The sequence below is a fragment of the Novosphingobium sediminicola genome (assembly GCF_014196525.1).
Lineage (GTDB): Bacteria > Pseudomonadota > Alphaproteobacteria > Sphingomonadales > Sphingomonadaceae > Novosphingobium > Novosphingobium sediminicola.
The window spans coordinates 172,052-228,802 of record NZ_JACIDX010000009.1 but is presented as its reverse complement, the minus strand read 5'-3'; the positions used below and the strand labels follow the sequence as shown (position 1 = coordinate 228,802).

General features: G+C 62.5%; 52 protein-coding genes (2 of these 52 only partly in view). 31 read left to right on the top strand and 21 right to left on the bottom strand.

Annotation, left to right across the window (positions count from 1 at the left end):
- Positions 1 to 72, bottom strand: the start of a protein-coding gene (locus tag GGR38_RS13230) for a TonB-dependent receptor (protein WP_183626250.1). The gene continues 2,277 nt to the left of window position 1, outside the view; the window shows 72 of its 2,349 coding nt (coding positions 1-72); it begins with the start codon at positions 70 to 72; the stop codon falls past the left edge of the window.
- A 318-nt stretch (positions 73 to 390) separates the two neighbouring features.
- Positions 391 to 837: a DUF3429 domain-containing protein gene (locus tag GGR38_RS13225; RefSeq protein ID WP_246404622.1), complete on the bottom strand. Its 447-nt coding sequence runs from the start codon at positions 835 to 837 to the stop codon at positions 391 to 393.
- A 169-nt stretch (positions 838 to 1,006) separates the two neighbouring features.
- Between GGR38_RS13225 and GGR38_RS13220 the strand changes: the two genes are divergently transcribed.
- A complete protein-coding gene (locus GGR38_RS13220; RefSeq protein ID WP_183626247.1) occupies positions 1,007 to 2,317 on the top strand; it encodes an ABC1 kinase family protein in 1,311 nt (436 codons plus the stop codon).
- 37 nt (positions 2,318 to 2,354) lie between these two features.
- Here GGR38_RS13220 and GGR38_RS13215 read toward each other — a convergent pair whose 3' ends face one another.
- Positions 2,355 to 3,446, bottom strand: a complete 1,092-nt coding sequence (locus GGR38_RS13215; protein ID WP_183626245.1) for a PAS domain S-box protein — start codon at positions 3,444 to 3,446, stop codon at positions 2,355 to 2,357.
- A gap of 334 nt (positions 3,447 to 3,780) precedes the next feature.
- Here GGR38_RS13215 and GGR38_RS13210 point away from each other — a divergent pair, with 334 nt between their 5' ends.
- The 4 genes from GGR38_RS13210 to lptB all read left to right on the top strand — a co-directional run bounded on the left by GGR38_RS13210 (position 3,781) and on the right by lptB (position 9,838).
- Complete coding sequence (locus tag GGR38_RS13210) at positions 3,781 to 4,320, top strand: hemerythrin domain-containing protein (protein ID WP_183626243.1); 540 nt, start codon at positions 3,781 to 3,783, stop codon at positions 4,318 to 4,320.
- Between the two features lie 96 nt (positions 4,321 to 4,416).
- Positions 4,417 to 6,279, top strand: coding sequence for an AsmA family protein (locus GGR38_RS13205; RefSeq protein ID WP_425497058.1), 1,863 nt, complete (start codon positions 4,417 to 4,419; stop codon positions 6,277 to 6,279).
- 93 nt (positions 6,280 to 6,372) lie between these two features.
- A complete protein-coding gene (locus GGR38_RS13200; protein WP_183626239.1) occupies positions 6,373 to 8,922 on the top strand; it encodes a cation-translocating P-type ATPase in 2,550 nt (849 codons plus the stop codon).
- 118 nt (positions 8,923 to 9,040) lie between these two features.
- Positions 9,041 to 9,838 (top strand): LPS export ABC transporter ATP-binding protein, encoded by a 798-nt coding sequence (gene lptB / locus GGR38_RS13195; protein WP_183626237.1) that lies wholly within the window; start codon positions 9,041 to 9,043, stop codon positions 9,836 to 9,838.
- 152 nt (positions 9,839 to 9,990) lie between these two features.
- Here lptB and GGR38_RS13190 read toward each other — a convergent pair whose 3' ends face one another.
- Together GGR38_RS13190 and GGR38_RS13185 are read right to left on the bottom strand one after the other, a co-directional pair.
- A complete protein-coding gene (locus GGR38_RS13190) occupies positions 9,991 to 10,263 on the bottom strand; it encodes a protein usg (RefSeq protein ID WP_183626234.1) in 273 nt (90 codons plus the stop codon).
- A 200-nt stretch (positions 10,264 to 10,463) separates the two neighbouring features.
- Positions 10,464 to 11,387, bottom strand: coding sequence for a LysR family transcriptional regulator (locus GGR38_RS13185; RefSeq protein WP_183626233.1), 924 nt, complete (start codon positions 11,385 to 11,387; stop codon positions 10,464 to 10,466).
- Between the two features lie 132 nt (positions 11,388 to 11,519).
- On the opposite strand from GGR38_RS13185, the gene GGR38_RS13180 reads away from it, so the two are divergent.
- From GGR38_RS13180 to GGR38_RS13160, 5 genes are all read left to right on the top strand, one after another.
- The gene (locus GGR38_RS13180) at positions 11,520 to 12,962 is read left to right on the top strand and encodes an aldehyde dehydrogenase family protein (RefSeq protein WP_183626230.1); all 1,443 of its coding nucleotides are present in this window, start codon (positions 11,520 to 11,522) and stop codon (positions 12,960 to 12,962) included.
- A gap of 277 nt (positions 12,963 to 13,239) precedes the next feature.
- Positions 13,240 to 14,322 (top strand): alanine racemase, encoded by a 1,083-nt coding sequence (locus tag GGR38_RS13175; protein WP_221227104.1) that lies wholly within the window; start codon positions 13,240 to 13,242, stop codon positions 14,320 to 14,322.
- Positions 14,322 to 14,714 (top strand): RidA family protein, encoded by a 393-nt coding sequence (locus tag GGR38_RS13170; protein WP_183626226.1) that lies wholly within the window; start codon positions 14,322 to 14,324, stop codon positions 14,712 to 14,714. Before GGR38_RS13175 ends, GGR38_RS13170 begins: the two co-directional genes overlap by 1 nt.
- A 17-nt stretch (positions 14,715 to 14,731) precedes the next feature.
- Entirely contained in the window at positions 14,732 to 15,892 is a 1,161-nt protein-coding gene (locus GGR38_RS13165; protein WP_183626224.1) for an acetyltransferase domain-containing protein, read from the top strand.
- A gap of 41 nt (positions 15,893 to 15,933) precedes the next feature.
- The gene (locus tag GGR38_RS13160; protein ID WP_183626222.1) at positions 15,934 to 17,256 is read left to right on the top strand and encodes an NAD(P)/FAD-dependent oxidoreductase; all 1,323 of its coding nucleotides are present in this window, start codon (positions 15,934 to 15,936) and stop codon (positions 17,254 to 17,256) included.
- Positions 17,257 to 17,287: 31 nt separating this feature from the next.
- Here the strand turns inward: GGR38_RS13160 and GGR38_RS13155 are convergent, their stop codons facing one another.
- Positions 17,288 to 17,698, bottom strand: a complete 411-nt coding sequence (locus GGR38_RS13155) for a DUF4031 domain-containing protein (RefSeq protein WP_183626220.1) — start codon at positions 17,696 to 17,698, stop codon at positions 17,288 to 17,290.
- A gap of 73 nt (positions 17,699 to 17,771) precedes the next feature.
- On the opposite strand from GGR38_RS13155, the gene GGR38_RS13150 reads away from it, so the two are divergent.
- From GGR38_RS13150 to GGR38_RS24175, 4 genes are all read left to right on the top strand, one after another.
- Positions 17,772 to 18,377, top strand: a complete 606-nt coding sequence (locus GGR38_RS13150; RefSeq protein ID WP_183626218.1) for an HD domain-containing protein — start codon at positions 17,772 to 17,774, stop codon at positions 18,375 to 18,377.
- 152 nt (positions 18,378 to 18,529) lie between these two features.
- Entirely contained in the window at positions 18,530 to 20,872 is a 2,343-nt protein-coding gene (locus tag GGR38_RS13145) for a TonB-dependent receptor (RefSeq protein ID WP_183626216.1), read from the top strand.
- A gap of 120 nt (positions 20,873 to 20,992) precedes the next feature.
- The gene (locus GGR38_RS13140; RefSeq protein WP_183626214.1) at positions 20,993 to 21,673 is read left to right on the top strand and encodes a Fe2+-dependent dioxygenase; all 681 of its coding nucleotides are present in this window, start codon (positions 20,993 to 20,995) and stop codon (positions 21,671 to 21,673) included.
- 32 nt (positions 21,674 to 21,705) lie between these two features.
- The gene (locus GGR38_RS24175) at positions 21,706 to 21,888 is read left to right on the top strand and encodes a hypothetical protein (RefSeq protein WP_246404616.1); all 183 of its coding nucleotides are present in this window, start codon (positions 21,706 to 21,708) and stop codon (positions 21,886 to 21,888) included.
- Between the two features lie 169 nt (positions 21,889 to 22,057).
- Here the strand turns inward: GGR38_RS24175 and GGR38_RS13130 are convergent, their stop codons facing one another.
- Both GGR38_RS13130 and GGR38_RS13125 read right to left on the bottom strand, forming a co-directional pair.
- Positions 22,058 to 23,713, bottom strand: a complete 1,656-nt coding sequence (locus GGR38_RS13130; protein ID WP_183626212.1) for a hypothetical protein — start codon at positions 23,711 to 23,713, stop codon at positions 22,058 to 22,060.
- A gap of 101 nt (positions 23,714 to 23,814) precedes the next feature.
- Entirely contained in the window at positions 23,815 to 26,094 is a 2,280-nt protein-coding gene (locus tag GGR38_RS13125) for an arylsulfatase (protein ID WP_183626211.1), read from the bottom strand.
- A 156-nt stretch (positions 26,095 to 26,250) separates the two neighbouring features.
- Between GGR38_RS13125 and GGR38_RS13120 the strand changes: the two genes are divergently transcribed.
- The 5 genes from GGR38_RS13120 (at position 26,251) to GGR38_RS13100 (ending at position 31,436) form a co-directional block, all read left to right on the top strand.
- Positions 26,251 to 27,120, top strand: coding sequence for a LysR family transcriptional regulator (locus GGR38_RS13120; RefSeq protein WP_183626209.1), 870 nt, complete (start codon positions 26,251 to 26,253; stop codon positions 27,118 to 27,120).
- 174 nt (positions 27,121 to 27,294) lie between these two features.
- A complete protein-coding gene (locus tag GGR38_RS13115; protein ID WP_183626207.1) occupies positions 27,295 to 28,065 on the top strand; it encodes a TIM barrel protein in 771 nt (256 codons plus the stop codon).
- A 40-nt stretch (positions 28,066 to 28,105) separates the two neighbouring features.
- Entirely contained in the window at positions 28,106 to 29,410 is a 1,305-nt protein-coding gene (locus GGR38_RS13110; protein WP_183626205.1) for an MFS transporter, read from the top strand.
- A 114-nt stretch (positions 29,411 to 29,524) separates the two neighbouring features.
- Positions 29,525 to 30,481, top strand: a complete 957-nt coding sequence (locus tag GGR38_RS13105) for a sugar phosphate isomerase/epimerase family protein (RefSeq protein WP_183626203.1) — start codon at positions 29,525 to 29,527, stop codon at positions 30,479 to 30,481.
- A 19-nt stretch (positions 30,482 to 30,500) separates the two neighbouring features.
- Entirely contained in the window at positions 30,501 to 31,436 is a 936-nt protein-coding gene (locus GGR38_RS13100) for a sugar phosphate isomerase/epimerase family protein (RefSeq protein WP_183626201.1), read from the top strand.
- Between the two features lie 91 nt (positions 31,437 to 31,527).
- Here GGR38_RS13100 and GGR38_RS13095 read toward each other — a convergent pair whose 3' ends face one another.
- From GGR38_RS13095 to GGR38_RS13065, 7 genes are all read right to left on the bottom strand, one after another.
- Positions 31,528 to 32,271, bottom strand: coding sequence for a hypothetical protein (locus tag GGR38_RS13095; RefSeq protein WP_183626200.1), 744 nt, complete (start codon positions 32,269 to 32,271; stop codon positions 31,528 to 31,530).
- 160 nt (positions 32,272 to 32,431) lie between these two features.
- Positions 32,432 to 33,355 (bottom strand): TIM barrel protein, encoded by a 924-nt coding sequence (locus GGR38_RS13090; protein ID WP_183626198.1) that lies wholly within the window; start codon positions 33,353 to 33,355, stop codon positions 32,432 to 32,434.
- A 153-nt stretch (positions 33,356 to 33,508) separates the two neighbouring features.
- On the bottom strand, positions 33,509 to 34,780 hold the full coding sequence (locus GGR38_RS13085) for a chloride channel protein (protein ID WP_343059097.1): 1,272 nt from the start codon (positions 34,778 to 34,780) through the stop codon (positions 33,509 to 33,511).
- A 163-nt stretch (positions 34,781 to 34,943) separates the two neighbouring features.
- The gene (locus GGR38_RS13080; RefSeq protein ID WP_183626196.1) at positions 34,944 to 35,822 is read right to left on the bottom strand and encodes a kinase; all 879 of its coding nucleotides are present in this window, start codon (positions 35,820 to 35,822) and stop codon (positions 34,944 to 34,946) included.
- Positions 35,819 to 36,019 (bottom strand): NAD(P)-dependent oxidoreductase, encoded by a 201-nt coding sequence (locus GGR38_RS13075; protein WP_183626194.1) that lies wholly within the window; start codon positions 36,017 to 36,019, stop codon positions 35,819 to 35,821. The genes GGR38_RS13080 and GGR38_RS13075 overlap by 4 nt, the downstream gene beginning before the upstream one ends.
- Entirely contained in the window at positions 36,001 to 36,771 is a 771-nt protein-coding gene (locus GGR38_RS13070; protein WP_183626192.1) for an ABC transporter permease, read from the bottom strand. The genes GGR38_RS13075 and GGR38_RS13070 overlap by 19 nt, the downstream gene beginning before the upstream one ends.
- Complete coding sequence (locus GGR38_RS13065) at positions 36,768 to 37,694, bottom strand: ABC transporter ATP-binding protein (RefSeq protein WP_183626190.1); 927 nt, start codon at positions 37,692 to 37,694, stop codon at positions 36,768 to 36,770. Before GGR38_RS13065 ends, GGR38_RS13070 begins: the two co-directional genes overlap by 4 nt.
- Positions 37,695 to 37,902: 208 nt before the next feature.
- Between GGR38_RS13065 and GGR38_RS13060 the strand changes: the two genes are divergently transcribed.
- The gene (locus tag GGR38_RS13060; RefSeq protein WP_183626189.1) at positions 37,903 to 38,991 is read left to right on the top strand and encodes a helix-turn-helix transcriptional regulator; all 1,089 of its coding nucleotides are present in this window, start codon (positions 37,903 to 37,905) and stop codon (positions 38,989 to 38,991) included.
- Between the two features lie 38 nt (positions 38,992 to 39,029).
- Here the strand turns inward: GGR38_RS13060 and GGR38_RS13055 are convergent, their stop codons facing one another.
- Together GGR38_RS13055 and GGR38_RS13050 are read right to left on the bottom strand one after the other, a co-directional pair.
- The gene (locus GGR38_RS13055; RefSeq protein WP_183626187.1) at positions 39,030 to 41,228 is read right to left on the bottom strand and encodes a TonB-dependent receptor; all 2,199 of its coding nucleotides are present in this window, start codon (positions 41,226 to 41,228) and stop codon (positions 39,030 to 39,032) included.
- A gap of 25 nt (positions 41,229 to 41,253) precedes the next feature.
- Positions 41,254 to 42,489: a serine hydrolase domain-containing protein gene (locus GGR38_RS13050; RefSeq protein WP_183626185.1), complete on the bottom strand. Its 1,236-nt coding sequence runs from the start codon at positions 42,487 to 42,489 to the stop codon at positions 41,254 to 41,256.
- Positions 42,490 to 42,694: 205 nt separating this feature from the next.
- Here GGR38_RS13050 and GGR38_RS13045 point away from each other — a divergent pair, with 205 nt between their 5' ends.
- From GGR38_RS13045 to GGR38_RS13000, 10 genes are all read left to right on the top strand, one after another.
- Complete coding sequence (locus GGR38_RS13045) at positions 42,695 to 42,982, top strand: CnrY/NccY family anti-sigma factor (protein ID WP_183626183.1); 288 nt, start codon at positions 42,695 to 42,697, stop codon at positions 42,980 to 42,982.
- A gap of 1 nt (position 42,983) precedes the next feature.
- Positions 42,984 to 43,427, top strand: a complete 444-nt coding sequence (locus GGR38_RS13040; protein ID WP_183626176.1) for a periplasmic heavy metal sensor — start codon at positions 42,984 to 42,986, stop codon at positions 43,425 to 43,427.
- On the top strand, positions 43,424 to 44,020 hold the full coding sequence (locus GGR38_RS13035; protein ID WP_183626174.1) for a sigma-70 family RNA polymerase sigma factor: 597 nt from the start codon (positions 43,424 to 43,426) through the stop codon (positions 44,018 to 44,020). The genes GGR38_RS13040 and GGR38_RS13035 overlap by 4 nt, the downstream gene beginning before the upstream one ends.
- Before the next feature lie 100 nt (positions 44,021 to 44,120).
- Complete coding sequence (locus tag GGR38_RS13030) at positions 44,121 to 45,296, top strand: TolC family protein (protein ID WP_183626173.1); 1,176 nt, start codon at positions 44,121 to 44,123, stop codon at positions 45,294 to 45,296.
- Positions 45,296 to 46,453: an efflux RND transporter periplasmic adaptor subunit gene (locus GGR38_RS13025; RefSeq protein WP_183626171.1), complete on the top strand. Its 1,158-nt coding sequence runs from the start codon at positions 45,296 to 45,298 to the stop codon at positions 46,451 to 46,453. The genes GGR38_RS13030 and GGR38_RS13025 overlap by 1 nt, the downstream gene beginning before the upstream one ends.
- A complete protein-coding gene (locus GGR38_RS13020; RefSeq protein ID WP_183626169.1) occupies positions 46,450 to 49,650 on the top strand; it encodes a CusA/CzcA family heavy metal efflux RND transporter in 3,201 nt (1,066 codons plus the stop codon). Before GGR38_RS13025 ends, GGR38_RS13020 begins: the two co-directional genes overlap by 4 nt.
- 227 nt (positions 49,651 to 49,877) lie before the next feature.
- On the top strand, positions 49,878 to 50,639 hold the full coding sequence (locus GGR38_RS13015; protein WP_246404613.1) for a DUF4198 domain-containing protein: 762 nt from the start codon (positions 49,878 to 49,880) through the stop codon (positions 50,637 to 50,639).
- A 26-nt stretch (positions 50,640 to 50,665) separates the two neighbouring features.
- Positions 50,666 to 51,052, top strand: a complete 387-nt coding sequence (locus tag GGR38_RS13010) for a hypothetical protein (RefSeq protein WP_183626167.1) — start codon at positions 50,666 to 50,668, stop codon at positions 51,050 to 51,052.
- Positions 51,053 to 51,064: 12 nt separating this feature from the next.
- Positions 51,065 to 51,781: a HupE/UreJ family protein gene (locus GGR38_RS13005; RefSeq protein WP_183626165.1), complete on the top strand. Its 717-nt coding sequence runs from the start codon at positions 51,065 to 51,067 to the stop codon at positions 51,779 to 51,781.
- Between the two features lie 2 nt (positions 51,782 to 51,783).
- Complete coding sequence (locus GGR38_RS13000; RefSeq protein ID WP_183626164.1) at positions 51,784 to 52,377, top strand: hypothetical protein; 594 nt, start codon at positions 51,784 to 51,786, stop codon at positions 52,375 to 52,377.
- Positions 52,378 to 52,386: 9 nt separating this feature from the next.
- Here GGR38_RS13000 and fahA read toward each other — a convergent pair whose 3' ends face one another.
- Genes fahA through hppD form a run of 3 tightly spaced genes read right to left on the bottom strand, consistent with a single transcriptional unit; the run spans position 52,387 to position 55,339 of the window.
- The gene (gene fahA / locus GGR38_RS12995) at positions 52,387 to 53,679 is read right to left on the bottom strand and encodes a fumarylacetoacetase (protein ID WP_343059096.1); all 1,293 of its coding nucleotides are present in this window, start codon (positions 53,677 to 53,679) and stop codon (positions 52,387 to 52,389) included.
- A complete protein-coding gene (locus GGR38_RS12990) occupies positions 53,676 to 54,236 on the bottom strand; it encodes a VOC family protein (RefSeq protein ID WP_183626160.1) in 561 nt (186 codons plus the stop codon). The genes fahA and GGR38_RS12990 overlap by 4 nt, the downstream gene beginning before the upstream one ends.
- Positions 54,236 to 55,339, bottom strand: coding sequence for a 4-hydroxyphenylpyruvate dioxygenase (hppD, locus tag GGR38_RS12985; RefSeq protein WP_183626158.1), 1,104 nt, complete (start codon positions 55,337 to 55,339; stop codon positions 54,236 to 54,238). Before hppD ends, GGR38_RS12990 begins: the two co-directional genes overlap by 1 nt.
- A 155-nt stretch (positions 55,340 to 55,494) precedes the next feature.
- On the opposite strand from hppD, the gene GGR38_RS12980 reads away from it, so the two are divergent.
- Positions 55,495 to 55,953: an Lrp/AsnC family transcriptional regulator gene (locus GGR38_RS12980; protein ID WP_183626156.1), complete on the top strand. Its 459-nt coding sequence runs from the start codon at positions 55,495 to 55,497 to the stop codon at positions 55,951 to 55,953.
- 21 nt (positions 55,954 to 55,974) lie between these two features.
- On the opposite strand, the gene GGR38_RS12975 is transcribed toward GGR38_RS12980, so the two are convergent.
- A protein-coding gene (locus GGR38_RS12975; protein ID WP_183626154.1) for a YihY/virulence factor BrkB family protein crosses the window boundary here: on the bottom strand, positions 55,975 to 56,751 show its 3' portion. It continues 174 nt past the right edge of the window; only the last 777 of its 951 coding nucleotides appear in the window; the start codon falls outside the window, past its right edge; the stop codon is at positions 55,975 to 55,977.

Below are 56,751 nucleotides of genomic sequence, written 5' to 3'. Positions count from 1 at the left end.
GGCCATGGCAGGCATCGCCCACAGAGCAGCCGAGGCGCCGGCAAGCAGCGCAGGTTTGAACGTGCGAAACATCAATTGAATGCCCCCTGAGCCTTTAGGCAAGATTTCTATATCTCATAGGATATAGTAAGATCGCGCTTATCGATCGCGTAGGCAAAAATCAATGGCCCCCGTATTCAACGCAGGGGCGCCTACTGCATCGGAGCTTCGGGCTTGTTATTCGGCCGGAACGAGGCTTGCGCGGCCTATCACCCCGGTTGCAGGGAAGGGAAAGTCGGCGCTCAGCTTCTTGCAGGTTTTGACCCAAAGCCGCGTTCTGAGATTGTGCACCTCGTGATGGATAGTGTCGGCAACAGAGGCCTGATCAGGCCGTGCCGGAACCGATGGGGCTTAGATCAAGGCCAGCGCAAGCGTGGTCAATCCCAGCCCTCCGGCCATGACCACCCTCAGGCGCAGCCAGGCGAGGGGCAACTGCGCGCAAGCCTTGAGTTTGTAATCGACCAGCGGGCTAGCCGGCAGGCAGGCCGCCAGCACCAGCAACGAAGGCCCCGGCCAGCGCCAGCCAAAGCACCATGGCAGCATGGCGCCCCAACCGATCAGGCTGGGCATGACTGCGACAAGAAAGCTGACACTGTCGCGCCTGTTGCCGATCAGCGCGGCCATCCACCACATGCCGCCCAGAAAGGACAGGATCACCGCCGCGTAGCAGCAGCCCGCCGCAATTGCGAACCATCGCCAGTCGGGCACAAACAAGGCCGCCAACACACAGATCGCTTGAGGTGCGATACCGGCAAGACCCAGCATGGTGAGGGACGGAGGCAAAGAAGGGCGGCTCATGAACGGCTGATGCACGCATCGACCGCGCCGCTGCAAGATGGCCCTTGGGGTGTGTTTATGGTGCGACGTGCCCTACGAGCCATCTGGCCGTTTCACAGGTCCAGCCCCATATAACCGTCATGGAAATCATTTCTTTGGTTAAACGGCCGCCCCGGCGCGGGGTTGATGCATGAGCCGGTCGCGCACGGTGCCCAGCGGCAGGCTGGCTCGTCTGGCCGGTCTGGGGCAACTGGCCGGCGGCGTGGTGGGCGGCGCTTTGGCCGAGGGCGTGCGCCGACTGGCGCAGGGAGAGCGTCCGTCCCTGAGTGACATGCTCTTGACCCCGGCCAATGCCTTGCGCACCGCCGATCAGCTTTCGCGGCTGCGCGGCGCGGCGATGAAGCTGGGGCAAATGCTTTCTCTTGATGCTGGAGATCTGCTGCCGCCCGAACTGGCCACCATCCTTGCCCGCTTGCGCGAGGCCGGAGACACTATGCCGCCGGGCCAGCTAAACCGGGTGCTTGTCGCCCAATGGGGTCGCGATTGGCGTGGGCAGTTTGCCCGCTTTGATCCGCGACCTCTGGCAGCGGCGTCAATCGGTCAGGTGCATCGCGCGACTTTGCATGATGGGCGCGAGGTGGCGGTAAAGGTGCAATATCCCGGTGTTGCGGCCAGCATAGATGCCGATATCGATAATGTCGCAACCTTGTTGCGTCTTTCGGGATTGCTGCCTGATGGGCTGGATGTCGCACCATTGCTGGCCGAGGCCAAATTGCAATTGCATGAGGAAGCCGACTATCGGCGCGAGGCCGAGCAAATGGGCCGGTATGGTGAGCAGTTGGCCGGGGACGCGCGTTTCATTGTCCCCGCCCCGGTTGCAGAGCTTTCGGGCCAGCATGTACTGGTCATGGACTATATTGCCGGAACGCCAATCGAAACATTGACGCAGGCTTCCGGCGCGCAGCGCAACGCCGCCATGGCAGCGCTGTTCGATCTGGTGTTGAACGAACTGTTTGCCTTTGATGCGATGCAGACGGACCCCAATTTCGCCAACTATCGCTGGCAGGCGCAGACCGGACGTATCGTCCTGCTCGATTTCGGGGCGGCGCGCGCTGTTCTGCCGGAAACCCGGACTGCCTATCGGCGGCTGTTTGGGGCGGGGCTGGCCGGTGATCGCGATGCATTGATCGCCGCGCTGATTGAGGGGGGCTTTGTTGGCCGGGCCATGAGCGAAAAGCATCGTCTGGTGCTGGACCAGATGGTTGACTTCATGATCGCGCATCTCAACCGTCCCGGCTTGTTCGATTTTGCCGATCGCAGCTTTGTGGGCCATATGCGCCATCTGGGCCAAGGGATATTGCGCGACCGCGCCACATGGCATGTGCCGCCTGCCTCCACGCTGTTCGTTCAGCGCAAGGTGAGCGGAACCGCGCTGCTGGCTGTGAAGCTGCAAGCACAATTGCCGCTGCGCCAGATGGTCGAAGCGGCAATGGGATCCTAGGCCGAATACCCATGGCCTTGAACCTTGAAGGCGTGGTTTATGGGTATTCTGCCTGATCCGGGCAAAGCGTGACGACGCCTTCGACGGGCACGACCGCTTCGAATTTGGCGCCCGGCTCGGCAAGCAAATAGGAGGAGCTGCCCCCCAGAGAGCCGGACAACATTCGTTGCAGGGCTCGGGCACCGAACCCTTGCCGCTGCGGCGTGTGCACGGGCGGTCCGCCCGATTCATGCCAGTCAAAATGCAGCGTTTGCGCGCTCGGATCTATCCGCCATGAAATCAGCACATTGCCGGTTTCATTGGACAGCGCCCCATATTTGCAGGCGTTTGTCGACAGTTCATGCAGGACCATGCCAAAGGCATGGATGGCAGCAGGGGTAAGCTGGATGTCCGGCCCCTCGATTTTTATCCGCGCGACGGCAAGATCGGTGAAAATCTCAAGCTGTCGGCGAACCAGTTGGGTAAGCTGGCCGCCGTTTTCCGATTTGCCCGTCAGCAAATCATGCGAGGCGGCCATCGCTCTGATCCGACCACTGATCGCTGCTTCGAGTTCTTGGGCGGAGTCCGCGCCGCGTGCGCTGCTTGTGACAATCGCGCTGACCACCGAGAGCAGGTTTTTTACGCGGTGATTGGCCTCGGATAGAACCAGTTGCACCAGTTCCTGTGCCTGTTTGCGAGCATGAATATCATTGACGACGGAAATGAAATTGACGGGATGGCCTTGGGCATTCCGCAACAGGGACACGCTCAGATCGGCCCAGATAATCGTTCCATCGGGCCGGATGTAGCGTTTTTCCATCGTGTAGGTTTCGCGTATCCCCGCCAACACCTCGCGCAGCAGGTGCATATCAGTGTCAAGGTCGTCGGGATGGGTGATGTCCTGAAACCTGATGCAGGCCAGCTCGGCCTGATCGCGCCCAAGCAAGCGGCATAAAGATCGATTGGCGCGAAGGAAGCTGCCGTCGAGCGAGACGTGAGCCATACCGATATTGGCGCGCTCAAACGTCTCACGAAACAGCTCCGCGCTGTCGGCAAGTGCATCACTATGGCCGAGAGGGGGCATCGGCTCTGCCTCAGCGAAAGTGCGCACCGGTTTATCCTTCACTTTAACCCTGAGAATTCCATCCAATTCTCCTGAGCAATTCTAATCAGCGGCCCGAACCAATGAAATAGCTGTTTATAAACAAAAAGCGCTTCATTCGGGACGAAAGGAGGCCGGTGGATCGACTCATGGCCCCGGTCGAGAAATTTATCCTTTGCTGAGGATAGCAGAATGGCCGAAAGTCTTCATACCACAATCGACCAACATAAGTCATACAATATTGAAGCCGCAGAATTTATAGGGCTTGGGCGAGGCGTGGCGAAGTCGCGACAAAAATTACATCTCCATCGGCACCTTGTCTGCATTGGAATCTTTCATCGTCTATCCCCGCGCTCTTGCGGGCAAGGTAATGGAGAGACTGATGACCACGACCCAAGCTAGCACCTCCGCCCGTTCAAGCAAGACCAAGGCGGGTTCGAAAGCCGGGCGCAGAAACGCCCGCGCGGCGGCAAAACCGGCTGATGCGATCAAGCTGCTCAAGGATGACCACAGGCAGGTCAAGGCCTGGTTCAAGGAGTACGAGTCGCTGGAGGAGGATGCGAAAAAGCAGGCGATGGCTGAACAGATCTGCCTTGCTCTGACCGTGCATACGCAGATTGAGGAAGAGGTATTCTATCCTGCCATTCGCAAGGCCATCGATGACGATGACATGCTCGACGAAGCCGAGGTGGAACATGCCAGCGCCAAGCAACTGATTGCGGAAATCCGGGCGATGAAGGCGGGAGAGCGGCTGTTTGACGCAAAGGTGACGGTGCTGGGCGAATATATTGCGCATCATGTCGAGGAAGAGGAAACCGAGATGTTTCCCGAAGCACGCGAGGCCAAGGTCGATCTCAAGGCGTTGGGCGCGCAAATGGCCGAGCGCAAGGCAGAGCTGATGGCTCGGGCGCGGCCCAACTGAAGGTCGCGCGTTCCTATGACGGAAGGCTTTGGCCTTCGGCGCTTTCTGGCCGCTCAAGCGGGTACTTTCGAGGACGCGCTTGCGGAAATCAGCGCGGTGGCCAAATCTCGCCGCTTCCGATTTCGATATCTGGCCGCCGTTTTATGCCTGCTCGTTTTGGCCGCTCTTGTCGGACTGGCTGCTTTCCCTTGGGCCATGCTGAAAGGGACCGTAGAGCATCGATTGAGCCAAAGCATCGGTCGCGCGGTCAGTATCGGGTCGATGGAGCGGCTCGACACTATGTCATTCCATCCGCGCATCCGCCTGCGCGTGGTGCGCATGCCTCAACCGGCATGGGTTGAACCCTCTTTGGCCGATCTGGCGCGCATTGCTCAGATTGACCTGTCCTTTTCGGTATGGGGGCTGTTGACCGGGCGTGACGCGGTCGAGCGGGTCGAAGTGCGGGGCGCGAACCTGCAATTCTACCGCACGGCGCAGGGGCGCAAGAACTGGAGCGACGACGGTAGCGCGGAAAGGAGCGGCTTCGGCTCCGGCGGACGTCTGCTGATGCTTCGTGTTGCTGAAAGCCGCCTGCGCTATCTCGACAGAAAGCGGGATCGCTCGCTGGACGTGGCGGTGGCCTCCGATGCCAGCGGCCTGAGGATCGATGGGGGCGGGCTGATCCTTGGCAGCAGCGTGCGCATCACTGGCCGCGGGGCCGCCATTGTCGACGGGCGGGCAAACGCTCCATGGCCTTTCCGCGTCGCCATCGAAGGGCGCGCGGTCGGCTTTGCGCTCGATGGCTCCATGCCATCGCCGCTGGATCTGGGGCACCTGCAAGGTCAGGCGCGCGCGCATGCCGATGATCTTAGATTGCTCGATGCCATCATTGAGGCCGGTTTGCCCGGCACCCAACCCGTCAGGCTGGCCGCCCGCATCCGGCGCAGCATTCCCGACTGGACGATAGATGACCTGCGCGGCACGATCGGCCGATCGGACATTGCGGGCCATGCAACGATCGTGAAGCGCGAGGGCCGAAGCCGGATCACGGGCGCGCTGTGGGCCAATCATTTCGACTTTGACGATCTCTCCTCAAACGAAGGCAAAAGGCGCGCGGCTGCGATCAAGGCCCGTCTCGGCCCGCGCATCCTGCCCGGCTCGGCCATTGATCTGACCCATGTGCGCCGCACCGATGGGGCGCTCGATCTGCGGGTGGATCATCTGCTCTGGTCCGGCCAGAGTCCGTTTCGCAGCATGACAGCCCATGTGTCGCTGGAGCGCAGCCGACTGGAGATCAGCGCCCTGCGCGTGGGCATGACGCGGGGCAGTATGGAGGGCACCATGCGGATTGACCAGACCGACACCAGCAGGCCCGATCCCAGGCTCGACCTGAGCCTGACCTTGCGCGGGGCGCGCCTGCTCGACTTTTTCCCCCGCGCGCAGATCGACGGCAGCCTGATCGGGCGTCTGGCGATCACCGGTTATGGCCATACGCTGGCCGATGCCTTTGGCGCGGGCCATGGCGTGCTCGCCCTTGTCGGCCGCGATGGGCAGATTCCGGCGCGCACCGCCGCCTTGCTGGGGCAGGATGTCGGGCGAGGCCTGACCATGGGCAGGGATGAGACGGACAATCTGCGCTGTGTGGTGGCGCGGCTCGACATCAAAGGCGGCATGGCCCGCCCCGCGCCGGTCCTCATCGATTCCTCGCGCGCGCTGACGCAGGCCTGGGGCAGCATCGATCTGCGCAATGAAAGGCTGATGCTGTCGCTCAAGGGGGCGCCGAAAAAGCCCTCGCTGCTGCGCCTGCCCGGACAGGTGGGTCTGGGCGGCACGATCAAGGCGCCTGACATCGATGTTCCCCCAAGGACTAAGACGGTGGGCGGGGTGATCAATATGCTGGCCTCCGCCATTGCCGGGCGTCAGGAACCTCTGGCGCAGGATGCCGATTGCAACGCGTTGGAACGTCAGGCCATGCGTTAGCCGTATCGGGCCAATGCCTGTCGCGCGACTTGCATGATTACAGCCTAATGGCGCACAGTCGCGGTCTGTGGGATTCTTTGAAAGGCCCGGTCGATGCCTCAAAGCGCCATTGCCACCCCGCCCGCCAAGGCGACGGCTTCCTCCGCCACCGGCCTGACGCAGGCACAGGCGGATGCCTTGCTCGAACGCGACGGGCCCAACGAATTGCCGCGCGCAGGGCGCCGGACGCCGTGGCGGATTGCATTGGAAGTGCTGCGTGAACCCATGCTGGCGATGCTGCTGGCGGCGGGCCTCATCTATCTTGCTCTGGGCGACAAGACAGAGGCGGTTATTCTGCTGTTGTTCGCGCTGCTTTCCATCGCCATCACCATTATTCAGGAATCCCGCACGGAAAATGTGCTGGAGGCCCTGCGCGACCTTTCCGCGCCGCGCGCGCTGGTGATCCGCGACGGGCGGACGACCCGGATTGCCGGGCGCGATGTTGTTGCAGGTGACATACTCGTCCTTGAACAGGGGGACAGGGTGGCAGCAGACGCCAGCCTGCTGGAAACCAGCGAGCTGGAGGCCGACGAAGCGCTGCTTACCGGCGAATCCGTGGCCGTGCGCAAGCGGGCGATCAGGCCCGATGACCGCGATGATGCGGTGCCGGGCGGGGATGATCTGCCGCTGGTCTTCTCCGGCTCGATCATCACGCGGGGGCGGGGGCTGGCCCTCGCAACGGCAACCGGCGCGCGCAGCCGGATCGGCCAGATCGGCCAATCGCTGGCCACGCTGGAAACCGAAGCGCCTCGGCTGCAGCAGGAAACCTCACGGGTCGTCACGCTATGCGCCATCGGCGGGCTGGGCATCGCGGCGCTGGTCGTGCTGCTCTATGGCCTGTTTCGTGGGTCTTGGCTCGATGCGCTGCTGGCGGGGATTGCCACGGCCATGTCGCTGTTGCCTGAAGAATTCCCGGTGGTACTGACGATCTTTCTGGCCATGGGGGCCTGGCGGATCGCGCAGGTGGGCGTGTTGACTCGGCGCACATCAGCCATTGAAACGATGGGCGCGGCCACCGTCCTGTGTACCGACAAGACGGGCACTTTGACACAGAACCGGATGAGCGTGGCCGAACTATGGTTTCCGGGCGGCGCGCCATCTCCCCTTGCCGACCATGGCGATGATCCCCGCGCGTCGGCCCTCTTGAATATCGCTGCTCTGGCCAGCGCGCCGGTGCCGGTCGATCCGATGGAGGTGGCCTTTCACGCGGCGGCGGGCGAGGCGGGATGCCGCATCAGCGAGGGCATGGCGCTGGTTCGTGCCCATGGACTGACGCCGGAACTGCTGGCCATGGCGCATGTCTGGCGCGATGGTGGCGATCCGTCGCGCATCGTTGCGGCAAAGGGCGCCCCGGAGGCTGTCGGCCGCCTTTGCGGACTTGGGACGCAGGATCTGGCGGAATTGGAAGCGGCGGCGCAGGCGATGGCCGGGCGGGGAATGCGCGTGCTGGCCGTGGCCATGGCAAAGATCGGGGGCGATGATCCCGCTATGGCTCTTGCCGATTACCGTCTCACGCTGCTTGGTCTGGCCGGATTGGCCGACCCGCTGCGCGAGAGCGTTCCGGCGGCGGTGGCGCAATGCCGCAAGGCCGGTATCCGCGTGGTGATGATCACGGGCGATCATGCCGCAACCGCAAGGTCCATTGCCATGCAGGCCGGGATTGGCGATGGACAGATCATGCTGGGCGCCGACGTCGCCGGGCTGAGCGATGCCGAATTGATCGCGCGCGTGCCCGATGTTCTGGTGTTTGCCCGCACCATGCCGGATCAGAAGCTGCGCATCGTCAACGCGCTCAAATCTGCGGGCGAAGTTGTGGCCATGACCGGCGATGGGGTCAACGATGCCCCCGCCCTCAAGGCCGCCCATATCGGCATCGCCATGGGCAAGAGAGGAACTGATGTCGCCCGCGAGGCCGCCTCCATCGTGCTGGTGGAGGATGATTTCGGTGCGATTGTCGAGGCGATCCGCGTCGGGCGGCGGATCTATGACAATATCCGCAAGGCGCTGGCCTTCATCTTCGGTGTCCATGTGCCCATTGCGGGGCTTGCCATCTTGCCGCTGATGTTCGGTTTGCCGATCATTCTGGCGCCGCTTCAGATCGCTCTACTCGAAATGGTGATCGATCCGGTCTGTGCGCTGGTGTTCGAGGCGGAGCGCGAAGAGAGCAGGGCCATGGAGCGACCGCCGCGCCCGACCGACGAGCGCCTGTTTTCCCTGCCGCTGGTGCGCAGGGCCGTCTTGCAGGGCGTGCTGGCGCTGGGTGTTGTGGGCGGCATTGCGCTGGGCGCGGACCATTATGGATTGGCGCCGGATCGAGCGCGCACCTTATCTTTCTTTGCGTTGCTGTCGGCCATTCTGGCGCTGATCTTTGCCAATCGGTCGTTCAGCGCGCAGCTCAGCCATGCGTTTTTGCGGAATAATGTCACATTCCGTTTTGTTTTGATCTTTATTGCCATCGGGGGCGCGCTGATCCTCACCCTCGCGCCTATTCAGCGCATTCTCAGGTTTGCGCCATTGCATGCGCTCGATTTCGCCCTTGTGCTGGCTTGCGGCCTTGGCCTGTTGATCGCCTATGAGTTTGAGAAGCGCCTTGGGCGATCGTGATGCGGTTCTTTGCAAAGCAGCCTGCCCGGAGGGTTTACGAACAATTACCTAGCTTGGCGCTCGCCCGCATCTGGCATCATCCCCGGCAACAGCCTTGGGGGGCTAAGAGTCGGGAGCGATGCGCCATTTCAACCATTCGATGCAAAGCGCGGCGCACAGGGATGGCCGCCTCCTGATCGTTGAGGCCTTGGGCAAATTCTGCGACGGGCGGGCCGTGTTGCGAAACCTGACGCTGAGCGTTGACACCGGTGAGATCGTCGGCCTGCTCGGGCGCGATGGTGCCGGCAAGACGGTTTGCTTCAACCTGATTATGGGGCTGATGAAGGCCGATTCCGGGCGGATATGGCTTGGCGATGCCGATGTCACGGGCTGGACGGCGGATCGACGCGGGCGGCACGGCCTCAATTGCCTGCCGCAGGAGCCTTCGATCTTCTCAGGGATGACGGTTGAGCAGAATATCGGAACGGTGCTTGAATTTCGCGAACCGGACCCGGCCGTTCAGGCCGCGCGGCTCGAACTGATCTTGCGCGAATTTCAACTGGAGCATTTGCGCAAGATGGCCGCCATGCAACTTTCGGGCGGAGAGCGGCGTCGATGCGAGATTGCCCGCGCGATGGCCTGCGACCCTGCGATCATGCTGCTTGATGAACCCTTTGCCGGGATTGATCCGCTGGCGATCATCGAGATCAAACATGCGATACAATTGCTCAAAGTGCAGGGGGTGGGGATACTTATCAGCGATCACAATCTCAAGGATATGCTCGAACTGGTCGAACGCGCCTATGTCATTCACGAAGGGCGGCTTATCTTCTCCGGCTCCCCGGTGCAGATGCTGGCCGACGCAGAGGTATGTCGGCTTTATCTGGGGCCCGAGGCCGAGCAATTGCGCCGCCTCCTCTCTCAGCGGCCCGACTGAATGATGCGTGGGACGGCCTGCATCAGCTTGTCGACCGGCACGGCAAAGCCGTTTCCCGCCTAAGCATCCGACGCGCCGTAGGGCGTGAAATCAGCTATGGCCGCCAACAGGGCATGATCATGCGGGTTTGCCAAGCGCCCCTTGGGCTCAGCCTATTGTATGGTGATGATTCCAGCCTTGGGATGCCACACGCGCGGCCCCAGCAACCGGTCATGCACCAGCCGGACCGAATGCAGCACGGCCTCGATGTCGCGCCGCCATGCGTCGAGAAATCGGCGCAATTCCGGGAAATGGGGCGCCTCATCGTAAAACTGCCACACAAAAATCTGCAACAACGAAGGATAGTCGGGCATGAAATAGCTGATTTCTGCGGTGGAGAGGCCATAGCCTTGCAGTTGCAGTGCAAACTCGTCATGTCCGCTCATATCCCGTTCTCCTGTGCCGTTTTGATCATCCCTGTTGGTTCGTCTGTGTGGCATCAGGATTTGTAATTCCGGCCTTTGTGTCAAGTCGGAAATGGTGCAGAATCTGAGTTAAGCTCATCGTTTATATGGAAATTCTGGCACTCTCGGCCATCGGGTGCCAAAATTGCATGGACCCGCTTGAGGCCCGCCTGCCTGATGGATCAAAAGCCCGATCCGCGATCCGCTCTCCATGGCACGCTGGCCAGCGCGGCGCGCAGAGTTTGCAGAAAAGCATTGGTGCGTCCGCTGCGCCCATGCCGCGCATGCAGCAGCGCCACGACATCCGCCGCAGGCGGCGCCCAGTCGGGCAGGATTTCCACCAGCCGTCCCGCCGCCAGATCCCCGGCCACGTCCCATTCGCTGCGCACAATCACCCCAAGGCCCGCCAGCGCCCAGTCGCGCACGATTTCTCCATCATTGCTCGACATGGCGGGATGGACACGGACGGTCATCCGCTCCTTGTCGGCATGCATAAAGCGCCAAAGCGTGACGTCCTCGTTGTTTTCCCGCAGCGCAAGACAGCGGTGAGCGATCAGGTCATCGGGCGTGACTATGGGCGGATGGCCTTCAAGATATGCAGGCGCGGCGCAAAGAATCCTCCGGTTGGGCGCCAGTGTCGTCACCAGCCTGTCGCTTTCCGGCAAGGCGCCGATATGCACGACAATGTCCCAGCTTTCGCTGACCTGCCGGATGGGGCTGTCGGATAATTCCAGCGTGACGGTCATTGCCGGATGGGCCCGCACAAAGGCCTCGACAACCGGGCTGACATAGCGCCTGCCAAAGCCGTAAGGGGCCGCCACGCGCAAATGGCCCCGGATCTGGCTGGTGCGACTGGCCAGCCTTTCGCTCAGCGCTTCGATGGCATTGATGATCTCGACGCCTTCCGTAGCGATCATCTCGCCTTCATCGGTCAGGTTCAGCCCGCGCGAGCTGCGCTCGATCAGCTTGACACCCACCCGTTCCTCCAGCGCGCGCAACCGCTGCGTCACCGCAGGCGGGGTCACGTTCAGGTTGCGCGCCGCCTCGGCCAGCGAGGGCGAGGCGGCCAGAACACGGAAAAATGTCAGATCTTCGGTGGTGATCATTAGGCTCGATCTTAATGTTCTATATAGATCATATTAATTGCAGCATTCATGCTTTGCCATATCATCACCGCCCAGGCAACCGGCCCGGCGATGGACAGGTGCCCATTTTACAAAGCGTGAAAGATGCTGTCCATGATCTCTGCGCCCGTTTGTGACCTTATCTATATCAACGGCGAATGGCGCCCGCCTGCGCGTTCCGCGCCTGCCATTCCAGTCATCAGCCCGGCAACCGAACAGGTGATCGGATCGGTGGCCCAATCCAGCGCCCTTGACGTGGATCAGGCCGTGGCCGCCGCAAGAGCCGCTTTCCCCGCCTTTTCCGCCACCACGCCTGCGCAGCGTATCGCCCTGCTTGGCCGCATTCTGGCGCTGATGGAGGAGAGGGCAGAGCCGCTGGCACAGGCAATCCGTCAGGAGATGGGGTCGGCCATCGGTTTTGCCCGCTCGGCCCATGTCCCTTTCGGGCTGGCCCATATCCGCGCCGCCGTCGAGGTGCTGGAGCGCTTCCCCTTCCTCACCCCTCAGGGCAGCACCGCCATCGCCCGCGAGGCCATTGGCGTATGCGGGCTGATCACTCCATGGAACTGGCCGCTCTATCAGATCACCGCCAAGCTGGCCCCGGCGCTGGCGGCGGGCTGCACCATTGTGCTCAAACCCAGCGAATTGTCGCCTTTCAGCGCCCATATGCTGGCCCAGATCCTGCATGAAGCCGGAACGCCCCCCGGCGTGTTCAACATGGTCACCGGGCTGGGCGAAGAGGTCGGCGCGGCAATTGCCGCCCATGGTGACATTGACATGGTCTCGATCACAGGGTCCACCCGCGCCGGGGTTCTGGTGGCCCAGGCTGCTGCGCCCACGGTCAAGCGCGTGACTCAGGAGCTTGGCGGAAAATCGCCCAATATCCTGCTCGACGATGCCGATTTTGCCCGCGTGGTGCCGCTGGGCGTCGCGGCGGGCCTGCGCAACGTCGGACAATCATGCAGCGCCCCCACCCGGATGCTGGTGCCGCAGGCGCGCCTTGCCGAGGTTGAGCAAATGGCCGCTGCCGCTGCCGGGGCGCTGGTTGTGGGCGATCCCGCGCTGGAGACCACTGACCTTGGCCCGGTGGCCAATCGCAACCAGTTTGACAAGGTCCAGCGCATGATTGACATCGGCCTTGCCGAGGGGGCCCGACTGGTTTGCGGCGGGCCGGGCAGGCCGGATGGGTTTGACCGGGGGTTCTATTGCCGCCCCACTATCTTTACCTGTCCCGATCCGGCGATGCGCATCGCACAGGAGGAGATTTTCGGCCCCGTCCTTTGCCTCATCCCCTATCGCGATGAAGAGGATGCGATCCGCATCGCCAATGACACGGTGTACGGCCTTGGCGCGCATGTGCAGTCGGCCGATCTGGACCGGGCGCGCCGCGTGGCGGGCCGGATTCGTTCAGGACAGATCCATATCAACCATCCCGCATGGGACGGCATGGCAGCCTTCGGCGGCTATAAACAATCGGGCAATGGGCGCGAATATGGCCGTTTCGGGCTGGAGGAATATCTCGAGACCAAGGCCATACTGGGCTACTACCCGCAATGAGCGGCGGCTTCGGGGCGTGTATTCCGTCCCGCCGGGCGGGTTCATGGCCTATGCCTTTGCCGCGCATGTGTGGCGGGATGCTTAATCCCAGCCTTAATTGAACATGCAAGATCCATTAATTGTGCGCGACATTTACCCTCGGCACAATGACCCCACAAGACCAGCAAGGAACATGATGGTGAGCCATGCAAACACCCTTGGGCAGGCTGCCCAAACCTCCGCTCCGCTGCGCCTCGACGCACTTGAAACGCCCTGCCTGATCCTTGATGCGGATCGCATGGAGCGCAATATCGCCCGGCTGCGAGACAGGCTCGCACCGCTGGGTGTGGCGCTGCGTCCCCATCTGAAAACGGCCAAATCAGTCGAGGTCGCCCGCCATGTGATGAGCAGCCCGCAGGGGCCGGCCACCGTCTCTACCCTGAAGGAGGCCGAGTTCTTTGCCGCCGCCGGAGTGCGCGACATCATCTATGCCGTGGGCATCACGCCTTGGAAACTGGCCAAGGTCATCGAATTGCGCCGTCAGGGTGTCGATCTGGCCGTGGTGCTCGACACGGTGGAGCAGGCCGAGGCCGTGGCGGCCGCCTCACGCGAAGCGGGCATTGCCATTCCCGTGTTGATCGAGATCGATTGCGACGGGCATCGCTCGGGCGTGGTGCCCGATGATGCGGCGCGGCTTGTCGCGATTGGCCGGGCACTGATCGATGGCGGGGAATTGCGCGGCGTCCTCACCCATGCCGGGGGCAGCTATGGCGCGCGCGGGGTTCAGGCCCTGCAACAGGCTGCCGAACAGGAGCGCAAAAGCGTGGTCGATGCCGCCGCCATCCTGCGCGGGGCGGGCCTGCCCTGTCCGGTGGTCAGCCTTGGTTCCACCCCGACCGCGCATCATGCCCTCGACCTGACGGGCGTTACCGAGGTGCGGGCCGGCGTCTTTGTCTTTTTCGACCTGGTCATGGCCGGTATCGGCATTTGCCAGGTCGAGGATATTGCCATTTCCGTCCTTGCCACCGTGATCGGACACCAGCGTGAAAAGGGATGGATTCTGGTGGATGCCGGATGGATGGCCATGTCGCAGGATCGCGGGACCGCCAAACAGGCCGTCAACCAGGGCTATGGCGTCGTCTGCGATATTGCGGGCCATGCCTACCCGGATCTGATCATGGCCGATGCCAATCAGGAACATGGCATCATCACGCTGCGTCCTGGTTCGCAAGGCACGTTGCCCGATCTGGCCATCGGGGATCGCCTGCGCATTCTGCCCAATCACGCCTGCGCTACCGGCGCGCAGCATCGCCAATACAATGTGGTCCATGGCGAGTCCGATGTGGTGACGGGCCAATGGCAACGTTTCGGAGGCTGGTAATGAACAATGCTCCCCAACCCATCCTGACCGAAGGCGCGCCTGCTCCGGCTGGTCATTATGCTCAGGCGATCCGCGCGGGCAGCGCGCTCTATATCTCCGGCCAATTGCCAATCCGGCCCGACAAGGCGCCGCTGGCCGACATGGGCTTTGCCGCGCAGGCAAGGCAGGCCATCGCCAATATGCTGGCCATCCTTGAGGCTGCGGGGGGCAGCGCCCAAGACCTGTGTCGCGTCACGGCCTATATCGTCGGCGTGGAAAACTGGCCGGAATTCAATCGCGTCTATGCCGATATGCTGGGCGCGGCGCGACCTGCCCGCACGGTCGTTCCGGTGGCCGAGCTGCATTACGGCTATCTGGTTGAAATCGACGCCATCGCCGCGCTGCGGGACTGATCTTTCGGAGGTGAGCCATGTCAACGCCTGATCCGGCCAAATCGGCCGCAGCCACGCGGCTGCAAAGCATCGATGCCCTGCGCGGGCTGGTCATGATCTTCATGCTGCTCGACCATGTGCGCGAGACATGGCTGCTCTATGTCCCGGTGGGCGATCCGGTCGATGCGCGCACCATCATGCCTGCTTTGTTTTTCACCCGCATCACCAGCACGCTGTGCGCGCCGATATTCGTGGCGCTGACCGGCTTGTCGGCATACCTCTACAGCCGACGCCATACGCTGGCCGAAACCAGCGATTTTCTGCTGCGTCGCGGGGCTTTTCTGGTGCTGCTAGAACTGACGCTGGTCAATTTCTCGTGGCGGGCCGAACTGCCCTTTCATTTCGTGTTTCTTCAGGTGATCTGGGCCATCGGCCTGTGCATGATCGCGCTGGCGGGGCTGATCCATTTGCCGGGCAGGGCGATCCTGATGCTGGGGCTGCTCATTGTGGGCGAGCACAATCTGCTCGACGGCATTGCCTTTGCGCCCGACAGCCCGATGTTCATTCCATGGGCGATCCTGCACAAGCGCTCGCAGATCGAGCTGGCGGGCATGGTGGTCAAGTTCAACTATCCGGTGGTGCCCTGGATCGGGGTGATCTGCCTTGGCTGGTCGGCGGGGGGATGGTTTGCCGGGCTCTCATCCGAAACGCGCATGAACCGGCTGTGGCGGGCGGGGGCGGTCATGCTTGTCGGCTTCGTCCTGCTGCGCGCGCTCAATATCTATGGCGATGCGCCGTGGTTTACGGTGCCCGGTGATCGGCTGCGCACGGTGATGAGCTTTCTGGCCATGACCAAATATCCACCCTCGCTGCTGTTTCTTCTGCCGACGCTGGGCACGGGCCTGATCCTGCTTGCCGTGTTTGAGCGCGCCAACCATGCCCGCGTCACCCACTGGCTTTCGGTGCTGGGCAGTGCGCCGATGTTCTTCTATCTCTTCCACCTCTATCTGCTGCGCCTGCTCTATCTGGCCGCAAGGGCGATCTGGGGGACCAATCACGGCGATGTGTTTGGTTTCCCTTCACTGGCCTGGGTTTGGGCATTTTATCTGGCCATCATCGTGCCGCTCTATTTCCCCACCCGCTGGTTTTCGAACATCAAGAAGGCCCGCAAGGACATCTGGTGGCTCAAATATCTCTGAGCCATTCGTCCGACATCGCCCGCTCGACAGAAGGTTATCTTATGCATCCTGTTGTTCAGCCTGTTGCCAGCGACGAGCATTTGCCCGAGGCGGTTGATGTTGTGGTCGTGGGCGGCGGCATTGTCGGCACGGCTTCGGCCTATTATCTGGCGCGGCGCGGCCTGTCGGTGGCGCTGGTCGAAAAGGGCTATGTCGGTTGCGAGCAATCCAGCCGCACATGGGGCTGGTGCCGCCAGCAAAACCGCGACCCGCGTGAGATGCCGCTCTCGCTGCTTTCCATGCGCCTGTGGGATGATCTGCGCGGCGAGATCGGGCGGGATCTGGGATTTCGTCGCACCGGGCTGGTCTATGCCACCGACGATGCGGCGGTGCTGGCCGGATGGGAGGCCTGGGGGCCGGTGGCGCGCGAATTCGGGGTGGATACGCATATGCTCACCGCCGCGCAGGCCGCGCAGCGCATACCCCAGAACCGGCGGCAATGGGTCGGCGGGCTGCATTCGGTTGCCGATGGCAAGGCCGAACCTGCGCTGGCCGCGCCGGCGCTGGCCGAAGGCGCGCGGCAATTGGGGGCGACCATCCATCAGGGCTGCGCGGCGAGGGGGCTGGATCTGACGCAAGGAAGGATTTCCGGGCTGCACACCGAACGCGGCACCATCCGCGCCGATGCGGTGCTTTGCGCGGCGGGCGCCTGGGCCTCGACCTTCATGCGGCGCCATGGCGTCATATTCCCGCAGGCCAGCGTCCGCCAGACAGCCTTGCGCACCAAGCCGACCGTCAATCTGGGCGAGGTGCTTTATTGCCCCGATCTGGCCATGACCCGGCGGCTTGATGGCAGCTATACGCTGGCCATCAGCGGGCGTGCGACGCTTGAAATCACCCCGCAGGGTCTGCGCTTTGGCCGCGAATTCATGCCGCAATTCATCCAGCGCCTTAAGGCGGTGCAACTGGGACTGGGAGGCTCCTTCTTCTCCGGCCCTGAATCCTTGCCTGCGTTGTGGGGCCATGATCCCGCCATTTTCGAGAATACCCGCGTCCTTTCCCCCGCGCCCAACCGCAAACTGGTGGCCGCGATCATGGCCAATCTGGTTGCGACTTTCCCCCAACTGGCCGGGCTTGAGATGGATGCGGCATGGGGCGCCTATGTCGATTGCACGCCCGATGCCGTGCCCGTGGTGTCGGCGGTGGAGCAGATTGGCGGGCTTTACCTTGCTGCGGGCTGTTCGGGCCATGGGTTTGGTCTTGGCCCCGGCATCGGCCATCTTGCCGCTGAACTGGTGGCCAATGATCGGCCCAGCGTCGATCCCACCCATTTCCGCCTCGACCGCCTTGTCGACGGATCAAGGATCAAGGTGGGGTCGCTTTAGCACGCAAGAGGCGGTGCGGGTTGCGCAGTGGCTATTCCGATTCCGGTGGCCAGTCCGCTTCTTCCCAATTCCAGATTTGCGCAAACCCTTGCTCGATCAGCCATGCCGGAACATGGGTTGCCGGTGCAAAGGCGCGGCTCGGATCGGCCAAAGCGCGGATGCGCCGCAATTTGTCGGGCCTGCCTTGAATGATCGCGGCCATCGCCACGGTCTGATATCTGTCGCAAACGACGGCGCCCAGATCGATGGCGATGGCGCGGCGCGTCTGATCAATATCGTAATGCGGCCAGGACACGCGCATGGTCAACGGGTCCTGAAACCAGCGCTGCTCGATGCCGATGCGCTCGGCCATCGCATGCAGCTCATCCAGATCCGGCGAGAACATGTGACACATCAGCCGCCCGCGCAGGGCATGAATGGCGCTGTCGACATAGACACTCATGGGACACTCATGGCGTTACCGGCGATTGCACTGTTATTCCCGTCTGTCTAGTCTGGCTTCTGGAGGCCCGAGCATGTCCGACCATCCATCGCTGATCGCCGCGTTTGACCGGTTGAACCTGCCCGGCGATATGCGCGCGTTGATCATCCGCCATCATAGCGAAGCGCATCGTTACTACCATACGCTTCGCCATATTGACCTCATGCTGGGTCAAATCCCGGTCGCTCATACCTTTACACCCGAAATGACCGCCGCGACGCTGTTCCATGACATCATCTACGACCCGGCCCGCAGCGACAATGAGGAATTGTCGCTGGCCATGTTCCAGTCTGCCGCAGACATCTTCCTGCCGTCTGAGCCGCTCGACAAGCGGCTGGTTGAGGAGATGATTCTTGCGACCAAAAGCCATCATTTCCGTGATGAAAGGACGGCGCAGGATCGGGCGGTCAACCTGCTGCTGAAGGCCGATCTGAGCATCCTGTGGCATGCCGATCCGGCAGTGTATGCATGGTATGCGGCGGGTGTTCGTAAGGAGTATGGCTTTGTGCCGGAGGCCCGGTTTCGCGAAGCTCGGGCAATAATCCTGATGCGGCTTCGTGACGATCTGCTCCGCAGCGGGCAACTCACATTGGCGGAGCAGGGCATGTTGAAGCGCAATATCGGGTGGGAGATGGGCTGAAGCGGCCTTGGCCGGAAGCGGACAGGGTGTGCAGACATAGTTTGATACAATGATGCGAATTAATCGCAATAAATGCCTTGCAAATGATAGTGATTCGCATTTACAGACTGTGGCATCGCGGTTGACGCGAGTTTGCAATCCTTGGGGGCCACATGAACTATCGTTCCTCGCCGCGCGCCGCGCGGCGGACCTTTCTCGCCTTGTCCTGCATCGCGCCCGCTTTGGCCGCTCCCGCTCAGGCCCAGCAGCAGGAGCAGAATCTGGGCAGCTTCGCGGTGACCGACAGCGTGGTGGTCGAACCCACGCGCAAGCTGGAATCGCCCAAGCGCACGCGCCCGGTGCGCGATACGCCCCAAACCATCACGGTCCTTGGCCGCGCCGAGATCGAGGAGCAGAACCTGCTGACCCTGCGCGATGTGCTCTCCACCGTGCCGGGCATCACCTTTGGCGCGGGCGAGGGCGGGGGCGGCTATGGCGACGCCATCACCTTGCGCGGCTATAGCGCCAGCAATGACATCACCGTGGATGGCGTGCGCGACAGCGCGCAATATACGCGCACCGACCCGTTCAATCTGGAAACCATCGAAATCACCAATGGCGCCAATTCGGTTGTCTCGGGCGCGGGATCGGTGGGCGGACAGATCAATCTGGTGACGAAAAAGCCGCTGGCCCGCAATGAAAGCGTGCTGAGCGCCGGGGTGGGCACCGCCGATTATTACCGCGCCACGGCCGATATCAACCGCACCATCGGCGAGCAGACCGCCTTTCGCCTGAACGCCATGGCCCACAAAAACCGCGTTCCGGGCCGCGAGGTAGAGAATTACAAGCGCTGGGGCATCGCGCCCGCGCTCACCTTCGGCCTTGGCACGCCCACGCGCTACACGCTGCAATATGTCCATCAGGAGGACACCAACGTCCCCCAATATGGACTGCCCTATTATAATGGCTTGGTGCAGGGTGTGAGCCGCAGCGACTATTTCGGCTATCGCAATGTTGATCGCCAGCGCAGCGTCGTCAATCAGGCCACCGGCATTTTCGAACATGATCTGGGTGCGAAAGTCTCGCTGCGCAATCTGGCGCGCTGGCAACAGGTGACGCAATTCACGCTGGTCGATCCGCCGCAGGGAACATGGTGCCTGACCTCGACCAATCTGACGCCCACGGGGGCTTCATGCGGCACCGTGCCCGCAGGATATTACCAGCCCAGCGGCCCGCGCGGCAACACGCGCAAAAGCACCAATGACCTGTTCTTCGATCAGGTGGACCTGAAGGCGGTGTTCAACACCGGGCGGATCGAACATACGATCGACCTTGGCGCAGCGATCAGTTGGGAGAAATATCATCTTTCCAGCGGCAGTTCGCTGCGTAACGCCGATGGCACATCGCCCACGCTGCCGCTGATGGCCATCGCCAATCCCGACAGTGTGGTGGCGGGCAGCAACAGCGCGCTGGCCTATGGCAGCAACACCTATACCGGCCCGATCAACTATATCGAAAGCGCGCGCCAGACCGGCGAGCAGTCGAATTATGCTGCCTATTTCTTCGACACGATGAAGCTGGGCAAGGTGGAGCTGAACACCGGCGTCCGGCTTGAGCACAACACCGGCAGCTATCGAGCCGATACCGTATCGACCGCCGCCGCCACGCTGGGCGCGGTGACGCCGGGCACCACGTTCCGCAATTCGGCCACGCTGTTTTCCTATCGCGTGGGCCTTGTTTACAAGCCGGTCGAGCCGGTCAGCCTCTATGTCGCCTATGGCAATTCGCGCACGCCCTCCAAGGCTTCGGTCAATGGTTCATGCAGCGCGGCCACGTGCAACATCGACCCGGAATCGGCCAAGAATTACGAGATCGGCGTCAAGGCTGAAGTGCTCAGCGGCCTGCTGCTGACCGCATCAGTGTTTCGTAATGAACGCGACAAATATGCGGTGGCTTCCAACGATCCGGCCATTCCCGATCAACAACTTAACGGCAAATCGCGGGTGGATGGCATCACGCTGGGCGCCAGCGGCAATGTCACGTCGCGCCTGCGCGTGACGGCCAATTACACGCATCTGCGCGGGCGTCTGCTCCAGTCGGTGTCGAATTACTGCATCGCCAATCCTTCGACCACCTGCGGCAATTCGGCGACCAACCGCAACCCGCTGGGCGGCACGGCGCTGCAGAACACACCCGAGGATGCGGGCAGCATCTTTGCTACCTACAGGCTCTTCGACGGCCTGACGCTGGGCTATGGCGCGACCTATCAGGGCAGCTTCGCCTTTGCCTCGCCCACATATGTAGCGGCCACCAACAGCCTGACCCCGGCCACTCGGTCGCAGGCCTATTGGGTGCATCAGGCCTCGCTGGCCTATGAGATCAACAAGCGGGTCTCGCTCCAGCTCAACGTCAAGAACTTCACCGACAAGCTATATTTCACCCGCATCCGCAACAATGGCTGGGCCACGCCGGGTGATGCGCGTTCTGCGGTGCTGACGATGAATGTGAAGCTGTAATTTCCCATCTTTCCTGCCTTTCGAGGCGAAAGGCGGGGAAGGCCGGCATGGCTGGATCACAGCATGTTGCGATCATGCTTTGGGCTGCCATGCCGGTTTTTTGATCCTGAGGGCATCTGGATGATTATCGAAATTCCCGAGGTCTTCTCGCGCGATGAATGGCGCGAGATCCGCCTGTTGCTGGAAACCGCCGATTGGGCCGACGGGCGCGCCACCGCAGGCCATCGCGCCGCGCGGGTGAAGGATAATGAGCAGTTGCCGCTTGATCATCCGCTGGCCCGGCAATTGGGCGACAGGGTGCTGGAGCGGCTGGGCCAGACGCCCGCCTTCATCGCGTCCGCCTTGCCGCTGCGTCTGCTCCAGCCGCGCTTTTCCCGCTACGATGGGCGCGGGCGCTATGGCAGCCATGTCGATAACGCGCTGTTCCCGGTTCCGGGCAGCGGTGATTTCGTGCGCTCCGACATTTCGGCCACGCTGTTTTTCAGCGACCCGGAAGAATATGATGGCGGCGAGCTGACCATTGAGGACACTTTTGCCACTCATCAGGTGAAGCTGCCCGCCGGGCATATGGTGGTCTATCCCAGCTCCAGCCTGCACCGGGTCGAGCCGGTGACGCGCGGGCGGCGCTATGTCTCTTTCATGTGGGCGCAAAGCTTCGTTGCCTCGCCCGAACGGCGGCGGATGTTGTTTGAACTGGACGGAGCGATCCAGCAATTGTCGATGGATGTGCCCGAGCATAGCTCGCTCGATGAATTGACCCATCTCTATCACAATCTTCTGCGCCACTGGTCGGCCACATAGTGGCACGGTGTTCGGGCGGCGCGCAAAAATGGATGAGCCGCTTCACCATCTCGGTCATGCAGGCTACAGGCCTTGCGATGACCGAGATGAATTTGACCCCGCTCGAACGCGCCGCTCGCGCCATGTATGATAATGTTCAGCCTGATTGGGACTGGAGCGATCCCGACGCCGAACCCATGCGCAAAATTATCGCGATAATGCGCGCGTGGCGTTGATGGCCATCATGGAGCCCAGCGCCGCGATGCTCGGCCGAGGTGAAGCCAAGCTTGAAAATGCAGACTGTCTGGCCGTTTGGCAAGCTATGGTGGCGGCCATGCTGCAAGGCGAATGAAGCCCGCCATCCGGAGCGATTGTTGAGATCGCTCCGGATGGCCGTTTTAACAGTCAGGCGCTGGCTTTTTTCAGCGCCGCCTTTTCCCGCTCGGCCTGCCTTGCGGTCACTTCCTCGGGCGTGGGGATGATCTGGCGCAATTCGGCGATGGCCTTATCCGCATCGATGAACATGGCGGCGGGGCTATCGGCATCGCCGGGATTGCCAAAGGCAACCCACATCCAATCACCGACCGCGCGCGGGGCGATCATGGTAAAGCCCTTGAAACCGCGCGCCTTGGCCAGCAAGGCGGCATGCAGCATCAGCGCGTCCATTTGGGCGAAGGGCGAGCTGATGGGGGCGCTTGCGGTATTGACCTGATAGAAGCGGGAGTTCTTGATCGGCTCCTTGCCGATCATCCGCGACTTGTCTGTGTTCCAGACAATCTTGCTCAGCCTTTCATAGTCATCCACCTTGGCATAGGTCAGGATGTTGCTGAAAAGCGTGCGATTGTTGGTGTCATTCTGCAATTGGGTGGCCAGAATGCGGCGGCGCATCACGTCCCATTGCTCGTCGCTGCCGGTGGCCAGAACGCCGGTCAGTTGATCCTTGGGCGCATCCTTGCGCAGTTTGTCGACCAGCAGGAAACGCGCGCCATAGCTGATCGAAGACCATTCGCTGCGCGCCCCGAACATCCGCCGCGCCTGATCCAGCCTGCCCTCGCGCACCATTTGCAGGATGCCCAGAAAGTCCAGCTTTTCCACCACGCCCGCGCGGTCGTTCTCCGGCTTGCCCTCGGCATCGCGCGCTTCAAGGTTGGCTCGCGCCTCCCCGGCGCGGGCCTCTGCGCGGGTCCAGTCCCCGGCCAGCGCATGCGTGATCGCGGCATCGGCCAGCGGGGCACTGTTCTTGGAATCGGTGACCACAGCTTGCGCACGCACGATCACCGCTTCGCGCAGGGCCGCGGCGGCGGCAAGCTGGTTCTGATCTTCCAGCCGGTTGGCATGGATCATGGCGCTGGTGATCACCATGCGATCGGCTGCGGCAAGATAATTCTCGGCCAGCCCGCCATCCTTGCGGTTGGCCCAGCCGAAATCCTGGCCCGTCATCACCGGCACAAAGGAATAGGGCGCCGCAACCGCCGCCGCCAGACCCGCGTCCCGCGCGCCTGCGGCATCGCCCATGCGGATGCGCGCCGCCGCCTCAAACCGGTCGAGCGAGATGCCCATGCTGCGCTGGAAATAGGGGTTGCTGGTCAGGCCCTCGGCAGCCGCTTCGGCGCGGGCCTGCACCACATCGGCCAGCGCCTTGTCATAGTGCTTGGCCTCGATGTTGTGCGCCGCCCGCGCCAGCAGCAGAGGCAGGCGGCGCAGCGTGTTCTTTTCACGATGGGCCGGATCGTCGATCAATTGCGAACAGATCGCCACCCCCGCCTCGCCAAAAACACGCTTTTCGGGCGAGGGCAATTCCGGGCGGGGCGCAAACAGCGCCAGCAAGGTCACCGCTCCGACAAAGCGGGCGAAGCTTTCCGCATCACTCATATGCGGCGGGTTGCCGTCACAGCGGATGTGGAGCGAGGGCAGCTTCGCATCCGGCGTGGCGGCCGCCGGAACCGGCACAGGCGGTATCGCTGCGGCCTCTTGCGCGGCGACCTGCTCTGCACAGAGCGCAGCCAATGCCACACCCAGCACGGCGCGCATCGCGCGCCGCGACAGCGAATGATCTTGCATGAAATATCGTCCCCCGTTTCTTCAGCCTTTCAGGGTAGCGGGGATGAAGGCCGTTGCAAGAGGGTAAGGCGCCGGCATGGAGGAAAGCGGCGCGCAGCTTTTCAAGGCAGATCGATGATTACCGGCCCCATTTCGCCGGAAAAGCGAAAGGGCATCGGGATATCGCGGCTGATCGCCGTGCCCGTGTTACGGCCGATCCCGACACCTTCCTGTCCAAAGTAATTGGGCGCCGTGGCGGGCAGATGCATCTCAACCGGTTTTGCGTCGTCGACGGAGAGCATTACCTTGGCTCCGGCACCCGGAGCAGCGCCATCGGCAACCACGCGCAGGTCAATTTTGTGCGCGCCCTTGCCCAGTATCGCGGGATGGGTCAGCCGCCCCAGCGGTTGAGGCTCACAGCGGTAGAGGAAAGTGGCGCGACCACGGATGATGTAGAGCCCCCAGCCAAATGGGAAACCTCCCTGCGAAATCAGCGTGCCATTATCCTGTTGTCCGTTGATGGTGATCGGGACATTGAGCGACCAGTTGCGATTGCGGATATTGGGGAATGCCTCGTCCGAAAGCGGGCGCTCCTGCCGCCAGTAGGTAAAATGTGTGCGTCCATTGGCCCAATAGGGGCGCCGGTCATCGCGCGTGCGCGGCCCGATCGGCATATCCAGCAGGCCAAAGCCATTCTCATGCATCGCAGCATCGAAACCCTGACGCATATCGGCCAGCAGCGCCGGATTTTGCGCCGCGACATCGCGCGATTGCGAATAATCATGGTTCAGATCATAGAGCGCCCATGGCCACTGGGCCAGCGGCGTCCAGGGCTTGGCCTCCCATGGCAATTTAGGCGGCAGGCTCGATGCCAGCCATCCATCGCGATAGAAGGCGCGATTGCCCAGCATCTCGAAATATTGCGAGCGATGCCTTTCGGGCGCATCGGCATGGTCGAGCGTGTAGAGAAGGCTCTGCCCGTCCAGCTTCATCTGGGCCACGCCATCCACGGTCTCGGGCGCGGTGATGCCGATGGCCTCGTAGATGGTGGGGGCAATGTCGGTGACATAGCCGAACTGGTGGCGCATTTCGCCGGGGCGGGCGATGCGCTTGGGCCAACTGATCACCAATCCGTCGCGGATGCCGCCCAGATGCGAGGCGACCTGTTTGAAATATTGGAACGGCGTGTCCATCGCCCATGCCCAGCCTGCGGGATAGTTCTCCGCCGACCATGGCCCGCCCAGATCCCCCATCTTGCCCCAGTCATAGGCCAGCGTGGTGTGAGGCCCATTGAGCGCGCCCAGCACCGAGCCTTCCCGCCCGCCTTCGGCCGAGGCGCCATTGTCGCCGTCGATATAGAGGACCAGCGTATTGTCCCACTGGCCCGTCTCTTTGAGCGCAGCGACGATCCGGGCGAATTGGGCATCGAAATAGGCGCGCTGGGCGGCATGGACTTCCATCAACCGGGCCGCCACCGCCTTTTGCCTGGCGTTAAGACTGTCCCACGCCGGAATTTCGGCCGGTCGCGGGGTCAGCACGGCATCCTCCGGGATGATGCCCATGCGCTTTTGCCGGGCGAAGGTTTCTTCGCGCACCTTGTCCCATCCCTGATCGAAGCGGCCTTTGAAGCGGGCGATCCATTCGGGCGGCGCCTGATGCGGTTCATGCGCCGATCCGGGGGCCAGATAGGCGAAAAACGGTTTGGTGGGGGCAATCGAGACATGCTGGCGCATCCACCCGATCAGATGGTCGGCCAGATCGCGGTCGAGAATATAGCCGGGCTGGCGCGGCGGATCGACCGAGATGGTGTTTTCGGTCAGAGCAGGCGTCCATTGGCTGGTCGCGCCGTTCATGAAACCATAGTAATAGTCGAAACCCAGCCCCGTGGGCCAGCGGTCGAACGGGCCTACGGGCGTGGATTCCCATTCGGGTGTAATGTGGTTTTTGCCGAACCACGCCGTTGAATATCCCGCCAGTTGCAGCACCCGCCCGATGGACGCCGCGCTCTTGGGCAGAATGCCGGTATAGCCGGGCGCGTTGACCGAAAGGTTGGTGATCGTGCCCATGTTCACATGGTGGGGATTGCGCCCGGTCAGCAGCGCCGCGCGGGTGGGCGAGCACATGGCGGTGGTGTGAAACCGGTTATAGCGCAGCCCTTGCGCGGCCAGCGCATCATAGGCCGGGGTCGGGATCGGCCCGCCAAAAGTGCCGGCTGCGCCGAAACCGACATCGTCATTCAGCACGATCAGCACATTGGGCGCACCCGCCGGAGCCACGGGCGCGGGGGCAACAATCGGCATAAGCGCGGGCGGGACCGTTTGCGCGATAGCCGCGCCGGTCAGCCGCAAAGCCTGCGCCAGAACGCAGAGCGAAGCGGCCAGTCTGCGGGGGTGTCGTGCCATTTTGTCTCCCATCGTCCCCACGGCCTCTCGAAAAACGGACCATGCTTTCCGGCATCTTTCGCCTGGGTCGATGATCGGATTACGAAAACATGGGTTCGCCCGCGACGCCCCATTCGGTTATGGGAGTCATGACTATATGGGTATGGGATAAAAGGTATGGTCGGAACGATCCGCCAGTTGGAAGTGTTCAGGGCTGTTTGTCAGGCCGGTTCCTATATGGCCGCCGCCGAGGCGCTGGGGATCACGCAGGCGGCGGTCAGCCGCCATATCAATGCGCTGGAGACGGCCTGCGCGCGTCCATTGTTCACTCGCGCGCCTGGTCGCCCCAACGTTTTGACGTCTGCGGGCGAACATTTTCGTTTGGGCGCTGACAGCCTGCTTGAGAGCGCCCGGCAATTGGGGTTCAGCGGAAGCATGGTCGTGCCGGTCCGGGTCGGTGCGGATAGTGTCATTCTCAATACGATATTGCGCACATCGCCGATGGAATTCAGCAGCGACGGCCGCAAGATCTCGGCTGATCTCCATGCCATTGCCGTGGCCCCGGACGTGGTGATGGACGCGCTTGAGCTGGATCTGGCCTATTTCACGTGTCCGATTGATCAACAGCCCTTCGCCAATGCCGAATTGTTGGTCACCTATCACAGCGGGCTTTTCGCCGCTCCCCAGGTTGCGGCGGCATGGCGGGCCAACCCGGATCGCCCGTTGCCGATCATCATGCCGCTTTCCGGTTCGCCGCTGGAGGCCATGATGATCCGCACGCTGGAGGATGCCGGGTCGCCGCCCTATGAGGCGGCGACCCATGTCGCTTTTGATCATGCTCTGGAACTGGCCTATGCCGGAGTGGGCGCGATCCTGATGAGCCAGCCCCGCGCGCGGATCGGGCTGGCCAGCGGTATGCTGGTTGCGATGGATGACTTTTGCCCGCCCCATGCGATGGGGCGTTTTGCCATCCAGTTTGGTAAGCCGACATCATTCGTCGCGAAAATGCACCGCTATCTGTCTGAATTGATTGTATCGAAATCGTGATCTGCCTTTGTGGGGCAAGCGGCTGATCGCGCAAAGCATTATGCTGCATCAAACCATATTGACCTGTCGGGCAAATGCGGCGATGAAGGCGACACACAAAATAGCAGGGATAAACCCTGCCAGGCATACGAGCGCGAGCAGCGCCACGGGGCCGTAGAATGGGAAAAGGATCCTATGTCTGCGAGCTATCCACTTTCATCCTGTATTGAATGGCAATTTACCGAAGCCGGCGCGTTGGACGCGCGTTTGCGTGCAGCCAAGGCGGCGGGCTTTGAACTGGCCGAATTTCACCTGTGGCGCGACAAGCCGGTGGACGCTCTGGCGCAGGCGTTGAACGAGACCGGCATGCGGCTGACCGGGGTTTGCGTTGATCCGCGCCGCTCGATCGTCGATCCGGCCGAGCGCGAGGAATTGGTAACGGCGGTGCGCGAAACCATCGTGGCCACCGCCAAGCTGGGCAAGCCTGACCTGATCGTGGCCTCGGGTTTTCGCGTCGAGGGGGTGAGCGAGGAAGAGCATTTCGCCAATGCCGTCGCCGCCTTGCGCGCGGCGACCGATGTGGCAGAGGAAGCGGGGGTTACGCTGCTGCTCGAACCGCTCAACACACAGCTTTTCGCCGCGATGTATTTGGTCAGCACCAAGCTGGGCCTCGATCTGGTCGAGGCGGTGAACAGCCCGAACCTGCGGCTGCTTTACGATGTCTGGCACAGCGCGGTGATGGGCGAGGATATGGCGCAGGTGCTGGCAGGCCGCATCCATCTGGTGGCCCATGTACAGGTGGCCGATATGGCCGACCGCCATGAGCCGGGCACAGGCACGCTCGACTGGGACAAGGTCATGCAGGTCTTGACCGATCTCGGCTATGCGGGCGCGATTGGGCTGGAATATTTCCCCACCCTGCCCATGGACCAATCAATCGCGCTGACCCGGCAAAAGCTGGGCTGACAAACCCGCTATCTGCCGCCGCTCGGAAGAGGATGTGGCCATGCAAGACGCAAAACTGAGCTTTGCCGAAAGGCTTAGCTATGGCTTTGGCGATATGGGAACCAGTCTGGCCTATAATATGGCCAGCGGGTTTCTGCTGTTTTACTATACCAACGTGGTGGGCCTGCCTGCGGCATCGGTGGGCACGGTGTTTCTGGTGGCGCGGCTGCTTGATGCGGTGATCGACTTTCTGGTGGGCATTGCGGTGGACAAAACGCGCAGCCGGTGGGGCCGGACGCGTGTCTATTTCCTATTTGTCGCCATGCCCTATGCCCTTGTGTCGGTCGCGGTGTTCCATGTGCCCGCATGGGGACAGGGGGCCCAGCTTGTCTATGCCTTCCTGACCTTCAAGGCATTGGGCATTCTCATGTCTTTTCAGGCCATCCCCTACACCGCGCTGATGCCGATGATGACGCAGGACGGCGGCGAACGGCTCAAACTGTCGGGAATGCGCTCGATCGGCACCTCGATCAGCGTCGTGCTGGGCACGGCGACGGTGATGCCTTTGGTGAGCGCGCTGGGCGGGGCGGATCAACAGCGCGGATTTACGCTGGTGGCGGCGCTGTTTGCCGCCGTCGGCTTTGCCTGCACGATGGCGCTGTTCCGCAATTGCCGCGAAAGGCATGAGGACCATGCCTCGCCCCGCTTTGCGATCCTGCCTGCGGTGAAGGAGATGCTGCAAAATCGGGCCTGGCTGGTGGTTTTCGGCTCCTGCCTGCTCTATTTCGCCCGCTTTGGCATGATGATGGCGGCCACGGCCTATTTCGCCATCGATGTGCTGGGCAAGCCATGGATGATCTCGGTGATGCTGCCGGCGGTAGCCGGGATGCTGCTGCTCTCGGCCTTTGTCGCGCCCGCCATTCTGGCGCGCACCGGCATTCGCAACGGCACGGTGGGGGCGTTGGCCATTGCCGCCGTGCTGTTTGCCGCCCTGCCTTTTGTGCAGGATCATGTGGGGCTCTTCCTTGGCCTTTATATCGCCGGTTGCCTTGCCACATCGATTACCATCACGGCGGCCTTTGCGATGATTGCCGAGACGGTGGATTATCACGAAGCCCAGTTCGGCACCCGCCGCGAAGGCTTGCTCTCGGCCGGTATCAGCCTGTCGACCAAGCTGGGCATGGCGCTGGGCACGGCGGGCTTTGCCTATGTGCTGGGCGCCTTTGGCTATGTGCCCGGCCATGTCAGCGACGGCGCGCGCGAGGCGATCCGCTGGACCTATAGCGGCGGCGCGGTGGTTCTGCTGGTCGCCCAAACGCTGATCATGCTGCTTTGGCCGGTCACCGGGCGCGCCAAGTCGGCATGATAGCCGCGCGCTGACATATTCCGAAACAGGATGGACGGCGCCCTTCTGATCCAACCCCCTTCTGATCCAACCTATGCAACGAAACGCGGTCTTACGCGGAAACGGAACTCACTCATGCACACAGAAGCGATCGCAATAAGCCTCGATCTGATCAATCGACACTATCAGGAACCCAACCGGAACCGCTATGAAAGCAAGTATTTCTGGGAGGAGCTTTACAGGCTGATTGCCGCATCGGGCTTTTCGGCCATCGAGATCCCCTATGAGCCGGTGTGGCAATTCGGCGGACGCAGCGGCGTGCCGATGAACCGCTATTGCGTGAACACCAAATATGAAAACGCGGCCAATTATCGCGCGTTGCTGAAGGAATGCGGGATCGAGCGCGTCACGGGCATCACCTTTGATCCCAACCTGTTCATGCGCAACGACAATCTCGGCTTCTATTTCGGCGCAACGGGCCATTTTGCCCAAGAGGCTCTGGCCCATGCCGCAGATATGGGCGCTAACTATTTCGCGATCAGCCCATCGCCCTTCTATGGCCGCATTTTGCAATATCATCCCGATCTCGAAGGCCAGAAGGAGGCCTTTACCCAGCGCACCATCGAATTGCTGGGCGGATTGGCCGCCAAGGCGGCGGAACTGGGCGTCACGCTGGTTCTGCGCCACGAATACTGGGGCCTGTTTGGCGGAGAGCAGGTTGTGTCTTTGCTCGATGCGCTGCCCGAAACGGTGAAGCTGGACCTCGACACGGCTAACCTGTTCGTTGCGGGCATCTCGGCGGCGGATTTCCTTGCGGCGCATGATGGGCGGATCGGCTGTGTGCATCTTACCGACACTGACTTTGTTGATACGGCGGATGTCTGGAAAACGCCCAATCCCGAATTCCCGTCCCACCGCGCAACGCAGGTCTTCCGCGATCCGGGCACCGGGTCGGTCGATCTCCTGGAGATCGCGGGCTTGCTGGACCGGCTGAATTATCAGGGACCGATCACATGCAGCGCCCGCCAGACGCGCGATCCGTTTCGCGCGCTGCTGCGGACCCGCTCCTTGCTCAACCAGTTTCAGAAATAAGACGGACGGAGAATCCGCTATGACCAATATTGGGCCCAACATTCGTTATGCCAACATGAGCCACTGGAAATCGATCCCCTACAAGAAGATCGATAATTTCCGTGAGTTCTATTATGAAGATAACACCAACAGCGCCTATTATTCCGATTGGGATAATATTCTGAAATATCAATCTGCGCTTGGTTTCGACGGGATCGAGATCGCGCCTTGGGATATGGCCGACATCCTGCCCCTGTTCGGCTCGCCCGAGAATTTCACGGCTTTTGCGAAAGAGCGCGGGGTGAGCGTGATCGGCATGTTCCACGGTGCGCATGCCTCCCATGCGGCGGATCATTTCGACGAGGCTGTGCGTTCCGGGCGCGAGGCGGTCGATACGATCGTGCGCTTCGGCGGCACCTATATGAACACCTGCCCGACCCAGAACTATTACGGGACCGGGCCGCTGAGCCGCGAAGAGGTGCAGCAATGCGCCAAAGTTATGAATGAGATCGGCCGCTATGCCACCGATCACGGGGTCAAGATCGGTCTGCACAACGAATTTTTCTGTGCGATCAACCTGTCGAACCATCGCGAGTTGATCGAAACAACCGATCCCAGATTCGTGCATTACTGCATCGACACGGCCCAGATCTCGATCATGGGTGAGGATCTGCTGAAGTTCTATGACGACTATCACGAACGCATCAGCACATTCCACCTCAAGGACACGGCCTCGTCCAATCAACCCGACAGCCTGCGTTTCTCCCAGGACCCCGAGATCACCGATGATGGCATGCGCTGGTTCTGGGAACCGGGCATGGGTAATCTGGACCTCAAGGGCCTCTATCGCCTGCTCAAACAGCACGAGTTCAAGGGCTGGATGTCGATCGAATATGACGGCTCGCCCGACCTTTTGGCCTCTATGGCGATGACGCGCTATTATCTGGATAAGGAATTGCGCCCGATCTACGATTGAGCGTCGGCCATTTCGACCGGATATGGGATCACTGCCTGCACATTTGGCCGAAACGGGGGCGGGTGCAGGCAGTGAACCAATCTGCGGAACTTTAGCGCGGGGGCTGGACGATGTTCCCCGCGGCCCTGCGCCCATAGAACCCCAGAACGAGGAGCAGGAAAACGCCCCCGCTGATGCCCAGAGCGGGCAGCAGACTATGGTCCGGGCCTTCCAGAGCATGCGCGAGTGCGTCACCGGCCGCCGTACCTGCCGCGCGCACCATGCCCACCGCCAGCCAGTAATACCAGCCTCCGACCAATCGGCCCCGACCGCCGCCGATAAACACCAGCGCCAGCAGCCCGCTCAGCCAGACCGTGGCCATGGCGGGGAAGAGCGGTGGGCTGGTCAGGCCGAAGGAGGTGAAATCCCCCATGATCGTCCCCCATGCACCGGCCATCATCATGCACAGCCAATAGGCCCAATCCACTTTGGCCGCTCCATTGTCGGCAACGCCCCCGCCCAACCAGCGATAGGCGGCCACGGCCAGCACGAAAGCCAGCGACACAACCGGCAGCGATACGGCAAAGCCCAGATGAAAATCATGGAAAGCATCGCCAATATTGGTGGCGGCGGTGCGCACCGTAATGATCGCCAGCCAGAACAGCAGCGGCAAGGCGGGCCGCAAGACCCGTTCGGCAATCAGGATCGCGCCAAGCAGCAGCGCAAGCCACGGCAGGCCGGACAGATGTCCGATCCCCAGTTCATCGGAAACATAGTCCCCGGTGTTGGTGCCAAACACACTCGCCGCGATAAGAGTGATCCAATAGACCGCGTTAATTCTGGGCAGGCTGTTCATGTCTGGCTCTCTTTAATCATCGCGGGAACGAAGTTCGTGCCGGCCCAGCCGGAACGCGACTTGATAGCGATCATCCGTCCAGACGTGGCTTAACCCATTCCGATCAAAGAAGATGGATACAATTTACCAACCTGATGCCTGAGGATCAGAGGCGAGGGGTCTAGGCGGGGGCCTCTAATGCGCGCTGGCGCGACATCGCTTCAATCGCCTGATGGCGGGCCGTGAGGAGCGGCGGGACCGGATCGCCTTCGGGGTAAAATTCCATGGCAATCCAGTCATGATAGCCTAGGCGGCCCAATTCACTGTAAACGCGCTGGAAATTAAGCTCGCCGGTGCCGGGCGCGCCGCGCTGGGGCGAATCGGCGATATGGATGAGGCTGATATCCTTGATGAGCAGTTCGAGCGTTTCCAGAACATTGCCATAGGCTCGCTGCTCGTGAAATATATCGAACAGGATCTTGACGTTCGGCTTGTTCACCTGCTGCAAAATTGACTTTGCCTGACGCGCGCCGGTCAGGAAGCATGTCGGATTTTCAAACCGGTCGATGGGTTCGATCACCAGCTCGATTGAGGCGGCAGCGGCAAGTTCGGCCGCCTTTTGCAAAGCCTCGGCCACGCGGGACTGTTGCTCGGCCGGGGCCATGTCCGGTGCGACCGGGCCCGACACCAGAATGACGCGGCCGCATCCCAGCGTGACCGCGCTTTCGATCACCTGCGACAGTTCGGTGAGGAACTGCGCGGTCGCCTCTATTTTTGCAAAGCCCGTTCGCACCCCCGCCATGGCGTCGACGACCAACCCATGGCCTCTGATCCGCGAGGCGGCTTCGCGCGTTTCAGCTTTCGTCCAGTTGCGAAATTCGCCAGTCAGCTCGATTCCCTGATAACCGGCTTGGCTGATGATGCTCAACTGGCGCTCAAAGGGAATGTCGTGGCCCAACGCCCATGCCATCACCGAAAATCGCGGGGCAGGCGGCGCGGAGGCGGCCATTGCGGAAAAAGGCGTGAGAGAGGCCATGGAGGCGCCGATGGCCATCCGGCCCAACATGCGTCGACTGACGGGGAAATGGTCTGTCCGCATTGTCATCCGGCCCTTTCAGAATGGGAAAGGGCGGCGCCATCGGCCGTATCGGCGGATCTCGTATGCATAGGGTCTGCTCCTTCGGCGAGGGCGATCACAAGATCATAGCCGCCCGCCGCGTAACCACCAACTGTTGCTTGCCCGAATTGATGAAGGACCTTACCGAAAGCTCAAGGATAAGGCGTGGTACAGTTTCGGCCGACATACCATCGCGCTGATCCAGTCCGCGATGAGGGCGGTGCCGAACAGCGGCAGGATCATGGAGCGGTCGGCGGTCATCTCCATCACGATGATGATCGCCGTCAGCGGCGCGCGCACTACGCCGGAAAAATAGCCCACGATGCCCAGCACCACGATGGCTCCGCTGGCATGGGTGGGAAAGATCATCGCCAGACCTTGCCCCAGCCCTGCGCCCACCGAGAGCGAAGGGGCAAAGATGCCTCCCGGCGCGCCGCTCAGCGCCGTGGCCAACGTGGAAATCAGCTTGGCCGGGCCGAAGATCAGCGAAGTGTGATGCCCTTCGAGCAGGGCCCGAGTGGTCTCATAGCCGGTTCCCCATGACAGCCCATTGCTGGCAATCCCCGTGATCGCCACGATCAGCCCACATATCCCGGCCAGAACCAGCGGCCGCGCCTTTATTCTTGCCAGCCAGGGCGCGCCCGACCATGCCATGGCAACCATGGCGCGGGCAAACAATCCGCCCAGCAGGCCGCCGCAGACCCCTGCCAGCGGCACAACGATCAGCATGGTGCGCAGGTCCAGCGCCGCACTCATCGCGCCAAAGTAGATATAGTCGCCCGAAAGGCCCAGACTGACCAGACCCGCGATCATCACCGCCGCCATCACCTGCACCGCGACCTTTTGCTCAAACGCGGCCGCCAGTTCCTCAATGGCGAAGGCCACCCCGGCCAGCGGCGTGTTGAAGGCCGCAGCAACGCCCGCCGCGCCGCCTGCGATCACCACGCCCGAGGTAATCGGCACCCGCAGCATCCGGTTCACCGCCATCATGATCGAGGCGCTGATCTGCACCGTGGGCCCTTCGCGCCCGGCCGATCCGCCTGCCAGCAGGATCAATATCGTGCCGACAAATTTGGCCGCCGCCGTCGATGGGGAAAGCAGCGCCGCGGCTTTGGCTCCATCGGGCTTGTGACAGGCCGCCATCACCTGTGGAATGCCCGAGGCCCGTGCCAGCGGCCAGAAGCGGCGCGTGAACCAGACCACCATCATGAACAGGGCAGGGGTCAGGATCAGCGGCGCCCATGGCGCGTGGCGATAGAGCGCAAGAAAGGTGCGCTGGGCCCATTCTCCGCCTTGGGCAAACGCGATGGCCGCCAGCGCCAGCGCCATCGCGCCAAGGATCGCGGCGATCCGCGACGCCAATGTTCCGGTCCAGCGCAAGCGGGGATGCAATGTATTGGCTTGTCGGTCAATCGACACAGCGGGCCTCTTGTCCAGAGCCTGAAAACGATGCCCTTAGGCCCGACATACGCTGTCGTCTAGGAAAGATCGCATGAGACCAGACCGAGGCAATTGGACCGCATTCGGCGGGGCCTTGCCGGTTCTGCCGGGTTCCTGTCCTTGCCAATATCCTGCGTCAAAACAGCAGCCCACGGCTATGAACAGGGTTTTGCCGGGCATCGAGCTCGATCAGGACATCGACGCGCGGCGACAGGTCGATCAGCATATGGCGGGTCAGACGTTCGTAATGGCTTACGAAACGTTTGACCGCATCGTCATCCATGGCTGCGGGGGAATCCGGCCGGGCTTCGCGCAGCTTGTGTTCCTGCAGTATCCTGTTGGCCAGAACATGGTCGAAAGACGGCGGTTTCAGCATCACCATATGGTCGATGGCGGAAAACCAGCGCGCATAGTCAGTGCGCAGCGCGTCATTGACATGACTGCGCCAGATGCCTTGCGGGTCCTCCTGCGCTTCCAGAGCGTTGATCGGTGCGGTCAGGCTGCTGTGATCCTGCAGTCTTGCCCCCACGCACCATCCTTCGAACAGGATGACATCGGGCCGAACTGAACATTCGACCCAATTCTGCGGCGGCATACGGTCGTCCGCGCTTTTGCTGAAGCGGGGTATCAACACCCGCGCCCCGGCCCGCAGGCTGTCGATCAACGCCATTCCCATGGCAACGTCATGCGTGCCGGGAACGCCGCGTGTGCGGAACAGCGGGTGGACCTCCTGCGCCATCCTCTGCCGCTCGGCCAGCGGCAGATAAAGGTCATCAAGCGACAGGGTAACGGCCGTGAGCCCCAGCTCGGGCAGCAGGGCTTCCTGAAGGAAACGGCAAAGGGTGGATTTGCCACTGCCCTGCGCCCCGTTTACGCCCACGACGATCGGCGCATGTGTCATGCGGTGCCAGTCGGCGATCTTTCGCGCCAGCGGTCGCCACCAGCGATCAACCGTTTCCCCATAAGTGTCAGGCAAGCGCTCGTCGACAATCAGCCTTGATGTAAGATCGCTCATGACCGAACGGCTCTTGGAGAGCGGCCCTGTGCCAAGTCGTCAGGATTGGCCAAGGCGCGCAACCCCATTGCCAATGCATCGACCAGCGCGGCTTCATCCACCACATCGCTCCGCGCGATGTTGATCAGGATGGCATGCGGTTTCATATGTGCCGGAACCTTTGCATTGATGATGCCGCTTAGGGCTTGAGCCGCCATCCGGTGCGGAAAATCCACGCCAGAGCGATCAGGCACAGCGCCATGAAGCCTGCGGTGAACGCAAGGCTGGCGCCGACCCCGACATCGCCAAGGCCATAGAAGCTCCAGCGAAAGCCGCTGACCAGATACACCACCGGGTTGAACAGGCTGACCGTGCGCCACGGCTGGGGCAGCATGTCGATCGAATAGAATGCGCCGCCAAGGAAGGTCAGCGGGGTGATGACCAGCGAGGGAATGATCGCCAACTGCTCGAAATTCTTGGCCCAGATGCCGATGAGAAAGCCGAACAGGCTGAAAGTCAGCGAGGTCAGCAGCAGGAAGGCGACCATCCACACCGGATGCAGGATGCGCACATCGGTAAAGAAGGTGGCCGTGGCAAGGATGATAAGGCCGATCACCACCGATTTGGTCGCCGCCGCGCCGACATAGCCGACCACCGCCTCGACCGCATTGAGCGGGGCCGAGAGGATTTCGAACATCGTGCCGGTGAATTTGGGAAAATAGATGCCGATGGAGGCGTTCGAGATGCTTTGAGTCAAAAGGCTGAGCATGATCAGGCCCGGCACGATGAAGGCGCCATAGCCCACCCCGCCGACATGGCTCATCCGCGAGCCGATGGCGCCGCCAAAGACGATGAAATAGAGCGCCGTGGTGATGACAGGCGTCGCCACGCTTTGCCAGACGGTGCGGATCGAGCGGGCCATTTCGGTGCGGTAAATCGCCCAGATACCGTGGAGGTTCACCCCGCTCATGCCGCTTTCTCCACCAGATTGACGAAAATATCCTCCAGCGTGCTGCGGCTGGTGTCGAGATCGCGATAGGCAATGCCCAATTCGCTCATGCGGTGGAGCAGAGCGGGCATGCCGGTGTCCTCGGCCTGCGCATCGAAACTGTAGATCAGACGCAACCCATCCTCGGCCAGCACAAGCGACCACTCGGCAAGCTCGTCAGGAATCGTGGCCAAGGGTGCCTGCAATGTCAGGGTCAGTTGCCGCTTGCCCATCTTGCGCATCAGTGCGTCCTTGTCCTCGACCAGCAGCAGCCGACCGCCGTTGATGACGCCCACGCGGTCCGCCATTTCCTCGGCCTCCTCGATGTAATGGGTGGTCAGGATGATCGTCATCCCCCGCTCGCGCAGCTTGCGCACCAGCGCCCACATGTCGCGGCGCAGATTGACGTCCACGCCCGCCGTCGGCTCGTCGAGGAACAGCAATTCGGGTTCATGGCTCAACGCCTTGGCGATCATCACGCGGCGCTTCATGCCGCCCGACAATTCCATGATGCGCGCATTGCGTTTGTCCCACAGCGAGAGGTCGCGCAGGATTTCCTCGATATAGGCCGGATCAGGCGCCTTGCCGAACAGGCCCCGGCTGAAGCGCACGGTGTTGAGCACCGTCGAGAACATATCCAGCGCAATTTCCTGCGGCACAAGGCCGATGCGCTGGCGGGCCTCGCGGCGGGCATGGTCAATGTCATGTCCGGCCACGGAAATCGTGCCTGCGGTGCGGGTCACGGTGCCGCAGATGATGCTGATAAGGGTTGTCTTACCCGCGCCATTGGGGCCGAGCAGCGCGAAAATTTCGCCTCGTTCTATGGACAGATCGACGCCTTCAAGCGCCTTGTGGCCGGATTTATATTGCTTGCCGAGTGCTTCGATCGAAAGGATCGCAGGCATGGAGCCTCCATGTGGGGGACATGGACGGCAGGATGCGCCGTCGCGCCCAAGATGGCGCGGCCGGAGCGGATGTCCAGACCGACAACGCGCCGACCGCCAAATATATCGTCGGCGCAACGGATCTCGCCTTGCCGATGGAATCAGGCTAGATTGGCGATCAAACGGGCCAAAGAGCACCGTGAGGGGCAGAGAGGAGCGGCATTGGCCGGTGGATGACAACCAACTCATTGCCACGATGTATGGCGCGGTAGGCGAGGAACTGCGCTGGACCGCCGTGCTCGATGCAATAAAGTTGCGTCTGGGGGTGGCCAGCGCGGTGTTTCAGAGCCTTGTTGCGCATAAGGACGATCTGGTCCCGTTCATTTGTCGGCGCGATACATGGTCCACACAGGAGGCGGAGCGCCACGATGCCTGGGCCAATTCGCCGCTCAACCCCCGCTTTCGCCGCGACACCGAACCGCGCGGACAGGACGAGATCGAGAGCGATCAGCGCAGTCTGGCTTTCACCGCCGCTGATCGGGAGGCTTTGCGCCATGGTCTGGCCACCTGTGGTCTGGGGCCGGGATTCTGGCTGGGGTGCAAGACCGCGCCGGGCGAACATACGACGATGATTTTCCATCGTCACCTTGGCGATGGCCGCGACATGACCGAGGCGGATCTGGGCTTTCTGAACCAGCTTTTGCCCCATTTCCGGCAGGCTTCGAGCCTTTTGGGCAAAATTGCGGGCTATGAGGCGCGGCTTTCGATAACCGAAGCCTTCATGGATTCAACCAGCCTTGCGCTCATCGTCTGCGATAGGGATCTCAACATTCGGTGGATGAATGCGGCGACCGAAGGGCTTGTGGGCACGCTGCCGCAGATGTCGGGATCAGGCGGCAGGTTGCGGTTTCGCGCGATGGATGCCGATCTGATGGTTCGGGATGCCATCAGAGGACAGCGGGGCGACACCTGCCGCATCGCTGGGGATGGGCCCGGCCAAGTGCTGCATCTTCGCGTGCTGCGCCGCGATGCCGCCGACCGTCCGGGGGATAATCTCGCGCTTGTCGCGCTCTGCTCGCCCGCCACGGCGCCCAGCATCAATGCGGCTGAAGTGGCCGACCTGTTCGGCCTGACCATGGCCGAGGCCATGCTGACCACGCATCTGGTGGGCGGCATGACGGTCAAGGATTTCGCCGCCCATCGCGGCATTGCCGAAGGCACCGCAAGGATGCAGCTGAAAAGCGCGCTGGCCAAGGCCGGGGTTGGCCGTCAGGCTGATCTGGTCCGGCAGGTCTGCCAGTCGCTGGCGCGGCTCTAGGGTGGCCGGGGCGGATTGCCGCCGCCCCGGTCCGGCCATTAGAACGTTACGTTCAGCTTGACGCCAAACTCACGCGGGGCCCCATAGAATTCGTTCGAATTCAATTGGCCCGTGATATATTGCTTGTTCGTCAGGTTGGTGCCCCATGCCTCGACTTTCAGCCTTTCGTTCAGCTTAAGCGTCAGAATGGCTGAAAGCAGCCCACGCGCATTGAGCCGGTCCGACAGCGGCGAATAGCCGATATAGGTGAACTGCTCACCGACATAGGCATAGTTGACCCGAGGCGTCAGCGTTACCTCACCGCCCAGCGACAGCTCATATTCAAACCCGCCGCCCCATGTCAGGCGCGGCGCATAGAGATTGGGGCCGCCCCCTGTGGTCTGGATAAAGGGCCGATAGTCAAAGCAGAGCGGCGGCGAGGATGGCTGGCCGACCGGGCATTGCGGCCCCAGATTGGCCCCGCCCAACTGGCGCGTGTTGACAAAGGTCACGCTGGCCAGATGCGAATCCACAAAGGCAACATTGGCGTCAAAGCCAAAGGCGCCAAAGCGTCCCTGCACCTGCGCCTCCACGCCCTTGATCTTGACCGTGGAGATGTTTTCCACGCCCGAAAAGCCGGTGCTGGGTTCGACCACGTTGAACTGGAAATTCGCGTATTGATTGTAGAAAGCGCTCAACTGCGTGCGGATGCGGTTGTGCAGAAAGGCTGATTTCCAGCCCGCCTCATAGCTGATCACGCGTTCGGGGTCGAAGTTCGATGTGGGCGAATTGAAGCCGCCCGGCTTGTACCCGCGCGCAACCAGCGCATAGAGCAGGTTGTCGCGGTCGATCTTCCAGTTGAGCGCGAATTTGCCGGTTGCCAGCGAATCCTTATGCTCGCCCGCCAGCGAGGCAACGGCAAGGCCCGCCGAGGGAAAGCCGGGAATGCCGCGCCCAATGGTGACATTGCCATAGCCGGTGGCCTTATAGGTCGAATAGCGCGCGCCCAATTGCGCCTCAAGGCCCGGCACGATCTCGTAATTGCCCTGTGCAAACAGGCCGGTCGTTGTGCGCTGGTTGCCGCCGATGATGTCGGTGGGAAAACCGCCCTGATCCTGAAGGATTCGGATGCGGATATCGTTGCGCTGGAAATAGCCGCCCAGAATCCAGTCAAACCGCCCCGCCGTGGGCGAGATGATGTTGATTTCCTGCGTATAGACCTTTTCGCCCGCGAAATAGTTTTCCGCCACCCCGCCCGGCCCGGTCGAAGCATCGACATCGTTGAGCGCATTGATCCGCTTGTTCTGATACCCCGTGACCGAACGGAGCACGATCCCGCTGGCCAATTCCTGTTTCAACTCAAGGCTGGCCTGAAAGGCGTGTTCGCGGTTGGCGACTGGCGTGTCAAAGCTGAGCGTGCGGATGTCGCCGACGCGGTAGGCGTCAAAGGGCGTGCCAAGGATCGGGCGATAGGCATAGCCGCCCGTGTTGCGGTCATTGAACGAGACCTTTGCGATGGCCTGAAACGATCCGGGCTTCCACATGGCGGTCAGGCGACCGCCGCCCTCCTGCAGCTTGCCCGCATCCGTGGGCACCGGGCCGACGCTGGTGTAATAGCTGCGATGGCTGCGATAGAAACCGGCCGCGCGCAGCCCGAATGTGTCGGAAACCGGCAGGTTCACCGCGCCTTCGGACTGGAACGAATTGTAATTGCCTAAGCCCGCCGTGGCATAGCCGCCGAGGCCCTTGTTGAGCTGCGGGTTCTGCGTGTTGATGAAGATCGCGCCGCCGGTCGAGTTTGATCCAACCAGCGTCCCTTGCGGCCCGCGCAGCACCTCGACGCCGGCCAGATCGTAAAAGCTGTTGGCCTGAACGATGGGGGGCTGAAACAGGCCATCGACATAGGTGGCGACACCGGCCGTCACGCTGGGCGAATTGCTGGCCAGACCGATGCCGCGGATGTTGATCGACTGGGTAATCCCGCCATCGGAGATCGAAAGGGCCGGGCTGGCATTTTGCAGATCGGCCAGATTGGTCACGCCCTTGGCGGCCAGTGAGCGGGAATCGAAGGCTGTCGCCGCGACCGCCAGATCCTGCAGCTTCTCCTTGCGCCGCTGGGCGGTGACGATGATGTCGCCGACGCCCTGACTGGCGGCCTCTGGCGCGGCGGGTGCTGGCTGCGTTTGGGCCAGACCCGCATCCGATTGAAAAGCAAGGGCGAGCGCGAGAGCGCCCCCCAGCATAGAGTGTAGTTTCATGTTTCCCTCCCTTTGTTTTATATTCTTATGATTGGGGCTTCCACGCCGAGGCTGCGGCCATAAATGCCAAGGTTTCCTGGCTCACTTCGCCGTCCTGCGGCGGGAAATAGCTCAGCTTGACCACAATGGTGCGGCTTGCCGGATCGATGTAGACATACTGCCCTTGCAGCCCGATGGCCGAATAGGCGGGCGAATTGGCCATGGTCCACCATTGATAGCCATAGCCGCCCTCGGGGCCGGTTTCCGGTCCGGCGGGGGCTTGCGCGGCCTTCACCCAATCGGCGCTGACCACGCGCTTGCCGTTGATCACGCCCTGGTCCAGCATCATCTGGCCAAAGCGTGCCCAGTCGCGCAGGGTGGCGTTGAAACCGGCGCCGCTGAACTCGCGCCCGATGCCCGGTTCGCCATCCATGATGTAGAACCCGTCCGCCTCGGTGCCCAGCGGTTCCCACAGCTTGCGCGCGGTATAGGCCGCCACCGATCCGCCGCTGACCCTTTCGATCATCCAGCCCAGCACGGCGGTGTCGATCGTCTTATAGGCAAAGACCTCGCCCGGCTTGGACTTGCGCTTGATCGTGCGGGCCACATCGGCAAAACGCGCGACATTCTTGACCAGCGCGTTGATATGGTTGCTGGCCGCGATGCCGGGATTGGCGAAATCGTAGCGTTCCTCATAATCGACGCCTGATCGCATTTGCAGGATCTGGCGGATGGTTACGCCATCATAGCCGCCGTCCTTCAATTCGGGCAGATAGCGGGTGATCGGATCATCGAGCGAGGCGATCAGACCGTCCGCCAGCGCCGCCCCTACGAGGGTCGAGGTGATCGACTTGGTCATCGACCAGCCCATGAAGCGCGTGCGTTCGTTCGACCCGTTGCGATAGATCTCGGTGACGATCCGCCCGTCCTTCATGATCAGCAGGGCGTTGGTATAGGTCCGCTCCAGCGCCTGCTCGGCGGTCCATGTCTTGCCTCCGAAGGAATAGGTGAAGTCCATCGCTCGTTCGACCTTGGGCAGGGGCGAGGGCGCCCCCGAATGGCCGACAAGGCGCGTGGTGAACAACTGATCCATGTTGCGAAAGGCAAAAGAGTTCACATCCGCATCATTCATGCGCCAGCGCATCACCTGCGTGGCCACCGGCACATCCGAGCGGAGCTCGCCCTTCAATTGGGCGGGAAGCTGTTGCTGGGCGTAAACGCCGGTCGGCCCCATCAGCAAACCGGTCATCGCGCCCACGGCCAGACGAAATGCAAAAGTCATGTTGATCCATCTCCCTGCGGCACGGCTTTCACGAGCCATGCGTTGCGCCGATATTGCGCCGCGCCGAGGAGGTCCGCATGAACCATTTGGTATATGCGATATCAATTTTTCGCGGTGAGTTTGGCTTGATCCGCATTTCTCCTCGCCTATCCCGAGGGGAAGCTGTGACGAGATGCGTATGATCTTTGGAGCGAAGGAGGAATGGGTGGCACAGATTGATGATTGGCTGGCCCGCGCGGCAGGCAATATTCCCGCTGATGGGCTGGATGCGACTTTCTCGGCGCTGGAACAGAGGCTGGGCGAGGAACTGACCCCGATGGCGATGGCGGGCCGACGTGATGCGTGCCGCGCAATGTTCTGTGCCTGTTTCGCGGCCATTGCAGGCTTTTGGGCAATTGGCGGGGCCGATGATATTGCGCAGGCCAAGGCCCAGCCGACATGGATTGCCGCTCCTTCGCAATCCTCGCCCTACAGCCTGCTGATCGGCCACTAGGATGCTGTCCTCTTCCGGCCGCCTGATGCTGTCCACCATCGCCGGGGCGCTGATCGGGGTGATCGTGGCAACGGGGCTGGCCACGGCGTGGGATGCGGCGGGGCATCGCGATTCCGATCTGCATCAAAGGCTGCACCATGCCGTCCCGCTCGACGCGCAGGAACAGGTCACGCTGGACGCCAAGGAGCGCGCCTTTGCCGAAAGGCGCAAGGCCATCGAAGGCGATCTGCAAATGGCCAATGGGCGTCTGGCCGATGCGATCGCCCGCACGCCCAGTTGGTCTCCGCAGGTCGAGGCGGCCACGCGCGATGTCGAAAAGGCCGCCGCCGATCTGCAACGCGCCACGCTGGTCCATGTGTTTGAAATGCGCGCCGGATTAAAGCCCGAGCATCGCGCTGCCTATGATGCGGTGTTGATCGAAGCGCTGCGGCGCGGGCCCCGGTGAATGCCGCCCAGGCCGACCCCGAGCTGGCCTTGCGGGCGGCGCAGGGGGATCGGCGCGCCTATACTGTCCTGATGACGCGCCATGGCGGATCGCTGGCTCAGGCCGCGCGCGCCTTTGGCATGCCCGAAACCGATGTTGATGATGTGGTGCAGGAAAGCTTCATCGCGGCATGGCGCAATCTGGCGCAATATGATCCGGCGCGGCCCTTTCGTGGCTGGCTGTTTCGCATTGCCATCAACAAGATGCGCGATGTACGCCGCCGCCGCCGGGTACGCGCGTTCCTGTTTGGCGCCCATAGATTGGATGAGCGCCCCGATATGGCCGACGATGCGCCCGATCAGGAGCGAAGCGCCATCGCCATCAACGAGTTTGCCCATATCCGCGCCAAACTGGCCTGCCTCGAAGGCAATCTGGGCGAGGCGCTGGTGCTGACCGCGATTGTCGGCATGACCCAGCCTGAGGCGGCGCTGGCGCTGGGCATCAGCGTCAAGAGCATCGAGGGGCGGGTGGCGCGGGCGCGCAGCAGACTGGCGGCGATGCTGGATCAGGAAAAATTGCAAGAGGCCGAGGGGAAGGCGCGGCGCGGCGCGTAGATCCCACGAAAGCCGATAAATCCGGCTTTCGTGGGGAGTTTTCGTCATTTCGCCATCACGCCTTGCCGCCTGCGCACTTCTGTCGCTGTTGACCGCCCCGATGACGGCACGCGCGGAGATCGCGCCGCCCTATCGCGAATTGCTGCGCCGCTCGGTGGAGCGGGCGCCGGTTCTGCTCGAACAGGAGGCCAATCTGCGCGCGGCGCGTTCCGATGCTCGACAGGCCCGCGCATGGGCCAATCCCGCCGTGGGCGTGGAATTTGAAAATATCGGCGGCAATTCGGTCAACAACAGTCCCAGCACCCCGCAAACCACCCTTGCCATCACGCAGCCGCTGGAACTGGCCCAGCGGGGGCCGCGCATCGCCGCCGGTGATGCCGAACTGCGCGCGGCGCAAGCGCGCGGGGCGCAGGTGCAGGTCGATTATGCCGCCCAGCTCGCCATCGCTTATGCGCAGGCTGAGGCGATGCAGCAGCGCCTGCAACTGGCGCAGGACGATGTGGTGCGGGCACAGGAGGACCTAAAGGCCGCCGATGCCCTGGTCGCGGCGGGCAAGGAGGCGAGGCTGCGCAGCGCGCAGGCGCAGGCCAGTCTGTCGGGCGCCATCGCCGCCCGCGCCGCCGCCGATGCCAACTTAAGCGGCGCGCTGGCCGATCTTTCAGTGCTGGCCGGGGTGGAGCAGGCCTTTAGCGGCGTTCCGGCCTCCTTGCTCAGCGATATGCGCGCGCCGATGGGGCCGGGCGAGGGCGTCTCCCCCGCATTGGCCACCGCGCAGGCCGAACGCGATGCCGTGGCCGCGCAGGTTCGTGTCGAGCGCAGCAAGGCGATCCCCGACATCGGCCTGACCGGCGGTCTGCGCCGTTTTGGCGGCAGCCGCGAAACCGGCTTCGTGCTGGGCGTGACCACCACGATCCCGATCTTCAACCAGAACCGGGGCGGCATCGCCGCCGCGCAGGCCCGCACCGAGGCTGCAGAGCAACGCCTGGTCGCCGCCAGATTGGCCAGCGAGGCCATGCGGGGCAAGGCGCTGGCGCAGGTCGCCGCGTCCTCGGCCCGGCTCAAGGCCGCAGCCGAGAGCGAGGAGGCCGCCGCCGAGGCCTACCGCCTTGCCCGGGTCGGCTATGAATCGGGCAAGACCGCGCTGCTCGACCTGCTCACCCTGCGCCGCGCCTTGGGCGATGCCCGCGCGCTGACGATTGATGCCCGCCTTGCCCGGATCGGCGCGCTGGCCATGCTGGCCCGCGTCGATGGCCGCCTTGCCTTCGGAGATTTGTGATGGATGCCCCCCGCCAGCAAAACTGGCCGATGATCGGCGGGATCGCCGCCGCCGCCGCTCTGGCCAGTTTCGGCATCGCCCGCTGGACCGCGCCCGCCGCGCCTGCGCCGTTGGAGGCCAAGCCCGCCGCGAAAGCCGGGCCGGTCGAACTGATCCTGCCCGATGCCTATCTGCAGACGGCCAATATAGTGATCGGCAAGGTTGAGGCCAGCGGCGGGGGGGGCGAGATCCTTGCACCCGCCCATGTCGCGGCCAGCCCGCAGGGCGAGGCCATCGTGGTGGCGCGCGCCTCGGGCGCCCTTGCGCGGATCACCAAACGGCTGGGCGACAGCGTGCGGGCCGGGGAAACATTGGCTTTGGTCGAGAGCCTCGATGCCGCAGGATTTTCCGCCGACCGCAGCGTGGCCGCCTCCAAGGCCGAGCAGGCGCGCCGCGTCTATGAGCGCGAATTGAGCCTGTTCAAACAGGGCGTTACCCCGCGTCAGGATATGGAGGCCGCGCAATCCGCGCTGGCCGTGGCGCAGGCCGAGGCGCGCCGCGCCGCCGCTGTGGCCCGGGCCGCCCATGTCAGCGGGCCGGGCGGGACGGTCGCCATCGTCAGCCCCATCGCCGGGCGCATCACCGCACAGGATGCGACGCTGGGCGCTTATGTCGAGCCGCAGGCCGAATTGTTCCGTGTTGCCGCCGATGGTGCGATGCAGGTCGAGGCCGCCGTGGGCCCGCTCGACGCGCGCCGCATCGCGCCGGGCGATCCGGTCAGCATCGTGCTGGCCACAGGCGCCACGGTGTCGGGCAAGGTCCGCTCGATCACCCCGACCCTCAATGGCGCCAGTCAGGCCGCAACCGTGGTGATCACGCCCGATGCGGGCTCTTCGCTGCTGATCGGGCAGGGGCTTCAGGTCCGCATTCGCGCCGGCGCGGCGGGCGGTAAATCCAGTCTTTCGGTGCCGGAGGAAGCAGTGCAGGTGCTGGATGGCCGTGATGTGGTGTTCCTGCGCACCAAGGGCGGTTTCCGCGCCCAGCCGGTGCTGGTGGGAGCACGCAGCGGGGGCATGGCGCAGATCCTGTCGGGCATCGAGGTCGGGGCGGCGATTGCCACGCGCAACGCCTTCTTGCTCAAGGCCGAGGCCGCCAAGGGCGCCGGGGAAGAGGAATGATGGCGCGCATCCTTGCCGCCGCGGTCCATGGGCGATGGCTGGTGCTGTTTATCACGGCGGTGGTGGCCGCGATCGGCGCGTGGCAGCTCAACCTGCTGCCCATCGACGTCACGCCTGACATCACCAACAAGCAGGTGCAGATCAACACGATCATCGAGACACTATCGCCGGTCGAGGTGGAAAAGCGCGTGACCTTTCCTATCGAGACCGCGCTGTCCGGCCTTGATGGCGTGGAAAGCACGCGGTCCTTTTCGCGCAATGGGTTCAGTCAGGTCACGGTCATCTTCAAGGAAAGCGCCGACCTCTATTTCATGCGCCAGCAGGTGCGCGAAAGGCTGGATCAGGCTCGTGCCAGCCTGCCCACCGGAGCGCAGCCGCAGATGGGGCCGGTTTCCACGGGTCTGGGCGAGATTTTCCACTACAGCGTTGAATTTGAACATCCCGATGGCAAGGGCGCGCCCCGCGCCGACGGCAAGCCGGGATGGCAGAGCGATGGCAGTTTCCTGACCGATCAGGGTGAACGCCTGACCGACCGGGTGGCGCAACTGGCCTATCTGCGCACGGTGCAGGACTGGATCGTGCGGTCGCAATTGCGCACCGTTGCGGGCGTGGCCGATGTGGATTCACTGGGCGGCTATGTGAAGGAATATCTGGTCGAGCCGGACCCGGCCAAGACGGCGGCCTTTGGCCTGTCCTATGACGATTTGGCGCAGGCGCTGGAAAAGGCCAATGTTTCGGTGGGCGCCAATTATATTCAGCGTTCTGGCGAGGCCTATCTGGTGCGCGCCGATGCGCGGGTCCATTCGATTGACGAGATCGCCCGCGCCGTGGTGGCCACGCGCGGCGGCGTGCCGATCACCGTGGGGCAGGTGGCCAAGGTGGAGATCGGCGGCGAATTGCGGCGCGGCGCGGCCAGTCGCGATGGGCATGAAACGGTGATCGGATCGGCGCTGATGCTGGTTGGCGCGAACAGCCGGACCGTGGCGGGCGCGGTGGGCGCCAAATTGCAGGAGATCGCGCGGACGCTGCCCCCCGGCATCCGCATTGTCCCCACGCTCGACCGTTCGCAACTGGTGCTGGCCACGATCACCACGGTGGCGAAGAATCTGGCCGAGGGGGCCGGGCTGGTTATCATCATCCTCTTCGTGCTGCTGGGCAACTGGCGCGCGGCGCTGATCGCCACGCTGGTCATCCCGCTTTCGCTGCTGGTCAGCGCGATTGGCATGAACGGGCTGCATATTTCGGGCAATCTGATGAGCTTGGGCGCGCTGGATTTCGGCCTCATCATCGACGGCGCGGTCATCATTGTCGAAAACAGCCTGCGCCGTCTGGGCGAGCGGCAGGCGCATGAGGGCCGCTTGCTCAGCCTTGCCGAGAGGCTGGAGGAAGTCATTGCTTCCTCAAAGGAAATGGTGCGCCCCACCGTCTATGGCCAGATCGTGATCTTCCTCGTATTCCTGCCCTGCCTGACGTTTCAGGGGGTGGAGGGCAAGATGTTCTCGCCCATGGTCCTTACGCTGATGCTGGCGTTGGCCTCGGCCTTTGTGCTCTCGCTTACCTTTGTGCCGGCGCTGATCGCGTTGATGTTCACCGGTTCGGTCGAGGACAGGGAAGTGCGCGCAATTGCCGTCGTCAAGCATCGCTATGAGCCTTGGCTGCGGCGGGCGGTGGCGCGGCCGGGGCCGTTCATCGGCGCGGGGGCGGGTATTCTGCTGCTGGGCGTGGTGACGTTCCTCTTTGTCGGGCGCGAATTCATGCCGACGCTTGATGAGCAGAACCTCAACCTCTCCTCGGTGCGCATTCCCTCGACCACGATTGAGAAATCGGTCGAGATGGATCTGCCCATCGAGCGCGCTTTGCTGACCCTGCCGGAGGTGAAAACCGTTTATTCGAAGGCAGGCACGGCCAGCCTCGCCGCCGATCCGATGCCGCCCAATGCCTCGGACAATTATGTGATTTTGAAACCGAAAAGCGAATGGCCCGAGGGCGTGACCACCAAGGATCAGGTGATCGCCCGCATCCGCAAGAAGATGGAGGCGATGGTCGGCAATGCCTATGACGCGACCCAGCCTATCGAGATGCGTTTCAACGAATTGATCGGCGGCGTGCGCAGCGATGTTGCGGTCAAGCTCTATGGCGACGATCTGGACGTGATGGCGCGCAATGCCAAGGAGATCGCGGCGGTATTGAAGAAAGTGCCCGGCGCGGTGGATGTTCGCGTGGCGCAGACCGGCGGTTTTCCGACCTTTGACATTGCCTTCGACCGGGCGGCGATTGCGCGTTACGGCCTGACGATGGAGGGCGTGGCGAACACTGTTTCGGCGGCATTGGGCGGGCGCAGCGCAGGGCAGATTTTCGAGGGCGACCGGCGTTTCGATATCGTGGTGCGCCTGCCCGCCGATCAACGCGACAATCTCGATCTGCTGGGCGCGCTGCCGATCCCGCTGGCTTCCGGGGGCGCGTCGGTGCCTCTGCGCGAACTGGCGCAATTTCGCTTTACCGAAGGGCTGAACGAGGTCAGCCGCGACAATGGCAAGCGCCGCATCTATGTCGAGGCCAATGTTTCGGGCCGCGACCTGGGCAGTTTTGTTGACGAAGCCCAGCAGCGGATCGGCGAAAGCATCCGCCTTGCGCCGGGCGAATATATTGAATGGGGCGGCCAGTTCCAGAATCTTCAGGCTGCCACGCAGCGGCTGATGATCATCGTGCCTTTGTGCTTCATCCTGATCGCGGCGGCGCTGTATATGGCCATCGGCAGCCTGTCGCTGACCGCTACGGTTTTGACCGCGGTGCCTATGGCGCTGGCGGGCGGCGTCTTTGCGATTGCCCTGCGCGGCATTCCGTTTTCGATTTCGGCCTCGGTGGGCTTTATCGCGGTGTCGGGCGTGGCGGTTCTCAACGGTCTGGTGCTGATTTCCGCGATCCGCAAGCGGATGGCCGAGGGGCAGGACAGCGATGCCGCCGTAATCGCGGGCGCGATGGAGCGGGTTCGCCCGGTGCTGATGACGGCGCTGGTGGCAAGTCTTGGTTTCGTGCCGATGGCGATTGCCACGGGCACGGGCGCCGAGGTGCAAAAGCCGCTGGCCACGGTGGTGGTGGGCGGTTTGCTGACGGCGACGGTGCTGACGCTTTTTGTGCTGCCCGCGTTGTGCGGATGGCTGCTGCGGCGCGAGAAAGATGCGCCGGAAAGGGGCTGAAACAGCATGACACCGGCTCACCCGCAACCGCGCTTTCATCCGCCTTTCGTGGGCCGAATTCGGGGCAGTTTGGCATCAGCGATATATGCCGCGCCGCATGGCAAATTTGTGACCGCATTCCGTGGCGCGCGCAAATTCGGCAGCCGACCCGTAAAACTGCCCATAAGCTGTTCATTCCAACGGGCGAAAAGGGCCTGAAACTGCCGCAAAACGGGGAGTTCGTGACAATGATTACCTCTCGCAAAATGCCGGGTCGCAAGCTCCTGTTCGGGGTGGGGCTGATGGTGGGATTAACCGCGCTGGCCCCGGTGGCCGATGCCCATGGTATCTGGTTTGCGCAGCGCGCGCGGCAATTGGCGCTGGTCTATGGCGTGGGGGCCGACGATCTGGATGCGGTCAAGCGTCTGCCGCTGATCAATGCGGTTAAGGGGTTTGATGCGCAGGGGCTGCCGGTCAAGGTTTCCTTGCGCACGGCGGGCATTGTGCCGGTGGTGGACAGCGACGAACCCGTCGCCATCGTGACCGCCGCCATGGACTATGGCCTGTGGACCAAGACGCCCGACGGCGAATGGCACAACAAGGGCCGCGATGAAGTACCCAATGCCACGCTGGCCGAACATAACTGGAAATATGCCGTCCATCTGACCCAGATGCCGACCAAGCCCGTGCCGCTGATTGAGGGGCATACGCTGCAACTGGTGCCCGCGACCACGACGATCCCGCAGAAGATGGGCGAGCCCTTCACCGTGCGCGCCATGTATAAGGGCAAGCCGATAGCGGGCGCGACGATCATGTCCGATTACGTCAATGATCCCGATGAGGCGGGCGTCAAGACCGGCCCCGATGGCACGGCCACGATCCGTTTACGCAATCAAGGCATCAATGTGATCATGGCGATTTATGTCGGCCCGGCCGATGATGCGAAGAAGGCCGATCACAGCGAATATCGCTCCTCGCTTTCCTTCGTCCTGCCCCACGCGCCGGAATAAATCCTTTTCAGTCAGGAGTTTTCATCATGACGAAGAAATTCTTTGCCGCAACTCTCGCCTTTATCGCGATCCCCGGTCTCGCCATCCCCAACATCGCCGCCGCCCATGGCAGTATGAAGCCCCAGCATGGCGGTATGGTGCAAATGTCGGGCGAAACCGTGATCGAACTGGTGTCCACCCCAAAGGGCGTCGATGTCTATCTGACCGATGAGGATGAGCCGGTTGCCGCCGCCGGTTACACTGCCAAGCTGACCCAGACTGCGGGCGGGGCCAAGACCGAGGCCGCACTGACTCCGGCAGGCGCCAACAAGCTGAGCGCGGCAGGTTTCAAGCCTGTGAAAGGCGCCAAGTTGGTCGTCGCGCTGATCGACAAATCGGGCGCGAAGATCTTTGCGACCTTCCAGGCAAACTAAAGGCAGGGTAACATGAAAAGCGTGATCCATCCTTCACCGATGAGACGGGTCACGCCGATACTCACCGGATTGGTTCTGGCCGCCCTTGCCTCGCCGCTGATGGCCCATGGTGTGAACGAGAATGACAAGGCGTTTATCGAGGGGGCCTCGGGCGTCAACATCATTCCCTATATGTACCTGGGCGCCAAACATATGGTGACCGGCTATGACCATCTGCTGTTTCTGGCCGGGGTGATCTTCTTTCTCTATCGGCTGAAGGATGTGGCGGCCTATGTCACGCTGTTTGCGCTGGGGCACAGCACGACGCTGCTGCTGGGCGTGATGCTGGATATTCGCGCCAATCCGTTCCTGATCGATGCGATCATCGGATTGTCGGTGGTGTACAAGGCCATCGACAATCTCGACGGTTTCCGCACATGGTTCGGCTTTGCCCCCAATCCCAAGGCGGCGGTGCTGATCTTCGGCTTCTTCCACGGCTTTGGCCTGGCCACAAAGCTGCAGGAGTTGACTCTGGCGCGCGACGGTATGTTCGCCAATCTGGTCAGCTTCAACGTCGGGGTGGAAATGGGCCAATTCATGGCGCTGACCGTCATCCTTTTGCTGATGAACCTCTGGCGGTTGGGCGACAGTTTCCGGCGCAGCGCCATTCTTGCCAATGCCGCGTTGATGACGGCGGGCTTTGTTCTGATCGGTTACCAGTTGACCGGCTATTTCTCAAAAGGGGTCTGATGATGACGACGATGATCGAACCTGCCGCCATCCGCCCTTCGCCTTCGGGCCTTGCCAAGGCTACGCTGGGCGCGGGCGTTGCGGCGGCGGCCATTCTTACGCTGTTCGTGCTGCCCGCCGAATATAATATCGATCCGACCGGAGCGGGGGCGGCGCTGGGCCTGAAGGGCATGGTGGCCCGCGCGCCGGAAAAGCCTGCCGCTGCGCCTGCCGGTGATACGGTATCGGCCACGCCCACCCGCCAGACGATTGAGCGCAAGACGGCGTGGCGCGAGGATGAGATGACCATCACTCTGCCCCCGCACAGCGGACAGGAGATCAAGGCCCATATGGCCAAGGACGACAGTTTCATCTTTCGCTGGACCGCGAGCGGAGGCCCGGTGAAGGCCGAGATGCATGGCGAGGTCGAGCATGCCGCCGAAGGGCAATTCACCGATTACTGGAAAGATATGGCCAGCACCGGCGGCCAGGGCGATTTCACCGCCCCCTTTGAAGGCCGCCATGGCTGGTATTTCCGCAACAAGGGCGAGGCGCCGGTCAAGATCACGGTGAAAACCGAGGGCTTCTACAAGGATCTGTTTCAGCCCCACGAATAGGCATGATGTTTACCGCGCCTGCCGCACCACGCCGCGGCATGGGCCAAAGCCGATGGCGCGATAGCCCTCGCGCATGGCGCGAGCGTGGAGGGTGAGTTCGTCGCCATCCTCAAGAAAGCAGCGCTGTTCGCCGGTGGGGAGGTGGATAGGCTGTTGACCGCCATGGGAGATTTCCATCAGGCTGCCTTCGCTGCCGGAGGCGGGGCCGGAGAGCGTGCCGGTGCCCAGCAGGTCGCCGGTATGCAGATCGCAGCCGTTCGAAGCGTGATGGGTGACGATCTGGCCCGCGGTCCAATACATTGCTTCCTGCGCCGTGCCCCGGCTCAATTCCAGCGCTGCCATGCCGCTCTCGCGCATCGCCGTGCTGGCAAGTGTGACCGAGAGGGCGATGGATAGGGCGCCTTGCGCCTGATCCTGCACGTCCCACAGATGGGGCAGGGGCGCGGGATCGCCTGCTGGCCGTGCCGGTTGCGCCACACGGAAGGGGGCCAGCGCTTCGGCGGTGACAACCCATGGCGAGATGGTGGTGAGGAAACTCTTGGACAGGAACGGGCCGAGGGGCTGATATTCCCACGCCTGAATATCGCGCGCGGACCAGTCATTGAGCAGGCTGATCCCGGCTATCCGATCCCATGCGTCGGCAATCGGGATGGTTTCGGCAATGGCATGATCGCCTGCGATCCAGATGCCCAGTTCAAGTTCGTAATCGAGGCGGCGGCAGGGGGCGTAGGTCGGCTGATCGGCATCAGGCGCCTTGATCTGGCCCTTGGGGCGGATCACCGGCGCGCCTGAGACGCGGATCGAACTGGCCCGCCCGTGATAGCCGATGGGCACATGCTTGTAATTGGGCAGCAGCGGATTGTCGGGGCGAAACAGCTTGCCGATGTTGGTGGCATGATGGATGCCGACATAGAAATCGCTGTAATCGCCAATCGCAAAGGGCAGGTGCAATTCAACGCCTTGCGTGGGAGAGAGCCACGGGGCAACAGCTCCTTGCCGCGCCGGATCGGTCAGCAGCGCAAAGAGAGCATGGCGCAGCGCCCGGCGAGTGGCTCCATCCAGAGCAAACAGGGCATTGAGCGTCGGCTCTGCTAAAGCCGGGCGCAACGCATTGGGCAGCAGGCCAGCATCGGCAAGCCCCTCCAGATCGACAACATAATCGCCAATCGCCGATCCGATCCGCCGCGTGCCGTGCCCGTGTGAGAATACCCCCAGCGGCAGGTTCTGGACCGGAAAATCCTCGTGGTCATCGGTACCCTCAACCCAGCTTGAGGCGGCGGCATCATGAGTGTGGTCGATCACGCGCGATCTCCATCGCCGACCGGTTCCTGATGCAGCCACTCTGCATGACGCGGCGCGCGCTTGGTCCGGCTCCATTCCTCCAACATCACCGGGGCCAGTTCGCGCAGTTCGCGATATTGCTCGTCCGTGCCGATGTTGCAGGCAAGTTCCAGTCGATGGCCATTGGGGTCGAAGAAATAGATCGAGCGGAAAATGCCGTGATAAGTCGGCCCCAGCACGTCGATCCCCTGCGCCTCGATATGCGCCTTGGCGGCCAGCAGGGCGGCCCCGTCGGCAACTTCAAAGGCCAGATGCTGAACCCATGCGGGCGTGTTGGGGTCGTGGCCCATTTCGGGCTGCTGCGGCAATTCGAAAAAGGCCAACACATTGCCCCCGCCCGCATCGATGAACACATGCATATAGGGATCAAAGGCCCCGGTGGAAGGCACATGATCCTCGGCAAAGGCGGTGGTATAAGCCATGCCCAGCACGCGGCCATACCATTCCACCGTTTCTTTGGCATCGCGGCAGCGATAGGCGACGTGGTGGATGCGTTGCAATTGAGGGGCCTGTGTCATCATGCCTTCTCCGTCACGTTCAGCGCGCCGCGGCGCAGCTGGTCGCGCTCGATGCTTTGGAACAAGGCGGTGAAATTGCCCTCGCCAAAGCCTTCGTCCTTTTTGCGCTGGATGAATTCGAAAAAGACCGGGCCGATTACCGTTTCGGAAAAGATCTGAAGCAACAGGCGCGGGTCGCCCTTTTCGGTGCTGCCATCGAGCAGAATGCCGCGCCTCTGCAACTCCGCCACCGGTTCACCATGGCCGGGCAGGCGTTCATCGAGCATCTCGTAATAGGTGGCGGGCGGGGCGGTCATGAAGGGTGTGCCGCTGGCCCTGAGCGCGTCCCAACCCGCGATCAGATCATCGCAGCGGAAGGCGACATGCTGAATGCCCTCGCCATTATAGGCGCGCAGGAATTCGTCGATCTGGCCGCCGCCCGCCTTTCCTTCCTCGTTCAACGGGATGCGGATCTTGCCATCGGGCGCGGTCATCGCGCGGCTGGTCAGGCCCGTATATTCGCCCTTGATGTCGAAATAGCGGATCTCACGAAAGCCGAAAACGCGCTCGTAGAAATGCGCCCAATGGGCCATCCGCCCGCCATAGACATTGTGCGTCAGGTGGTCGATCGTGTGGAAACCGGCGCCAACGGGGTGGCGATCAACACCGGGCAGATACACAAAATCAATGTCATAGATCGACAGTTCGTCACCATAGCGGTCGATCAGATAGATGATCGAGCCGCCGATGCCCCGGATCGCGGGCAGGTGCAATTCCATCGGCCCGGTTTTGAGTTCCACCGGCTCGGCCCCGCGCGCGATGGCCGTGGCATAGGCATGGGCAGCATTGCGCACCCGCCAGCCCATGCCGCAGACCGAGGCCCCATGCTCGGCGGCGAAATAGGCGGCGGGGCTGTGCGCCTCGTAATTGGCGATAAGGTTGATCCCGCCTTGCCGCCACAATTGCACATCCTTGCTGCGGTGGTTGGCGATATGGGCAAAACCCAAAGCGGCAAAGACCGGTTCAAGCAGGCACTTTTCGGGCGCGGAAAATTCTATGAATTCAAAGCCATCAAGGCCGAGAGGGTTGTCGAACAGGTCGGCGGTCGGGGCGCTGTCGGCCATGGCTTTCTCTCCACATGCAGGTGGGCGGCCATGCGGCAGCCCTTGACCATGGTTTTACGCCAAAACCAATGCGCAGTCCGCGCGAAGTGGGGTATTATGCAACGACATCATGCGCCATTCTTGCGCCGTTACTTCATATGATGCACAATCATCGCATGGACCAACTCGACCGCAAAATCCTGACCCAGCTTCAGGCCGACGCCTCGCTATCCCACGCCGACATCGGCGAGATCGTCCACCTGTCCGCCTCGCAAGTCTCGCGCCGGATCGCCCGGCTGCAGCAGGATGGCATTATCCGCAAACAGGTCGCCCTGCTCGACGAGGAAAATCTGGGCCTTCATGTTGAGGCCTTTGTCGCTGTGACTATGAGTTCCTATGCGCCCGAAACCATCACCGGCTTTCACGAGCGGATGCTGGTCATGGATGGCGTGCTCGATTGCTGTGCCACCACGGGGGATTCGGATTATCTGCTGCGCATTCTGGCGCGCGATCTGCGCGGCCTGTCCGAAAGGATCAATCAGGACATTCTGGGCCATGGCGATGTCGCCAGCGTCCGATCCAGTGTGGTGCTGGACCGGATCAAGCGCACGACCGAGCTGCCGCTGGGCGATTGAAAGGGGCTTTCCTGCCGCTCGCTATGGGCCCTTATCGGCCAGCGCCGCGTGGCGCCGACCTATGGGGCGGTCGGGGCCAATGGTGGTGTCTACCATCGTCTGGCGTTCGATCTCGCAATTCACCGCCGCCCCGATCAGCGCCGCATAGGCCGACAGATAGAGCCACATCTGAAACGCCACCACCGTGGCCAGCGATCCGTAGACCGCATTATATTGCGCAATATGATCGACATAGACGCCGAACCCCAGCGTCAGCGCGATCCAGATCACGGTGGAAAGGAAAGCCCCCAGCGCCAGCCAGCGCCATTTGGCCGGACGGCGATCGGGCACCATGCGATAGAAGATCGCAAAGCACAGGCTGACCACAACCATCGCCACGCTCCACACGCCAAGGCGCGCCAATATCAGCACCTGCTCGCCCCACCACGCCATCATCAGCGGTCCAGCCCATGATACCAGCGCAATGGCCGCCGTGGCCAGCACGCCGATCGCCACCATTCCGGCCGTTACCGCCACGGCCAGCCCGAAGGTGCGCCAGAACGAGCGCTTGCCCGGTTCTTCATAGATCAAATTCATTGCCGAAAGCAGGGAAAAGGCCGCATTCATCGCCCCATACAGCGCCACACCCAGCGCCATCAGCAGGCCCAGTCCCTTGGCCGCCGCCTCGGCATTGATCGCGGCCAGCAAGGGCGGGCGCACCACCCGCATCACATCGCCGGGCAAAAATCCGCGCAGTCCGTCCAATCCCGATGCCACCGCATTGGGGTCGCCGATCAGTCCATAGACCAGCACCACCGC

What these genes read in the sequence shown, in the direction of transcription:
- GGR38_RS24175 (WP_246404616.1), top strand. Translation starts at nt 21,706, where the DNA reads ATGAGCCGCTTCACCATCTCGGTCATGCAGGCTACAGGCCTTGCGATG.
- GGR38_RS13190 (WP_183626234.1), bottom strand. Translation starts at nt 10,263, where the DNA reads ATGAGCGGACATGACGAGTTTGCACTGCAACTGCAAGGCTATGGCCTC.
- GGR38_RS13210 (WP_183626243.1), top strand. Translation starts at nt 3,781, where the DNA reads ATGACCACGACCCAAGCTAGCACCTCCGCCCGTTCAAGCAAGACCAAG.
- GGR38_RS13160 (WP_183626222.1), top strand. Translation starts at nt 15,934, where the DNA reads ATGCATCCTGTTGTTCAGCCTGTTGCCAGCGACGAGCATTTGCCCGAG.
- GGR38_RS13180 (WP_183626230.1), top strand. Translation starts at nt 11,520, where the DNA reads ATGATCTCTGCGCCCGTTTGTGACCTTATCTATATCAACGGCGAATGG.
- GGR38_RS13100 (WP_183626201.1), top strand. Translation starts at nt 30,501, where the DNA reads ATGACCAATATTGGGCCCAACATTCGTTATGCCAACATGAGCCACTGG.
- GGR38_RS13200 (WP_183626239.1), top strand. Translation starts at nt 6,373, where the DNA reads ATGCCTCAAAGCGCCATTGCCACCCCGCCCGCCAAGGCGACGGCTTCC.
- GGR38_RS13020 (WP_183626169.1), top strand. Translation starts at nt 46,450, where the DNA reads ATGATGGCGCGCATCCTTGCCGCCGCGGTCCATGGGCGATGGCTGGTG.
- GGR38_RS13145 (WP_183626216.1), top strand. Translation starts at nt 18,530, where the DNA reads ATGAACTATCGTTCCTCGCCGCGCGCCGCGCGGCGGACCTTTCTCGCC.
- lptB (WP_183626237.1), top strand. Translation starts at nt 9,041, where the DNA reads ATGCGCCATTTCAACCATTCGATGCAAAGCGCGGCGCACAGGGATGGC.
- GGR38_RS13075 (WP_183626194.1), bottom strand. Translation starts at nt 36,019, where the DNA reads ATGGCGGCTCAAGCCCTAAGCGGCATCATCAATGCAAAGGTTCCGGCA.
- GGR38_RS13175 (WP_221227104.1), top strand. Translation starts at nt 13,240, where the DNA reads ATGGAGCGCAATATCGCCCGGCTGCGAGACAGGCTCGCACCGCTGGGT.
- GGR38_RS13165 (WP_183626224.1), top strand. Translation starts at nt 14,732, where the DNA reads ATGTCAACGCCTGATCCGGCCAAATCGGCCGCAGCCACGCGGCTGCAA.
- GGR38_RS13120 (WP_183626209.1), top strand. Translation starts at nt 26,251, where the DNA reads ATGGTCGGAACGATCCGCCAGTTGGAAGTGTTCAGGGCTGTTTGTCAG.
- GGR38_RS13010 (WP_183626167.1), top strand. Translation starts at nt 50,666, where the DNA reads ATGACGAAGAAATTCTTTGCCGCAACTCTCGCCTTTATCGCGATCCCC.
- GGR38_RS13055 (WP_183626187.1), bottom strand. Translation starts at nt 41,228, where the DNA reads ATGAAACTACACTCTATGCTGGGGGGCGCTCTCGCGCTCGCCCTTGCT.
- GGR38_RS13150 (WP_183626218.1), top strand. Translation starts at nt 17,772, where the DNA reads ATGTCCGACCATCCATCGCTGATCGCCGCGTTTGACCGGTTGAACCTG.
- GGR38_RS13220 (WP_183626247.1), top strand. Translation starts at nt 1,007, where the DNA reads ATGAGCCGGTCGCGCACGGTGCCCAGCGGCAGGCTGGCTCGTCTGGCC.
- GGR38_RS13050 (WP_183626185.1), bottom strand. Translation starts at nt 42,489, where the DNA reads ATGACTTTTGCATTTCGTCTGGCCGTGGGCGCGATGACCGGTTTGCTG.
- GGR38_RS13015 (WP_246404613.1), top strand. Translation starts at nt 49,878, where the DNA reads ATGATTACCTCTCGCAAAATGCCGGGTCGCAAGCTCCTGTTCGGGGTG.
- GGR38_RS13115 (WP_183626207.1), top strand. Translation starts at nt 27,295, where the DNA reads ATGTCTGCGAGCTATCCACTTTCATCCTGTATTGAATGGCAATTTACC.
- GGR38_RS13105 (WP_183626203.1), top strand. Translation starts at nt 29,525, where the DNA reads ATGCACACAGAAGCGATCGCAATAAGCCTCGATCTGATCAATCGACAC.
- GGR38_RS13080 (WP_183626196.1), bottom strand. Translation starts at nt 35,822, where the DNA reads ATGAGCGATCTTACATCAAGGCTGATTGTCGACGAGCGCTTGCCTGAC.
- GGR38_RS13025 (WP_183626171.1), top strand. Translation starts at nt 45,296, where the DNA reads ATGGATGCCCCCCGCCAGCAAAACTGGCCGATGATCGGCGGGATCGCC.
- GGR38_RS13070 (WP_183626192.1), bottom strand. Translation starts at nt 36,771, where the DNA reads ATGAGCGGGGTGAACCTCCACGGTATCTGGGCGATTTACCGCACCGAA.
- GGR38_RS13185 (WP_183626233.1), bottom strand. Translation starts at nt 11,387, where the DNA reads ATGATCACCACCGAAGATCTGACATTTTTCCGTGTTCTGGCCGCCTCG.
- GGR38_RS13005 (WP_183626165.1), top strand. Translation starts at nt 51,065, where the DNA reads ATGAAAAGCGTGATCCATCCTTCACCGATGAGACGGGTCACGCCGATA.
- GGR38_RS13090 (WP_183626198.1), bottom strand. Translation starts at nt 33,355, where the DNA reads ATGACAATGCGGACAGACCATTTCCCCGTCAGTCGACGCATGTTGGGC.
- GGR38_RS12980 (WP_183626156.1), top strand. Translation starts at nt 55,495, where the DNA reads ATGGACCAACTCGACCGCAAAATCCTGACCCAGCTTCAGGCCGACGCC.
- GGR38_RS13225 (WP_246404622.1), bottom strand. Translation starts at nt 837, where the DNA reads ATGAGCCGCCCTTCTTTGCCTCCGTCCCTCACCATGCTGGGTCTTGCC.
- GGR38_RS13040 (WP_183626176.1), top strand. Translation starts at nt 42,984, where the DNA reads ATGCTGTCCTCTTCCGGCCGCCTGATGCTGTCCACCATCGCCGGGGCG.
- GGR38_RS13155 (WP_183626220.1), bottom strand. Translation starts at nt 17,698, where the DNA reads ATGAGTGTCTATGTCGACAGCGCCATTCATGCCCTGCGCGGGCGGCTG.
- GGR38_RS13095 (WP_183626200.1), bottom strand. Translation starts at nt 32,271, where the DNA reads ATGAACAGCCTGCCCAGAATTAACGCGGTCTATTGGATCACTCTTATC.
- GGR38_RS13030 (WP_183626173.1), top strand. Translation starts at nt 44,121, where the DNA reads ATGACGGCACGCGCGGAGATCGCGCCGCCCTATCGCGAATTGCTGCGC.
- GGR38_RS12990 (WP_183626160.1), bottom strand. Translation starts at nt 54,236, where the DNA reads ATGACACAGGCCCCTCAATTGCAACGCATCCACCACGTCGCCTATCGC.
- GGR38_RS13110 (WP_183626205.1), top strand. Translation starts at nt 28,106, where the DNA reads ATGCAAGACGCAAAACTGAGCTTTGCCGAAAGGCTTAGCTATGGCTTT.
- GGR38_RS13065 (WP_183626190.1), bottom strand. Translation starts at nt 37,694, where the DNA reads ATGCCTGCGATCCTTTCGATCGAAGCACTCGGCAAGCAATATAAATCC.
- GGR38_RS13170 (WP_183626226.1), top strand. Translation starts at nt 14,322, where the DNA reads ATGAACAATGCTCCCCAACCCATCCTGACCGAAGGCGCGCCTGCTCCG.
- GGR38_RS13000 (WP_183626164.1), top strand. Translation starts at nt 51,784, where the DNA reads ATGACGACGATGATCGAACCTGCCGCCATCCGCCCTTCGCCTTCGGGC.
- GGR38_RS13125 (WP_183626211.1), bottom strand. Translation starts at nt 26,094, where the DNA reads ATGGCACGACACCCCCGCAGACTGGCCGCTTCGCTCTGCGTTCTGGCG.
- hppD (WP_183626158.1), bottom strand. Translation starts at nt 55,339, where the DNA reads ATGGCCGACAGCGCCCCGACCGCCGACCTGTTCGACAACCCTCTCGGC.
- GGR38_RS13130 (WP_183626212.1), bottom strand. Translation starts at nt 23,713, where the DNA reads ATGCAAGATCATTCGCTGTCGCGGCGCGCGATGCGCGCCGTGCTGGGT.
- GGR38_RS13140 (WP_183626214.1), top strand. Translation starts at nt 20,993, where the DNA reads ATGATTATCGAAATTCCCGAGGTCTTCTCGCGCGATGAATGGCGCGAG.